This window comes from Microvirga sp. RSM25 (genome assembly GCF_044784385.1).
In the GTDB taxonomy this organism is placed as follows: domain Bacteria; phylum Pseudomonadota; class Alphaproteobacteria; order Rhizobiales; family Beijerinckiaceae; genus Microvirga; species Microvirga tunisiensis.
On the sequence record NZ_CP173039.1, the window covers coordinates 1,773,086 to 1,830,756 of the forward strand.

50 protein-coding genes and 2 pseudogenes (2 of these 52 running past the window's edge) are annotated in these 57,671 nt (G+C 62.2%); 42 read left to right on the top strand and 10 right to left on the bottom strand.

Annotated elements, in window-relative coordinates:
- From ACD578_RS08390 to lpxB, 38 genes and pseudogenes are all read left to right on the top strand, one after another.
- Positions 1–350, top strand: partial view of a low affinity iron permease family protein gene (locus tag ACD578_RS08390; RefSeq protein WP_404292259.1) — the 3' portion only. 16 nt of this gene lie to the left of the window's left edge; 350 of the gene's 366 nt are visible here — the last part of the coding sequence; its start codon lies off the left edge, out of view; it ends in the stop codon at positions 348–350.
- A 173-nt stretch (positions 351–523) separates the two neighbouring features.
- A complete protein-coding gene (locus tag ACD578_RS08395) occupies positions 524–889 on the top strand; it encodes an NADH-quinone oxidoreductase subunit A (protein WP_036351452.1) in 366 nt (121 codons plus the stop codon).
- Complete coding sequence (locus tag ACD578_RS08400) at positions 880–1,464, top strand: NuoB/complex I 20 kDa subunit family protein (protein WP_404292260.1); 585 nt, start codon at positions 880–882, stop codon at positions 1,462–1,464. Before ACD578_RS08395 ends, ACD578_RS08400 begins: the two co-directional genes overlap by 10 nt.
- A gap of 14 nt (positions 1,465–1,478) precedes the next feature.
- Complete coding sequence (locus ACD578_RS08405) at positions 1,479–2,081, top strand: NADH-quinone oxidoreductase subunit C (RefSeq protein WP_404292261.1); 603 nt, start codon at positions 1,479–1,481, stop codon at positions 2,079–2,081.
- 21 nt (positions 2,082–2,102) lie between these two features.
- A complete protein-coding gene (locus tag ACD578_RS08410; RefSeq protein WP_404292263.1) occupies positions 2,103–3,293 on the top strand; it encodes an NADH-quinone oxidoreductase subunit D in 1,191 nt (396 codons plus the stop codon).
- A 115-nt stretch (positions 3,294–3,408) separates the two neighbouring features.
- Entirely contained in the window at positions 3,409–4,467 is a 1,059-nt protein-coding gene (nuoE, locus tag ACD578_RS08415; protein ID WP_404292264.1) for an NADH-quinone oxidoreductase subunit NuoE, read from the top strand.
- A 14-nt stretch (positions 4,468–4,481) separates the two neighbouring features.
- The gene (gene nuoF / locus ACD578_RS08420) at positions 4,482–5,783 is read left to right on the top strand and encodes an NADH-quinone oxidoreductase subunit NuoF (protein WP_404292266.1); all 1,302 of its coding nucleotides are present in this window, start codon (positions 4,482–4,484) and stop codon (positions 5,781–5,783) included.
- An 8-nt stretch (positions 5,784–5,791) separates the two neighbouring features.
- Positions 5,792–7,870: an NADH-quinone oxidoreductase subunit NuoG gene (gene nuoG, locus ACD578_RS08425; RefSeq protein WP_404292267.1), complete on the top strand. Its 2,079-nt coding sequence runs from the start codon at positions 5,792–5,794 to the stop codon at positions 7,868–7,870.
- Between the two features lie 12 nt (positions 7,871–7,882).
- A complete protein-coding gene (nuoH, locus tag ACD578_RS08430; RefSeq protein WP_152709298.1) occupies positions 7,883–8,908 on the top strand; it encodes an NADH-quinone oxidoreductase subunit NuoH in 1,026 nt (341 codons plus the stop codon).
- Between the two features lie 12 nt (positions 8,909–8,920).
- Positions 8,921–9,409, top strand: coding sequence for an NADH-quinone oxidoreductase subunit NuoI (gene nuoI, locus ACD578_RS08435; protein WP_404292269.1), 489 nt, complete (start codon positions 8,921–8,923; stop codon positions 9,407–9,409).
- 138 nt (positions 9,410–9,547) lie between these two features.
- Entirely contained in the window at positions 9,548–10,162 is a 615-nt protein-coding gene (locus ACD578_RS08440) for an NADH-quinone oxidoreductase subunit J (RefSeq protein WP_404292271.1), read from the top strand.
- Positions 10,163–10,173: 11 nt separating this feature from the next.
- Positions 10,174–10,482, top strand: coding sequence for an NADH-quinone oxidoreductase subunit NuoK (nuoK, locus tag ACD578_RS08445; RefSeq protein ID WP_027316571.1), 309 nt, complete (start codon positions 10,174–10,176; stop codon positions 10,480–10,482).
- 29 nt (positions 10,483–10,511) lie between these two features.
- Complete coding sequence (nuoL, locus tag ACD578_RS08450) at positions 10,512–12,554, top strand: NADH-quinone oxidoreductase subunit L (protein WP_404292273.1); 2,043 nt, start codon at positions 10,512–10,514, stop codon at positions 12,552–12,554.
- Positions 12,554–14,065 (top strand): NADH-quinone oxidoreductase subunit M, encoded by a 1,512-nt coding sequence (locus ACD578_RS08455; protein WP_404292274.1) that lies wholly within the window; start codon positions 12,554–12,556, stop codon positions 14,063–14,065. The genes nuoL and ACD578_RS08455 overlap by 1 nt, the downstream gene beginning before the upstream one ends.
- A gap of 7 nt (positions 14,066–14,072) precedes the next feature.
- Positions 14,073–15,512 (top strand): NADH-quinone oxidoreductase subunit NuoN, encoded by a 1,440-nt coding sequence (gene nuoN, locus ACD578_RS08460; RefSeq protein ID WP_404292275.1) that lies wholly within the window; start codon positions 14,073–14,075, stop codon positions 15,510–15,512.
- A 169-nt stretch (positions 15,513–15,681) separates the two neighbouring features.
- Positions 15,682–16,344: a biotin--[acetyl-CoA-carboxylase] ligase gene (locus ACD578_RS08465; protein WP_404292276.1), complete on the top strand. Its 663-nt coding sequence runs from the start codon at positions 15,682–15,684 to the stop codon at positions 16,342–16,344.
- A complete protein-coding gene (locus tag ACD578_RS08470) occupies positions 16,344–18,017 on the top strand; it encodes a ribonuclease J (protein ID WP_404292277.1) in 1,674 nt (557 codons plus the stop codon). Before ACD578_RS08465 ends, ACD578_RS08470 begins: the two co-directional genes overlap by 1 nt.
- Positions 18,018–18,039: 22 nt before the next feature.
- The gene (gene mce, locus ACD578_RS08475; protein WP_404293753.1) at positions 18,040–18,444 is read left to right on the top strand and encodes a methylmalonyl-CoA epimerase; all 405 of its coding nucleotides are present in this window, start codon (positions 18,040–18,042) and stop codon (positions 18,442–18,444) included.
- 22 nt (positions 18,445–18,466) lie between these two features.
- Positions 18,467–18,790 (top strand): DUF1467 family protein, encoded by a 324-nt coding sequence (locus ACD578_RS08480; protein ID WP_404292278.1) that lies wholly within the window; start codon positions 18,467–18,469, stop codon positions 18,788–18,790.
- Positions 18,791–19,181: 391 nt separating this feature from the next.
- Positions 19,182–20,510 (top strand): proline--tRNA ligase, encoded by a 1,329-nt coding sequence (gene proS / locus ACD578_RS08485; RefSeq protein ID WP_404292279.1) that lies wholly within the window; start codon positions 19,182–19,184, stop codon positions 20,508–20,510.
- Between the two features lie 6 nt (positions 20,511–20,516).
- Positions 20,517–21,806 (top strand): lipoprotein-releasing ABC transporter permease subunit, encoded by a 1,290-nt coding sequence (locus ACD578_RS08490; RefSeq protein WP_404292280.1) that lies wholly within the window; start codon positions 20,517–20,519, stop codon positions 21,804–21,806.
- 2 nt (positions 21,807–21,808) lie between these two features.
- Positions 21,809–22,504: an ABC transporter ATP-binding protein gene (locus tag ACD578_RS08495; RefSeq protein WP_404292282.1), complete on the top strand. Its 696-nt coding sequence runs from the start codon at positions 21,809–21,811 to the stop codon at positions 22,502–22,504.
- Positions 22,505–22,898: 394 nt separating this feature from the next.
- The gene (gene dnaE / locus ACD578_RS08500; protein WP_404292284.1) at positions 22,899–26,372 is read left to right on the top strand and encodes a DNA polymerase III subunit alpha; all 3,474 of its coding nucleotides are present in this window, start codon (positions 22,899–22,901) and stop codon (positions 26,370–26,372) included.
- Positions 26,373–26,426: 54 nt separating this feature from the next.
- Positions 26,427–26,990, top strand: a complete 564-nt coding sequence (locus ACD578_RS08505) for a GNAT family N-acetyltransferase (protein WP_404292286.1) — start codon at positions 26,427–26,429, stop codon at positions 26,988–26,990.
- A gap of 63 nt (positions 26,991–27,053) precedes the next feature.
- Positions 27,054–28,076: a 30S ribosomal protein S2 gene (locus ACD578_RS08510; protein WP_152709339.1), complete on the top strand. Its 1,023-nt coding sequence runs from the start codon at positions 27,054–27,056 to the stop codon at positions 28,074–28,076.
- A 105-nt stretch (positions 28,077–28,181) separates the two neighbouring features.
- Positions 28,182–29,111: a translation elongation factor Ts gene (gene tsf, locus ACD578_RS08515; RefSeq protein WP_404292288.1), complete on the top strand. Its 930-nt coding sequence runs from the start codon at positions 28,182–28,184 to the stop codon at positions 29,109–29,111.
- Positions 29,112–29,182: 71 nt separating this feature from the next.
- Positions 29,183–29,896, top strand: coding sequence for a UMP kinase (gene pyrH, locus ACD578_RS08520; RefSeq protein WP_404293755.1), 714 nt, complete (start codon positions 29,183–29,185; stop codon positions 29,894–29,896).
- Positions 29,897–29,967: 71 nt separating this feature from the next.
- Positions 29,968–30,528 (top strand): ribosome recycling factor, encoded by a 561-nt coding sequence (frr, locus tag ACD578_RS08525; protein ID WP_152709345.1) that lies wholly within the window; start codon positions 29,968–29,970, stop codon positions 30,526–30,528.
- A 27-nt stretch (positions 30,529–30,555) separates the two neighbouring features.
- Positions 30,556–31,323, top strand: coding sequence for an isoprenyl transferase (locus tag ACD578_RS08530; protein WP_404292290.1), 768 nt, complete (start codon positions 30,556–30,558; stop codon positions 31,321–31,323).
- Between the two features lie 2 nt (positions 31,324–31,325).
- On the top strand, positions 31,326–32,183 hold the full coding sequence (locus tag ACD578_RS08535; RefSeq protein WP_404292291.1) for a phosphatidate cytidylyltransferase: 858 nt from the start codon (positions 31,326–31,328) through the stop codon (positions 32,181–32,183).
- 6 nt (positions 32,184–32,189) lie between these two features.
- Positions 32,190–33,371, top strand: coding sequence for a 1-deoxy-D-xylulose-5-phosphate reductoisomerase (dxr, locus tag ACD578_RS08540; RefSeq protein ID WP_404292293.1), 1,182 nt, complete (start codon positions 32,190–32,192; stop codon positions 33,369–33,371).
- Positions 33,372–33,391: 20 nt separating this feature from the next.
- The gene (gene rseP / locus ACD578_RS08545; RefSeq protein WP_404292295.1) at positions 33,392–34,555 is read left to right on the top strand and encodes an RIP metalloprotease RseP; all 1,164 of its coding nucleotides are present in this window, start codon (positions 33,392–33,394) and stop codon (positions 34,553–34,555) included.
- A gap of 166 nt (positions 34,556–34,721) precedes the next feature.
- Positions 34,722–37,104: pseudogene (bamA, locus tag ACD578_RS08550) on the top strand (outer membrane protein assembly factor BamA).
- A 38-nt stretch (positions 37,105–37,142) separates the two neighbouring features.
- Positions 37,143–38,206: pseudogene (gene lpxD, locus ACD578_RS08555) on the top strand (UDP-3-O-(3-hydroxymyristoyl)glucosamine N-acyltransferase).
- A 40-nt stretch (positions 38,207–38,246) separates the two neighbouring features.
- Positions 38,247–38,711 carry a 3-hydroxyacyl-ACP dehydratase FabZ gene (gene fabZ, locus ACD578_RS08560; protein WP_152709366.1) on the top strand — a complete coding sequence of 155 codons (465 nt, stop codon included), beginning with the start codon at positions 38,247–38,249 and terminating at the stop codon, positions 38,709–38,711.
- Positions 38,711–39,520, top strand: coding sequence for an acyl-ACP--UDP-N-acetylglucosamine O-acyltransferase (gene lpxA, locus ACD578_RS08565; RefSeq protein ID WP_404292296.1), 810 nt, complete (start codon positions 38,711–38,713; stop codon positions 39,518–39,520). The genes fabZ and lpxA overlap by 1 nt, the downstream gene beginning before the upstream one ends.
- A complete protein-coding gene (locus ACD578_RS08570; protein WP_404292298.1) occupies positions 39,520–40,383 on the top strand; it encodes an LpxI family protein in 864 nt (287 codons plus the stop codon). Before lpxA ends, ACD578_RS08570 begins: the two co-directional genes overlap by 1 nt.
- Positions 40,376–41,599, top strand: coding sequence for a lipid-A-disaccharide synthase (gene lpxB, locus ACD578_RS08575; protein ID WP_404292300.1), 1,224 nt, complete (start codon positions 40,376–40,378; stop codon positions 41,597–41,599). The genes ACD578_RS08570 and lpxB overlap by 8 nt, the downstream gene beginning before the upstream one ends.
- A 174-nt stretch (positions 41,600–41,773) precedes the next feature.
- Here lpxB and gltA read toward each other — a convergent pair whose 3' ends face one another.
- Positions 41,774–43,066: a citrate synthase gene (gene gltA / locus ACD578_RS08580; protein ID WP_152709376.1), complete on the bottom strand. Its 1,293-nt coding sequence runs from the start codon at positions 43,064–43,066 to the stop codon at positions 41,774–41,776.
- Between the two features lie 174 nt (positions 43,067–43,240).
- The gene (gltX, locus tag ACD578_RS08585) at positions 43,241–44,671 is read right to left on the bottom strand and encodes a glutamate--tRNA ligase (protein ID WP_404292302.1); all 1,431 of its coding nucleotides are present in this window, start codon (positions 44,669–44,671) and stop codon (positions 43,241–43,243) included.
- A gap of 140 nt (positions 44,672–44,811) precedes the next feature.
- Between gltX and ACD578_RS08590 the strand changes: the two genes are divergently transcribed.
- Entirely contained in the window at positions 44,812–47,091 is a 2,280-nt protein-coding gene (locus tag ACD578_RS08590; protein WP_404292304.1) for a ComEC/Rec2 family competence protein, read from the top strand.
- Here the strand turns inward: ACD578_RS08590 and lexA are convergent.
- The 8 genes from lexA to ACD578_RS08630 all read right to left on the bottom strand — a co-directional run bounded on the left by lexA (position 47,069) and on the right by ACD578_RS08630 (position 55,579).
- Positions 47,069–47,773 carry a transcriptional repressor LexA gene (gene lexA / locus ACD578_RS08595; protein ID WP_152714781.1) on the bottom strand — a complete coding sequence of 235 codons (705 nt, stop codon included), beginning with the start codon at positions 47,771–47,773 and terminating at the stop codon, positions 47,069–47,071. The genes ACD578_RS08590 and lexA overlap by 23 nt on opposite strands.
- A 151-nt stretch (positions 47,774–47,924) precedes the next feature.
- On the bottom strand, positions 47,925–49,184 hold the full coding sequence (gene glp, locus ACD578_RS08600) for a gephyrin-like molybdotransferase Glp (protein ID WP_404292306.1): 1,260 nt from the start codon (positions 49,182–49,184) through the stop codon (positions 47,925–47,927).
- Positions 49,181–49,657: a cyclic pyranopterin monophosphate synthase MoaC gene (moaC, locus tag ACD578_RS08605; protein ID WP_404292307.1), complete on the bottom strand. Its 477-nt coding sequence runs from the start codon at positions 49,655–49,657 to the stop codon at positions 49,181–49,183. The genes glp and moaC overlap by 4 nt, the downstream gene beginning before the upstream one ends.
- Positions 49,654–50,454, bottom strand: a complete 801-nt coding sequence (trpC, locus tag ACD578_RS08610; protein WP_404292308.1) for an indole-3-glycerol phosphate synthase TrpC — start codon at positions 50,452–50,454, stop codon at positions 49,654–49,656. Before trpC ends, moaC begins: the two co-directional genes overlap by 4 nt.
- 11 nt (positions 50,455–50,465) lie before the next feature.
- Complete coding sequence (gene trpD, locus ACD578_RS08615) at positions 50,466–51,479, bottom strand: anthranilate phosphoribosyltransferase (protein ID WP_404292310.1); 1,014 nt, start codon at positions 51,477–51,479, stop codon at positions 50,466–50,468.
- Positions 51,480–51,484: 5 nt separating this feature from the next.
- Complete coding sequence (locus ACD578_RS08620) at positions 51,485–52,114, bottom strand: anthranilate synthase component II (protein WP_404292312.1); 630 nt, start codon at positions 52,112–52,114, stop codon at positions 51,485–51,487.
- A gap of 58 nt (positions 52,115–52,172) precedes the next feature.
- The gene (trpE, locus tag ACD578_RS08625; protein ID WP_404292313.1) at positions 52,173–53,693 is read right to left on the bottom strand and encodes an anthranilate synthase component I; all 1,521 of its coding nucleotides are present in this window, start codon (positions 53,691–53,693) and stop codon (positions 52,173–52,175) included.
- A 158-nt stretch (positions 53,694–53,851) separates the two neighbouring features.
- Complete coding sequence (locus ACD578_RS08630) at positions 53,852–55,579, bottom strand: SurA N-terminal domain-containing protein (RefSeq protein ID WP_404292315.1); 1,728 nt, start codon at positions 55,577–55,579, stop codon at positions 53,852–53,854.
- 147 nt (positions 55,580–55,726) lie between these two features.
- On the opposite strand from ACD578_RS08630, the gene tpiA reads away from it, so the two are divergent.
- The 3 genes from tpiA to ACD578_RS08645 form a co-directional block, all read left to right on the top strand.
- Positions 55,727–56,494, top strand: a complete 768-nt coding sequence (tpiA, locus tag ACD578_RS08635) for a triose-phosphate isomerase (protein WP_404292317.1) — start codon at positions 55,727–55,729, stop codon at positions 56,492–56,494.
- 120 nt (positions 56,495–56,614) lie between these two features.
- Complete coding sequence (gene secG / locus ACD578_RS08640) at positions 56,615–57,022, top strand: preprotein translocase subunit SecG (protein ID WP_404292319.1); 408 nt, start codon at positions 56,615–56,617, stop codon at positions 57,020–57,022.
- Positions 57,023–57,126: 104 nt separating this feature from the next.
- On the top strand, positions 57,127–57,671 hold the 5' end (the start) of the coding sequence (locus ACD578_RS08645) for a CTP synthase (protein WP_152714801.1). 1,084 nt of this gene lie beyond the right edge of the window; the window shows 545 of its 1,629 coding nt (coding positions 1–545); it begins with the start codon at positions 57,127–57,129; the stop codon falls past the right edge of the window.

Genomic DNA, 57,671 nt, shown 5'->3' on the forward strand with positions numbered 1-57,671 from the left:
CGTTCACGAGCTTCTCCAACTGGGTGGCTCAGGTTGCAGGTCGTCCTGTCACGTTCGGAATCTGCCTCGTCGTGAACACAGGAACGATCATCGTAACCTTCCCGATGGTGTTTCTGATTCAGAACACCCAGAATCGCGACGACGCCGCCATTCAGGCCAAGCTTGACGAGTTGATCCGGGTTAGCGCCATCCAGAACGTGTTCATTGGCATCGAACATTTGACCCAGGTGGCGCTCAACGAGATTCGGGTCAGGTGCGAGGCTAAGGCCAAGGCGGAAATCGCCGCGGGGCAAGCCGAGGCTGCAGCCAGCCGAAAGGCGGCGAAAGCAGCCGAAATGGCGACATCCTAGTTTGGAATGGTTCTTTTTGCGGCAGTGCAAACACTTGTCAGGGAAGGGGAACTCAGCTAAGCCTCCCGCGCAATCAGCGCGTTGTCGCAGGGGCTTTTATCGGGCCTTTCTGGGGCTTAAATGCGTTTCAGATTGCCGGCTTTCGGCCGCGCTCCGTTCGTTCTAGGTGTCGTATGACGAATCTCCTCGCCGACTACCTGCCTCTCGTAATCTTCATCGGCGTGTCGCTCCTGATCGGGGTGGCGCTGCTCGTGGCGCCTTTCATCGTCGCCTACAGCCGTCCCGATACCGAGAAGCTGTCCGCCTACGAGTGTGGTTTCAATGCCTTCGACGATGCCCGCATGAAGTTCGACGTGCGGTTCTACCTCGTCGCCATCCTTTTCATCATCTTCGACCTGGAAGTGGCATTCCTGTTCCCCTGGGCCATCACGTTCGGGAACCTGGGCTGGTTCGGCTTCATCTCCATGATGATCTTCCTCGGTGTCCTGACGGTCGGATTCATTTACGAGTGGAAGAAGGGGGCCCTTGAATGGGATTGATCTCCGATAACCAGTCGACCCTGGTCGCTCCCGCGCCGCGCGGCATCGTCGACCCGAATACCGGCAAGCCGGTTGGATCGACGGACCCATACTTCGTCTCCATCAACGAGGAGCTGTCCGACAAGGGCTTTCTCGTCACCTCGACCGAGGATCTCATCACCTGGGCGCGCACCGGTTCGCTCATGTGGATGACCTTCGGCCTGGCGTGCTGCGCCGTCGAGATGATGCAGATGTCCATGCCGCGGTATGATGTCGAGCGCTTCGGCTTCGCCCCGCGCGCCTCGCCGCGCCAGTCCGACGTGATGATCGTGGCCGGTACGCTCACCAACAAGATGGCTCCCGCCCTCCGCAAGGTCTATGATCAGATGCCGGAGCCGCGCTACGTCATCTCCATGGGCTCCTGTGCCAATGGCGGCGGCTACTATCATTACTCCTATGCCGTGGTTCGTGGCTGCGACCGCATCGTGCCGGTCGACATCTACGTTCCGGGCTGCCCGCCGACGGCTGAGGCGCTCCTGTACGGGGTGCTGCTTCTGCAGAAGAAGATCCGCCGGACCGGCACCATCGAGCGCTGAGCAAAGGTCATTGCATGAGTGCTGATCTCCAAGCCCTGAGCGATTATATCGCCTCATCCCTCGGTGAGACGATCGAGAACCGGGCCATAGCTTTCGACGAGTTGACGATCGTCGTCCGCCGCGAGGACATCGTGCGGGCGGCGACATTCCTGCGGGACGACCCGCAGTGCCGCTTCGTCTGCTTCATCGATATCTGCGGCGCCGATTATCCGGCCCGCGAAAAGCGCTTTGACGTGGTCTATCACTTCCTGGCTCCTCACCATAACCGCCGCATCCGCGTGAAGGTGGAAACCGACGAGGTGACGCCTGTTCCGTCTCTGGTTGGGGTCTGGCCGGCGGCGAACTGGTTCGAGCGCGAGGCCTACGACCTCTACGGCATCCTGTTCTCCGGTCATCCCGACCTCCGCCGCATCCTCACCGATTATGGCTTCGAGGGGCATCCCCTGCGTAAGGATTTCCCGATGACGGGCTATGTCGAGGTCCGCTACGACGATGGTCAGGGTCGCGTGGTCTACGAGCCGGTGAAGCTCAGTCAGGAATTCCGCAACTTCGACTTCCTCTCTCCATGGGAAGGCACGGACTACGTGCTCCCGGGGGACGAGAAGGCCAAGGCTTAAGAGGAGCGGAAAGGGCGACCCATGGGCGAGCATAATATCCGCAACTTCACAATCAATTTCGGCCCGCAGCACCCGGCTGCGCACGGCGTTCTACGCCTCGTTCTGGAGCTGGACGGTGAGGTGGTCGAACGCGTCGATCCGCATATCGGCCTGCTGCACCGGGGCACCGAGAAGCTGATCGAGTACAAGACCTACGTTCAGGCCAATCCCTATTTCGACCGATTGGACTATGTCGCGCCGCTGAATCAGGAACATGCCTACTGCATGGCGGTCGAGAAGCTTCTTGGCATCGAGGTTCCGCGCCGTGCCGAGCTGATCCGGGTCCTTTACTCCGAGATCGGGCGCCTTCTCTCCCACCTTCTCAATGTGACCACGCAGGCCATGGACGTCGGCGCTCTCACGCCCCCACTTTGGGGCTTCGAGGAGCGCGAGAAGCTCATGATCTTCTACGAGCGGATTTCCGGCTCGCGTATGCATGCCAATTACTTCCGTCCCGGCGGCGTGAACATGGACATCCAGCCGGAGCTGATCGACGATATCGAGGCATTCTGCGACCCGTTTCTGCAGGTTCTAGACGACCTCGACACCCTTGTTATCGGCAACCGCATCTTCAAGCAGCGCAACGTCGACATCGGCATTCTCACCCTAGACGATTGCTGGAGGTGGGGCTTCTCCGGGGCTATCGTCCGCAGCTGCGGCGTCGCCTGGGATCTGCGCAAAGCTCAGCCGTATTCGCTCTACGAGGAGATGGAATTCGACATCCCCGTCGGCAAGAACGGTGACAATTACGACCGCCAAGTCATCCGCATGGAGGAGATGCGCCAGAGCGTGCGGATCATGCGCCAGTGCCTGAACAAACTACGGGCGCCGGATGGGCAGGGTCCGGTGACGACGCTAGACGGCAAGGTTGCTCCGCCTTCGCGCAAGGATATGAAGCGCTCCATGGAAGCGCTGATCCATCACTTTAAGCTCTACACGGAAGGCTTCCACGTCCCCGCGGGCGAGGTCTATGTGGCCGTCGAGGCTCCGAAAGGCGAGTTCGGCGTGTACCTCGTGTCAGACGGTACCAACAAGCCTTACCGCTGCAAGGTCCGTGCTCCGGGCTTCGCCCACCTTCAGGGAATGGATTTCATGTGCCGCGGCCACATGCTGGCCGACGTCGCAGGTGTCCTGGGCTCCATCGACATCGTGTTCGGCGAGGTCGACCGCTAACAAAAACCGCCCCGGTTCCGGGACGGATATCCACGCTGTTTGAAGCGTGCTGGACAAGTTCAAGTCGCGAGTGGCCGGGCCTCATGCCCGGCCATGGCGATGAGGAGAAGAGTGTATGGCCGTTCGTAAGCTCGCGCCTGAAAACATGCAGCCCGAGAGCTTCGTTCTCTCCACCGAGACCGAGGCTTTCGCGGACAAGGAAATCGCCAAATATCCGCCGGGCCGGCAGGCTTCGGCCGTGATCGCTCTTCTGGGCAAGGCTCAGGAGCAGGCGGGCGGCTGGCTGCCGCGCAAGGCCATCGAGGCGGTGGCTGCCAGACTTGACATGCCAGTGATCCGCGTAATGGAGGTGGCGACCTTCTACACGATGTTCAACCTGGAGCCGGTCGGAAAGTATTTCATCCAGTTCTGCGGCACGACGCCCTGCGTCCTGCGCGGGGCCGGGGACATCAAGAAGGTGCTGGAGCGCCGTATTGGCGATCAGAACCATGTGACGGCGGATGGGAACTTCTCCTGGCTCGAGGTCGAGTGTCTGGGCGCCTGCTCCAATGCGCCGATGGTGCAGATCAACGACGACTATTACGAGGACCTAACGACCGAGAACTTCGAGAAGCTTCTCGACGATCTCGCCGCCGGTCACCCCGTGAAGGTGGGCTCGCAGATTGGCCGCAATCGATCGGAGCCCTTTGAGGCGGTGAACACCCTTCAGGATCCGACTCTCTACGACGGCTCTCTCGTCGGGGCCTGGCGCAAGCGCTTCGAGGAGCAGGCAAAGGCGGCCGAGACGGCCGAACCCGCAGCTGCCATGGCTTCGATTCCTCAGGAGGTGAAGGCCGCCAAGCCGACCGCCGGACGTCCGATCGAGAGCGACGCAGCCGATACGCCGGCCAAGCGCGCGAAGGAAGGCGAAACACCGATCAATCCAGCTGACCAAAAGGAAGCCGCTGATCCGTCGAAAGCCACCAAAGGGCAATCGTACACCGAAGCCGAGCCGAGACCTGCTCCGCAGAGCGGCAAGTCTTACGTTGCGTCGCCGACGAAAGACGGCGAAGCCGTACCGAGCAGCCCGACGACGCCGGTTGCCGGTACGCCGCCTGCACAAGCCGAGACCCGCCGCGACGGTAGCGAGAGCAAACCGGACGTCATCGTCGATAAAGACAACAAGTCGTCCTGATGGAGTGATCGGGAATGCTTCAGGACAAAGATCGTATCTTCACCAACCTCTACGGCTTTCATTCGCCGGACCTTAACGCCGCGAAGATGCGCGGCGCCTGGGACGGAACGAAGTTCCTCCTAGAGCAGGGGCGCGACTGGATCATCAACGAGATGAAGGCGTCCGGCTTGCGCGGCCGCGGCGGTGCAGGCTTTCCCACGGGCCTGAAATGGTCCTTCATGCCCAAGCAGTCGGATGGCCGGCCGCACTACCTGGTCGTGAACGCGGACGAGTCGGAGCCGGGCACCTGTAAGGACCGTGAGATCATGCGGAACGATCCGCATCTTCTCGTGGAGGGCTGCCTCATTGCGTCCTTCGCCATGGGGGCTCACGCGGCATACATCTACATCCGCGGCGAGTACGTGGCTGAGCGCCACGCGCTTCAGCGCGCGGTGGAAGAGGCCTACGAGGCCAAGCTCATCGGCAAGGACAACATCCACGGCTATCCCTTTGACCTCTACGTCCACCACGGCGCAGGTGCTTACATCTGTGGCGAGGAGACGGCTCTCATCGAGAGCATGGAAGGCAAGAAGGGCATGCCGCGTCTGAAGCCGCCGTTCCCGGCCAATATGGGCCTGTACGGTTGTCCGACCACGGTGAACAACGTCGAGTCGATTGCAGTTGCCGGCACGATCCTGCGCCGCGGCGCCTCCTGGTTCTCCAGCATCGGCCGCCCGAACAACGTCGGCACCAAACTCTTCTGCGTGTCGGGCCACGTCAACAAACCCTGCAACGTGGAAGAGGCGATGGGTCTCACCTTCCGGGAACTGATTGATCGCCATTGCGGCGGCATCCGCGGCGGCTGGGACAACCTGCTCGGCGTCATCCCGGGCGGTTCGTCCGTGCCGATCGTTCCGGCCGAGCAGATCGCCGACGCCTACATGGATTTCGACACCCTGCGGAATCTCAAGTCCGGCCTCGGCACAGCCGCCGTGATCGTGATGGACAAGTCCACAGACATCGTTCGCGCGATTGCCCGCATCTCGTACTTCTACAAGCATGAGAGCTGCGGCCAGTGCACCCCATGCCGTGAAGGGACGGGGTGGATGTGGCGTGTGCTCACCCGCATGGCCGAAGGCCGCGCTCAGAAGCGCGAGATCGATATGCTGCTCGAGGTTTCGACTCAGATCGAGGGCCACACCATCTGCGCGCTCGGCGACGCGGCGGCTTGGCCGGTTCAGGGTCTGATCCGCCACTTCCGTCACGAGATCGAGAAGCGGATCGACGATTACGCGGCAAACCCGCATTCTGAATCCGTCCTGATTGCGGCGGAGTGAGATTGAAGATGGCGAAAATCATCGTTGATGGCGTCGAGGTCGACGTTCCCGCGGAATACACGCTGCTCCAGGCCGCCGAGGCGGCGGGAGCGGAGATCCCGCGTTTCTGCTACCATGAGCGGCTCTCGATCGCCGGCAATTGCCGCATGTGCCTCGTGGAGGTAAAGGGCGCGCCGAAGCCGGTCGCATCCTGCGCCTGGGGCGTGCGCGACTGCCGTCCCGGCCCGAACGGCGAGCCGCCGGAGATCTCCACGAAGTCGCCGACGGTGAAGAAGGCGCGCGAAGGAGTGATGGAATTCCTCCTCATCAACCACCCGCTCGATTGCCCGATTTGCGACCAGGGCGGCCAATGCGACCTGCAGGATCAGGCCATGGCCTATGGCGTCGACACCAGCCGCTACCACGAGAACAAGCGCGCGGTGACCGACAAGTATCTCGGCCCGCTCGTGCGCACCTCCATGAACCGGTGCATCCACTGCACCCGCTGCGTGCGCTTCTCCGCCGAGGTGGCCGGCGTGCCGGATCTCGGCGCCCTCTGGCGCGGCGAGGACATGGAGATCACGAGCTATCTCGAGCGAGCCCTCGGCTCGGAGCTGCAGGCCAACGTGGCGGATCTCTGCCCGGTCGGCGCGCTCACCCATAAGCCGGAATCCTTCCACTATCGTCCCTGGGAGCTCACCAAGAGCGATTCCGTCGACGTGATGGATGCGGTCGGCTCCTCGATCCGCGTCGATTCCCGTGGCCGCGAGGTCATGCGGATCCTGCCGCGCGTGAACGAGGCGGTGAACGAGGAGTGGATCACCGACAAGACCCGCCAAATCGTGGACGGCCTGCGCCTCCAGCGCCTCGACCGCCCCTTCGTGCGTGAAAACGGGCGCCTGCGTCCTGCTTCCTGGCAGGAAGCCTTCGCCACCATCGCCAGCCGCGTGAAGGGCACTGATCCGAAGCGCATCGGCGCCATCGTGGGCGATCTTGCCGCTGTCGAGGAGATGTATGCCCTGAAGCTCCTCATGGAGAGCCTCGGCGTTACCAACATCGACGCCCGCCAGGATGGAACTGTGCTGTCGCCGGTCTATGGCCGTGGCTCCTATCTCTTCAACACCACCATTGCCGGCATCGAGGACGCGGACGCGATCCTGATCGTGGGTTCGAACCCGCGCATCGAGGCTTCGCTGGTCAATGTGCGTATCCGTAAGCGCTGGCGTATGGCTCCGCCGCCGATTGGCATGATCGGTGAGCACGCGAACCTGACCTATCCCTACGATTACCTCGGCGCCGGTCCAGAGACGCTGGCCGAGCTTGCTGCGGGCCGTCACAGCTTCATTGATAAGCTTCGTGGTGCCGAGCGTCCGCTGATCATCGTGGGGCAGGGCGCTCTCTCCCGTCCGGATGGTCTCGCCGTTCTCTCGGCTGCCGCGCAGCTTGCCCGCGATGTGGGCGCCGTCAAGGACGGCTGGAGCGGCTTCTCGGTCCTGCACACCGCAGCTTCCCGCGTCGGTGCGTTCGATCTCGGACTCGTGCCGGGCGAGTGGGGCCTGAACGCTCAGACGATGGCGCAGGGTAACGTGGACGTGCTGTTCAACCTCGGCGCGGATGAGATCGACATCGCTCCCGGCGCCTTCGTGATCTATCAGGGAACCCATGGCGACCGTGGCGCTCACCGCGCTGACGTGATCCTGCCGGCCGCGACCTACACGGAAAAGTCCGGTACTTACGTGAACACGGAAGGACGGGTGCAGCTCGCCAATCGTGCGGCCTTCGCTCCGGGCGAGGCTCGCGAAGACTGGGCCATCCTGCGCGCGCTCTCCGACGTTCTGGGTCACCGACTGCCGTTCGACTCGCTCAATGCCCTGCGGGCGAAGCTCTATGCGCATTACCCGCACTTCGCAGCCATCGACACGGTCCAGCCGGCCGATGGGTTTGCGGCCGTCCAGGCGCTTGCCGGCATCGGCGGCACGCCTGGCCGCGAGCCGTTCGTGAGCCCGGTGAAGGACTTCTATCTGACGAACCCGATTGCCCGCGCCTCCGGCGTCATGGCCGAGTGCTCTGCGCTCGCCCGTGAGCTGAAGCTCGAGGCGGCTGAGTAAGAGGAACGGATCATGGAATTTGGAGACATCCTCCTCGCGGTCGCGATCATGCTGGGCAAGAGCCTGCTCATGCTGGTGGCGCTTCTCATCTTCATTGCCTACGCGCTCTATGCCGACCGCAAGGTCTGGGCGGCGGTTCAGCTGCGACGCGGCCCGAACGTGGTCGGTCCCTGGGGGCTGCTCCAGTCCTTTGCCGACCTGCTCAAGTTCGTACTGAAGGAGCCGGTCATTCCGGCTCCGGCCAACAAGGGCATGTTCCTGCTGGCCCCGCTGGTGATGTGTACTCTGTCGCTCGCAGCCTGGGCGGTCATTCCGCTGAATGCCGGCTGGGCCATCGCCGACATCAACGTGGGCATTCTCTACATCTTCGCGATCTCGTCGCTCGGCGTTTACGGCGTCATCATGGGTGGCTGGGCCTCGAACTCGAAGTATCCATTCCTCGGTGCACTTCGCTCCGCGGCCCAGATGGTATCCTACGAGGTCTCGATCGGCTTTGTCATCGTGACCGTGCTCATGTGTGCTGGAACGCTGAACCTGTCGCAGATCGTGGAATCGCAGAACACCCGCCTCGGCATCCTGGGCTGGTACTGGCTGCCGCTCTTCCCGATGTTCGTGGTGTTCTTCATCTCGGCCATGGCCGAGACGAACCGCCCGCCCTTCGACCTGCCCGAGGCGGAATCGGAGCTGGTCGCCGGGTACATGGTGGAATATTCTTCCACGCCGTACCTCCTCTTCATGCTCGGCGAGTACGTGGCCATCATGACCATGTGCGCCCTTGGAACGATCCTGTTCCTCGGTGGCTGGCTGTCGCCGATCCCGTTCGCACCCTTCACCTGGGTGCCGGGCGTGATCTGGTTCGTACTGAAGGCGAGCTTCCTCTTCATCCTCATCGCCATGGTGAAAGCCCTGGTGCCACGCTACCGCTACGATCAGCTTATGCGCCTCGGCTGGAAGGTCTTCCTTCCGCTCTCCCTGGCCATGGTCATCATCGTGGCAACTGTCCTGATGGCGACCGGCAATGCGCCGGGCGTCCGCTAAAGGAGATCGGCCATGCAGCTCGACCGCATTGCCCAATCCCTCCTGCTGAAGGAGTTCATCTCGGGCTTCATCCTGACGGTGAAATACTTCTTCAAGCCGAAGGCGACCCTCAACTACCCCTTCGAAATGGGCCATCGCGGGCCTCGCTTCCGCGGTGAGCACGCCCTGCGTCGCTATCCCAACGGGGAAGAGCGCTGCATTGCCTGCAAACTCTGCGAGGCCATCTGCCCTGCCCAGGCCATTACCATCGAAGCCGGTCCGCGTCGCAACGACGGTACCCGCCGCACGACGCGCTATGACATCGACATGGTGAAGTGCATCTATTGCGGCATGTGCCAGGAGGCGTGCCCGGTGGACGCCATCGTGGAAGGCCCGAACTTCGAGTTCTCCGTGGAAACCCGCGAGGAACTCTATTACGACAAGGCCAAGCTTCTCGATAATGGGGAGCGTTGGGAGCGGGAAATCGCGCGCAACCTCGCGAAGACCGCGCCTTACCGATAAGAGAGCTTTCTGCCCGACAAGGGCAGGGGGCAAGCAGGTCCGGCGGGTTGTGCCCTTCGGATTCGGATTTTATAGACAGGCCGCCGGATTCTCCGGGGCCACGTCGGAAGGGGCCGCCTCGGGCGGCTTGAGTTGAACATGACGGTTACCGCCGCCTTCTTCTACCTGTTCGCGACGATCACGATCGCCTCCGGCTTCATGGTGATTGCCTCCCGCAATCCCGTGCAGTCGGTGCTCTTCCTCATCCTGGCCTTCGTCAATGCGGCGGGGCTGTTCCTGATGATGGGAGCCGAGTTCCTAGCGATGATCCTGGTCATCGTCTACGTGGGCGCGGTCGCGGTGCTCTTCCTCTTCGTCGTGATGATGCTCGACGTCGACTTCGCCGCGCTTCGCCAGGGCTTCCTGCAGTACCTGCCCATCGGCGGACTGATCGGCGTGATCTTCCTGCTCGAGTTGATCCTGGTCGTCGGTGCCTATGCGGTCGATCCGGGCCTCGTCCGCTCGCCGTCCGTTCCGATCCCGGCGCCCGATGTGATGACCAACACCGAGGCGCTCGGCCAGGTTCTCTACACCCGCTATTTCTACTTCTTCCAGGCAGCCGGCCTGATCCTGCTGGTCGCCATGATCGGCGCAATCGTGCTGACCCTGCGCGAGCGTGTAGGCGTACGGCGCCAGGACATTTCCAAGCAGAATGCCCGGACGCAGGAAACCGCCGTCGAAGTGCGGAAAGTTCCCTTCCGTCAGGGAATCTAAGGAGGCACGTAATGGTTATCGGACTGGGCCACTATCTCACCGTCGCCGCCGTGCTCTTCACGCTCGGGGTGTTCGGCATTTTCATCAACCGGAAGAACGTGATCGTCATTTTGATGTCCATCGAGCTGATCCTGCTCGCAGTGAACATCAACATGGTCGCCTTCTCGACCCACCTGAACGATATCGTCGGCCAGATCTTTGCCATGCTGATCCTCACGGTCGCGGCGGCGGAGGCGGCCATCGGCCTTGCCATTCTGGTGGTCTTCTTCCGCAACCGCGGCTCCATCGCGGTCGAAGACGTCAACATGATGAGGGGCTAGGCCCGAACGGACTGGCGAAGTAAACGAACATGTATCACGCAATCGTCTTCCTGCCGCTCGTCGGCTTCCTCATCGCAGGCATTTTCGGGCGCGTCCTCGGCGCCCGGCCGAGCGAAATCATCACCACGGCTCTGCTCTTCGTGGCGGCCGTCCTGTCCTGGGTGTCCTTCATCCAGGTGGGCTTCGGCGACGGCGCCACCCGCGTCCAGGTCGCTCAATGGATGTCGGTCGGCGATCTCCAGGTCGATTGGGCGTTCCGGATCGACACACTGACCGCCATGATGCTGGTGGTGGTCAACACCGTCTCGGCGCTCGTGCATCTCTATTCCATCGGCTACATGCACGAGGATCCGCACCGTCCGCGCTTCTTCGCCTATCTGTCGCTCTTCACCTTCACCATGCTCATGCTGGTGACGGCCGACAATCTGGTGCAGATGTTCTTCGGCTGGGAAGGCGTGGGCCTCGCGAGCTACCTGCTGATCGGCTTCTGGTATCAGAAGGACTCGGCCAACGCGGCCGCCATGAAGGCGTTCATCGTCAACCGTGTCGGTGATTTCGGCTTCTTGCTCGGCATCTTCACGATCTTCGTTCTGTTCAACGGCGTCACCTTCGACCAGATCTTCCCGCGTGTCGGCGAGTTCGCGAACGCCCAGTTCAACTTCCTCGGGATCGAGTGGCACGCGCTGACCATTGCCGGCCTGCTGCTCTTCATGGGCGCCATGGGCAAGTCGGCGCAGTTCCTGCTGCACACCTGGCTTCCGGACGCGATGGAAGGCCCGACACCGGTTTCCGCGCTCATTCATGCCGCCACCATGGTGACCGCCGGCGTGTTCATGGTCGCTCGCCTGTCTCCGGTCTTCGAGTATGCTCCGGCGGCTCTCACGGTCGTTACCATCATCGGCGGCATCACGGCCTTCTTCGCCGCGACCATCGGTCTGGTTCAGAACGACATCAAGCGCGTCATCGCCTATTCGACCTGCTCGCAGCTCGGCTACATGTTCGTCGGTCTGGGCGTCGGCGCCTACGGCGCTGGTGTTTTCCACCTGTTCACGCACGCCTTCTTTAAGGCGTTGCTGTTCTTGGGTGCCGGCTCGGTTATCCATGCGATGCACCATGAGCAGGATATGCGCCACATGGGCGCCCTGCGCCGTTACATCCCGCTCACCACGGCGATGATGGCGATTGGCACGCTGGCACTTACCGGCTTCCCGTTCACGGCTGGCTATTACTCGAAGGATGCGATCATCGAGGCGGCCTACGCGGCTCATTCCTCGGCTGGCTCTTTCGCCTTCCTGGCTACGGTCGTCGCCGCCTTCATGACCTCGTTCTACTCCTGGCGTCTATTCTTCCTCACCTTCGAGGGAACCGCACGCTGGGGCCATGGACATCACGGCCATCATGCCCATGCCGCTCACGACCACGAGGGAGTGGAGCATGACGATCACAGCCGTGACGTCGAGGCGGCGCATCATGCCCAGTATGAACACGGTCACCATGGGGCTCACACCCCTCATGAGAGCCCGCTTGTGATGCTTTTGCCTCTCATCGTGCTCGCCATCGGTGCGGTCGTGGCCGGCGTAGTCTTCCACGGAGCCTTTATCGGCGAGGGTTACCAAGAGTTTTGGAAGGGCGCTCTGTTCACCCGTCCGGACAACCACATCCTGGAGGAGATGCACCACCTCCCAGGCTGGGTGCCGCTGCTGCCGACAATCATGATGATCCTGGGTTTCCTGCTCGCGGTGTATATGTACATCATCGACGCCAAGCAGCCGGCGAAACTCGCGGCCGATCACCCGATCCTGTACCGGTTCCTGCTGAATAAGTGGTACTTCGACGAGCTGTACGACGCGATCTTCGTGCGGTCCGCCATGGCCATTGGGCGCTTCTTCTGGCGCACGGGTGACCAACGCATCATCGACGGGCTCGGTCCTGATGGCATCTCCGCTCGCGTCCTCGACGTGACGCGCGGCGTGGTGCGGGTTCAGACGGGCTACGTCTATCACTATGCCTTCGCCATGCTGATCGGCGTTGCGGCTCTCGTGACCTTCTATCTCTTCAGGGGAGCCCACTAATGCTCGGCTTCGGCATTCTCTCCGGCCTTCTCATTCTGCCTCTCGTCGGAGCGGCCTTTATCCTGACTCTGCGTGGCGACAGCGAGGCAGCTCGCTCCAACGCCCGTTGGGCTGCCCTTGCCACGACGATTGCGACCTTCCTCCTGTCGCTGGTGGCCTGGGCGCGCTTCGACGTATCATCGGCTTCGTTCCAGCTCGTGGAAAGCCATGTCTGGCTGACCGAGACCATCCGCTTCAAGCTCGGCGTCGACGGCTTCTCGATGCCGCTCATCCTGCTCACCACGTTCCTGATGCCGTTCTGCATTTTGGCCTCGTGGGAATCCATCGAGAGCCGGGTCAAGGAATATTTCGTCGCCTTCCTCGTCCTCGAGACCACGATGATCGGCGTGTTCTGCGCCCTCGACCTCGTGCTGTTCTACCTGTTCTTCGAGGCAGGCCTCATCCCGATGTTCCTCATCATCGGCATCTGGGGCGGCAAGCGGCGCATCTATGCGAGCTTCAAGTTCTTCCTCTACACGCTCCTTGGCTCCGTTCTGATGCTTCTGGCCATCATGGCCATGTACTGGACCGCAGGCACGACCGACATTCCGACGTTGCTTGCCTATAAATTCGCGTCGAACCTGCAGATCTGGCTCTGGCTCGCCTTCTTTGCCTCGTTTGCGGTTAAGATGCCCATGTGGCCGGTCCATACGTGGCTCCCAGATGCGCACGTGGAAGCGCCGACGGCGGGCTCGGTCATCCTGGCCGGCGTTCTCCTGAAGATGGGCGGCTACGGCTTCATCCGAGTGTCGCTGCCCATGTTCCCGGATGCGTCGCTCTATTTCGCTCCGCTGGTCTACGCTCTCTCCGTCATCGCGATCATCTACACCTCGCTGGTCGCTCTGATGCAGGAGGACATCAAGAAGCTCATTGCCTATTCCTCGGTGGCCCATATGGGCTTCGTCACCATGGGCCTGTTCAGCATGAATGAGCAGGGCATTCAGGGCGCCATGTTCACCATGATCTCCCACGGCCTCGTCTCGGGCGCGCTCTTCCTGTCCGTCGGCGTGATCTACGACCGGATGCATACCCGCGAGATTAAGGCCTATGGCGGCTTGGTGAACCGGATGCCGCTCTACGCGGCGGTCTTCCTGATCCTGACCATGGCGAACGTGGCTTTGCCCGGCACCTCAGGCTTCATCGGCGAGTTCCTGACCCTCATGGGAGCCTTTCGCTCCAACACCTGGGTCGCCTTCTTCGCCGCGAGCGGCGTGATCCTTTCGGCAGCCTATGCGCTCTGGCTCTACCGGCGCGTGGTGTACGGAGAGCTCGACAAGCCGGCCCTTCAGGGTATCACGGATCTGAATCGTCGCGAAATCATCACCTTCGCACCGCTCATCCTGCTCATCATCTATTACGGCGTGCAGCCCGGCTCCATCCTCGACGCCTTCGCGGCACCGACGGATGCGCTCATGAACAGCGTCCAGGCTGCGCTCGCCACCGTGAAAACGGCCGCTGTCGCCGCACACTGAGGTTCCGATGAATCCCGCCTTCACCATTCCCGCTTTCGGTCCGATGCTGCCAGAGATCCTCATGGCAGTCGGAGTTCTCGTCCTGGTCCTGTTCGGCGCTTTTCGTGGCGAACGTCCGGGCTATGGAATGAGCATCATCGCGCTGGCGCTTCTTGCCGTCACCTTCGTGGCGGTCTTGATGCTTCCGTCCGAGCGGGTCGAGACCATGGCCGGCTCCTTCGTGGTCGATGGCTTCGCCAAGTTCATGAAGGCGCTCACGCTGCTGGCATCCGCCGGCGGGATCATCCTCTCTCTGGACTATATGCGCCGCGAGGGGATCTACCGGTTCGAATACCCGATCCTGATCGTGCTCTCGACCATCGGAATGATGATGGTGATTTCGGCGAACGACCTGATCGCGCTCTATCTCGGTCTCGAACTGCTCAGCCTCTCGTCCTACGTGATCGCGGCCTTCGACCGTGACAACCTGCGCTCGACCGAGGCCGGCCTGAAGTACTTCGTGCTCGGTGCGCTCTCCTCGGGCATGCTGCTTTACGGAGCATCGCTGGTTTACGGGTTCACCGGCAGCGTGTCCTTCCCGGTTATCGCGACGGTCCTGCAGGGCGATGTGGGCATCGGCGCCATCGTCGGCCTCGTCTTTGTCTCTGCCGGCATCGCTTTCAAGATTTCTGCCGTGCCTTTCCACATGTGGACGCCGGACGTGTACGAGGGCTCGCCGACTCCTGTGACGGCTTTCTTCGCTGCCGCTCCCAAGATGGCCGGTATGGCCATGGCCACCCGCGTGTTCATCGATGCCTTCCCGGGCATTCTGATCCAGTGGCAGCAGATCATCGTCTTCATCTCGATTGCTTCGATGGCTCTCGGTTCCTTCGCGGCCATCGGCCAGCGCAACCTTAAGCGCCTGATGGCCTATTCCTCGATCGGCAACGTGGGCTATGCGCTGATCGGTCTTGCCGCCGGCACGCCGGAGGGCGTCCAGGGCGTCGTCATCTACATGGCGATCTACCTTGCCATGACGCTCGGCTCTTTCGCAGTCATCCTCGGCATGCGCCGGGGCAATGTGATGTTCGAGTCGATCGACGATCTTTCGGGCCTTGCCCGCACCCATCCTGCGCTGGCGTTCTGCCTGGCCATGATGATGTTCTCGCTGGCCGGCATTCCGCCGCTGGCAGGCTTCTTCGCCAAGTTCTACGTCTTTGCCGCCGCCATCCAGGCCAACCTCGTGACCCTTGCCGTCATCGGCGTCGTGACGAGCGTGATCGGCGCCTATTATTACCTGCGCATCATCAAGGTCATGTACTTCGATGCGCCGGTCGAGAGGTTCGAGCGCATGTCGCCGGGCGTGAGCTTCGTCCTCGTGGTGTCGAGCGCCGTGGTGCTGCTGTTCTGGCTCGTGCCGGCCCCCATCGTCAACGCAGCGGGCGCCGCCGCGCGCTCCTTGTTCTGATCGTGCGTCTGTCGCCTGAGACTGAGTCCGCCGGTTATCGGCTTCTCTCGCTCGAGGCGACGAACTCGACGAACGACGACGCGCTCCAGGCTGCCCGGTCCGGTGATCCCGGACAGATTTGGATCACTGCGGCCGAGCAGCTTGCGGGACGGGGGCGGCATGGCCGGCAGTGGTCGTCGCCCCCGGTAATCTCTATGCCAGCCTGCTTCTGATCGATCCGTGCGATACGCCGTCTGCACCGCAGCTCGGTTTCGTGGCCGGGCTAGCGTTGCATGAGGCAGTCGAGTCCGTCACGGGTGTCGGCGCGCCGCGCCTTTCCCTGAAATGGCCGAATGACCTCCTGCTCGATGGCGCCAAGGTGTCCGGCCTATTGCTGGAAGGTCATCGACTTCAACCTGACGGACCACTCGCCATCATCATCGGCTTCGGGGTCAACGTGGCTTTCGCGCCTACCGGCACGCCTTACCCAGCTTCCGCGTTACAGGCAGTCAAGTCTGGCCTTAACAGGGGCGAGGTATTCCGCGCCCTGTCCTCCGCCTTCGCCCGAACGTTCTCAGCGTGGCGCATGTCAGCCCGGATGAATGCATCAGATCCGTTCGGAGCGATCCGGCGGCTTTGGCTTGAGCGTGCGGCGGGAGTCGGGCAGGAGGTGACCCTTCGACTTCCCTCGGGCGAGAAGATGGGCGTCTTCAAGGGGCTCGACCGTTTCGGGCGTCTGCAGCTGAAAAGCGGCGATGGGATGGAACTCATCGATGCAGGCGACCTTTATTTTCCCAATTTGCTGCACGATATAGCCAAGCCTAGCGCTGGCTCGAAAAGGTCTCAAATTTAATGGCTTCCCACCAGGACGAATTGGTCTTTCTTCCCCTCGGAGGACTCGGCGAAATCGGGATGAATGCCGCGCTCTACGGCTTCGGGCCAGAGGAGGATCGACAGTGGATTCTGGTCGATTGCGGCATGGGTTTCGGCGGTGAGGAGAACCTGCCTGGCATCGACGTCGTGTATCCCGATTTGCGCTTCATCGAGGAAGAACGCCACAACCTGCTGGGCATCTTCATCACCCATGCGCACGAGGACCATATCGGTGCTCTCGTCGAGATGTGGCCGCGCCTTAACGTCCCGGTCTACGCGACGAAATTCGCCATCGGCCTGTTGGAAACACGTCGCTTGTCGGAAGCTGATGCCCCGAAGGTCGATCTCAGGGAGATCGTGCCCGGTCAGCGTTTGAAGATCGGTTCCTTCGATATCGAGTATGTGCCGGTCGCGCACTCGATCCCGGAATCCAATGCTCTCGCCATCCGCACGCCTCACGGACTCGTGGTGCATACGGGTGACTGGAAGCTCGACAACACGCCCTATCTCGGCAGCCTGACATCGGAAGAGACCTTCCGTGCTTTGGGTGACGAGGGAGTGCTGGCACTGATCTGCGATTCCACCAACGTAGTTCGCGAAGGCACGAGCCCGAGCGAATCCGATGTCTCCAAGAACTTGGCGCAGCTGATCAAGGACGCGCCGCACCGCGTGGCGGTCACCACCTTTGCCTCCAACGTTGCGCGCATCCGCTCTGTGGCGGAAGCAGCCCGCGAGTGCGGTCGCGAGGTGGTCGTTGTTGGCCGAGCCATGGATCGGGTGGTCGATGTGGCAAAGGAATGCGGCTACCTCGATGGCCTGCCGGAATTCCGCTCTGCGGAAAACTTCGGTTATATGCCTCGTGACAAGATCGTTGCCATCCTGACGGGCTCGCAGGGCGAGCCCCGGGCGGCTCTTGCCCGTATCGCCCAGGACGAGCACCCGGATATCGCGCTCTCGGCAGGAGACCGGGTGATCTTCTCGTCCCGTGCCATCCCTGGGAACGAGAAAGGTGTGGGCTCGATCATCAACAGTCTGATCGAGCAGGGTATCGAGGTCATCACCGACCGTACGGAGCTCGTTCACGTCTCCGGCCATCCGCGCCGGGGCGAACTGGCGCAGATGTACCAATGGACCCGGCCGCGTATCGCCATTCCTGCCCACGGGGAACCGTTGCACCTGAGCGAGCATGCGAAGTTTGCGAGAGCGCAGGGTGTACAGGAGGTCGTTCGAGCGAAAAACGGAACCGTCGTGCGCCTCTCGCCCGGTCCTGCCGAGATCGTCGACAATATTCCCACGGGCCGCCTTTATCGCGACGGCAACATCGTCATCGGAGCAGGCGAGCGGGCCCTGCCGGAGCGCCGCAAGCTTGCTTTCGCCGGTATCGTTACCGTGGCGATTGCCATCGATGACCGGGGAGAACTCGTCGGCGATCCTGTGATCGATGCCATGGGCCTGCCGGACAAGAACCGGCAGGGGCGCGACCTGACAGACATCATTGCCGACACCGTGGCCGATTTGCTGGATGGTCTGTCGAAAGCCAAGCGGCGGGATCCGGAGGCCGTTGAGAATGCCGTCCACCGGGCTGTCCGCGCAGCCGTGAATCAGGAATGGGGTAAGAAGCCCGCCTGCCACGTGCTCGTTATCGAGGCGTAAGTTCCGGAAGGGGGAAATGCCGATGATTGGACGCCTCAACCATGTGGCCATCGCCGTGCGCGATATCGCAACCGCCTCGGAAGTCTATCGCAAGATTCTAGGAGCCGAGGTCTCTGCACCTGAGGCGCTGGAGGAGCATGGCGTCACGGTCGTCTTCATCACCCTGTCCAACACCAAGATCGAGCTCCTGGAGCCCTTGGGCGGAGAATCGCCTATCGCCCGGTTTCTGGAGAAGAACCCCGACGGCGGCATACATCATATCTGCTACGAGGTGGACGATATCGTCGCGTCGCGGGATCGGCTTGTGAATTCTGGGGCGAGGGTGCTCGGCTCCGGCGAGCCTAAGATCGGGGCCCATGGAAAGCCCGTGCTTTTCCTCCATCCTAAGGATTTCAACGGCACACTCATCGAACTTGAGCAAGCCTGAGGACAAGCTGTTGATAAGCTTTGTGAAAAATCTGGCGGGATCGCTCTGGTCCACGATTGCGGTCGTCGTGGTCGTGTCATGCATCGCCGTCGCCATTGCCGTCACTGCTTTTGGCCTGAGGGTGAGCGGAGGCTTGGCTCTTTATTTCGTGATCTGGTGGATCCTGCTCTTTGCGGTCCTGCCCTTCGGCGTCCGCAGCCAAGCGGAAAGCGGGGAGGTCGTCCAAGGAAGCGAACCTGGGGCGCCGACGCTTCCGGCGCTGCGGGAAAAGGCGATCTGGACGACGTTCATCGCGTCCATCGTTCTCGTAGTGGTCGCGGCGGTTTTCCCGCTGACTGGCCTTTAATCGGAAGAAGAAGGGAAGGCCCAAAAAGAAAAGCAAGGCTTTCGCCTTGCCTAAACTGCCTTTTGGCAGTTTTTGATCCCTGGCTTTCTAAGACCAGCGCCTCATGGCGCTTGGAGATCTTGTTCCTCCCGAAACTCGGACCGTAGCCTCTGACCTTTGAAGGTCTAAGACGTTAGCGTTTTGTTTATAGTCACCTTGCCGAGCGGTGTCACCTTTTATGGGCACTTTCTGATGCATTTTTCGGCATTTCTTGTATTGATCTTTGGTCTAATCCATCTCGCCGCAGGTCCCGTCAGGCGATGACAGCTTGTCTTTTCCCCAGGGCCTGTGTTGTGTGCTGGAAGCGAGTCGCTACCCTTTTCCTGTTCTGATCGAGACCCAAAGGCGCCCTATGCGTTTGAGCCGCTACTTCCTCCCCATTCTCCGCGAGACTCCGAAGGAGGCGGAGATCGTCTCCCATCGTCTGATGTTGCGCGCTGGCATGATCCGCCAGGAAGCGGCGGGAATCTATGCCTGGCTGCCGCTCGGGTTGAAGGTGCTGAACAAGGTCAATGCCATCGTCCGGGAGGAGCAGAACCGATCTGGTGCCATCGAACTTCTCATGCCCACGATCCAGTCGGCTGACCTCTGGCGGGAATCAGGCCGGTACGACGCCTACGGCAAGGAGATGCTGCGCATCCAGGACCGGCACGAGCGCGAGATGCTCTTCGGCCCGACCAATGAGGAGATGATCACGGAGATCTTCCGGGGCTATGTGCGTTCCTACAAGGATCTGCCGCTGAACCTTTATCACATCCAGTGGAAGTTCCGTGACGAGGTACGCCCGCGCTTCGGCGTCATGCGCTCGCGCGAGTTCCTGATGAAGGATGCCTATTCCTTCGATCTGGATCAGGCAGGCGCCGTGCATTCTTATAACAAGATGTTCGTGGCTTACCTTCGGACCTTCGCCCGGATGGGATTGAAGGCGATCCCGATGCGTGCCGATACGGGTCCCATCGGCGGAAATCTCAGCCACGAATTCATCATCCTGGCCTCGACTGGTGAAAGCGAGGTTTTCTGCCACGCGGACTACCTGAATTTCGACATTCCGCCGGCCGACACGAATTTCGACGATATTCCTGGTCTCCAGAGCACTGTCGACAAGTGGACTTCGCTCTATGCGGCCACGTCCGAAATGCACGACGCAGCGGCTTTCGACGCGGTTTCGGAGGACAAGAAGATGTCCGCCCGCGGCATCGAGGTCGGCCACATCTTCTATTTCGGCACCAAGTATTCCGAGCCCATGAGTGCTAAGGTCATGGGACCTGACGGGCAGGAGAAGCCAGTTCATATGGGCTCCTACGGGATCGGCCCGAGCCGCCTGATCGCTGCCATCATCGAGGCGAGCCATGACGAGAACGGCATCGTCTGGCCGGAAGCGGTTGCTCCCTTCGACGTGGCGATCCTCAATCTGAAGACAGGTGATGCGGCAACGGATGCCGCCTCGGAGCGCCTCTATCGCGAACTGGAAGCCGCCGGACGCGACGTGCTCTATGACGATCGAGACGAGCGTCCGGGTGGCAAGTTCGCGACTGCCGATCTTATCGGAGTTCCGTGGCAGGTTCTGATCGGACCGAAAGGGCTTGCCGAGGGCAAGGTGGAGTTGAAGCATCGCGCCACCGGAGAGCGTGAGCATCTCGCGCTTGCGGATGTGATCGCCCGCCTCACAACGCATAGATAAGCTGTCATGGCCAAGGACAGAGAAGCCAAGACGGCGCCAACCGGGACGAAACCGTTCTCGCTCTTCGAGTGGATGCTCGCCGGGCGCTACCTGCGCACGCGGCGGCGGGAGGGCTTCGTCTCGGTCATTGCCGGCTTCTCCTTCCTCGGCATCATGCTCGGCGTCGCCACGTTGATCGTGGTGCTCTCGGTCATGAACGGCTTCCGCAAGGAGTTGCTCGACAAGATCGTCGGCATCAATGGCCACATCTTCGTGGCGCCGCTCGAGAGTCCGCTCACCGATTACCCGGAGGTTGCGGCGCGCATCGCGGCGGTGCCGGGAGTCAAGCGTGCCATTCCTCTCGTCGAGGGACAGGCCTTCGGCTCCTCGCAGTACAACGGCAGCGGCGTCTTGGTGCGCGGCATCCGCCCGGAGGATCTGCGGAAGATCGAGCATATCGCCGGCAGTCTGCGTCAGGGCACGCTCGAGAATTTCGAGGAAGGCGAGGGGGTTGCCATCGGTCGGCGTCTGGCCGATGCCCTCTCGCTCCAGGCTGGCGATACCTTCACACTCATCACGCCGAGGGGAGCCTCGACACCCTTCGGCACCGCACCTCGGGTCAAGGGCTACCCGGTCAAGGCGATCTTCGAGATCGGCATGTCGGAATTCGACTCGACCTTCGTCTTCATGCCGCTGACCGAGGCGCAGAACTACTTCAATCGGCAGAACGACGTGCAGCTCATCGAGGTCTATCTCGATAACGCCGACAGGGTGGACGAGGCCCGCGTCGCCATCGACGAGGCGGCGGGCCGCCCGATCTTGATGACCGATTGGCGCCAGCGCAACCGAACGTTCTTCGGTGCGCTCGAGGTCGAGCGGAACGTGATGTTCCTGATTCTCACGCTCATTGTGCTGGTGGCTGCGCTCAACATCATCTCCGGCCTCATCATGCTTGTGAAGGACAAGTCGGAGGACATCGCAATCCTGCGCACCATGGGGGCGACGCGGGGCGCCGTCATGCGGGTCTTCCTGATCACCGGCGCGTCGATCGGCATCGTGGGAACGATTGCGGGCTTCGGCCTCGGGCTGCTGCTCGCGCTCAATGTCGAAACCATCCGCGATGTCATCTCACGATTGACGAACACCAATCTCTTCCCGGCGGAGCTCTATTTCCTGAGCCGTCTGCCGGCAGAGGTGAATCCGACCGAAGTGGCGACTATCCTCATCATGGCGATGGTGTTGTCGCTGCTGGCGACCCTCTATCCTTCCTGGAGGGCCGCAAAGCTCGATCCGGTCGAAGCGTTGCGTTACGGATAAGTATGTCGCCAGCCCAGTCACAACCCGCCCTGTATCTCTCCAAGGTCGAGCGCCGTTATCCGCAAGGGGACAGCTTTCTGGAGGTGCTGCGCGGCGCCGATCTCGCGATCTGGCCTGGTGAGATCGTTGCTCTCATCGCTCCTTCAGGCACAGGCAAGTCGACTCTGCTTCATTTGGCGGGCCTGCTCGAAAAGCCCGACGGAGGCGAGGTCTTCGTCGGCGCGAAACAGACGGCCGCCATGAATGACCAGGAGCGCACCCGCGTTCGGCGCGAGGAACTCGGCTTCGTCTACCAGTTTCATCACCTCCTGCCGGAGTTTTCAGCGCTTGAGAACGTGGTGATCCCGCAACTCATCCGCGGTCTGCCGAAGACGGAGGCTCAGGATCGTGGGACACAGCTTCTGACATTCCTGGGCTTGGGGAAGCGCCTCGATCACCGTCCCGGCGAACTGTCTGGCGGCGAGCAGCAGCGCGTCGCCATCGCCCGCGCCGTCGCCAATGCTCCACGCCTGCTCCTGGCCGACGAACCTACCGGCAATCTCGATCCCAATACGGCAGACCGCGTCTTCCAGACGCTTGTCGCCATCGTCCGCGCCTCGAAGCTCGCTGCCTTGATCGCCACGCACAACATGGATCTCGCAGCCCGGATGGACCGGCGCGTGACGATCCGCGATGGCCTGATCGTCCAGTTGCCGTAGCGCCTCAGCAGCATCGACTGACGCGATCAAAGCCGCCTCCGCGCCCTGGTAGCGGGTGCTCCCTTGCGCCTTAACGATCTATTGACTCCGTCCGGAGGCTGGAGTCTGCACAGGCTTTACACAGAACATTCAATGAACAAGGATGAACATATTGGGAACACGGAGATCAAAACCATGCTTCGCTTCATCCTCGAAACCACCGCCGAAATCGCTTCCCTCGCAATGTTCGGGTCAGCCGTGGCAATCTGGGCTCTGGTCCTTTCTCCCATCGCTTGATACCGGGATCCACAACAACCCACCGGGATTCACAGGAACATAGTCCTTGAGATCGGAGGTTAGGCTTCCTTAGCAAAGAATCGTGCCACTATGCGTGCCGTTCGATGAGTAGAGTTTTATGGCGCGCATTCTTCACGATATCGGTTTCATCCATCTGCATGTCCATTCCTCATACTCGTTGCTTGAGGGAGCATTGAAGGTCGCGCAGCTGGCAAAACTCGCCGCCGCCGACAAGCAGCCGGCACTTGCTCTCACCGATACCAACAATCTCTTCGGCGCCCTCGAATTCTCCGAGAAACTCGCGGGCTCCGGTATCCAGCCCATCGCGGGTGTCCAACTCTCCGTGTGCTTCGAGGAGCCGGACCCGGTCGCCCGCGTGGTGCCGCAGCCGTCCGACATCGTGCTGCTCGCGCAGACGGAGGAGGGCTACCGCAACCTCATGCGTCTCGTGAGCCACGCCTATTTCGGCGTGCCTTTGGGGGAGGATCCGCGTGTGATGGCGCCGGTTTTGTCGGCCCATAGCGACGGGCTGATCGCTTTGACCGGCGGATTCACGGGACCGCTCGATTGCGCCCTGCGCAACGGCGGACGTCAGGACTTGGCGCAAGCGCGGCTCGACATTCTCAAGAACGCCTTCGGCCGTCAGCTCTATGTGGAAATTCAGCGCCACGGCCTTGAAGATGAACGGCTGATCGAAGGGGAACTGCTCGCTCTGGCGGACCGCAACGGATTGCCCATTGTCGCGGCAAACGAGCCCTTCTTCTCGTCGGCGAAGGATTACGAAGCACACGACGCCCTTCTGGCCATCGCTGAAGGGCAGATTGTTTCCAATCCTGATCGCCGCCGCGTCTCGCCGGAGCATCATTTCAAGACGCGCCAGCAGATGATGGAGCTGTTCGCGGATCTGCCGGATGCGCTACAGGCCAGCGTCGAAATCGCCATGCGCTGCGCAACGCGCGTGAAAACCCACAAACCCATCCTGCCGAATTTCGGCACAGGCCCCGATGCCGCCTCTCTGGACGAAGGCGAGGAGTTGAAACGACAGGCGGAAGAGGGACTTGAAAGGCGTCTCGCCGCGCATGGGCCCGCACCGGGCCTGACCGAGCAGGACTACCGCGACCGCCTTGCCTACGAGATCAATATCATCCGGAACATGAAGTTTCCGGGTTACTTCCTGATCGTGGCCGACTTCATCAAGTGGGCGAAGGATCACAACATTCCGGTCGGTCCGGGCCGTGGCTCGGGTGCAGGTTCGCTTGTTGCTTACGCGCTCACCATCACCGATCTCGATCCACTGCGGTTCGCTTTGCTCTTCGAGCGCTTTCTTAATCCTGAACGTGTCTCGATGCCGGACTTTGACATCGACTTCTGCGTCGAGGGTCGCGAGCGCGTCATCGAGTATGTGCAGCAGCGCTATGGCGAGGAGCAGGTCGCGCAAATCATCACCTTCGGTACGCTGCTCGCCCGCGGTGTGATGCGCGACGTCGGCCGCGTCCTCGAGATGCCTTACGGTCAGGTGGACAAGCTCACCAAACTCGTGCCGCAGAATCCGGCCAATCCGGTGACACTTGCGCAAGCCATCGAGGGTGAGCCGAAATTGCAGGCGGCCATCGATGAGGAGCCGGTCGTCAAGCGCATGCTCGGCATCGCGCAGAAACTCGAAGGCCTTCACCGGCACGCCTCGACCCATGCCGCCGGCGTCGTGATCGGCGACCGTCCGCTTCAGGAACTGGTCCCGCTCTACCGAGACCCGAAGACCGGCATGCGCGTGACCCAGTTCAACATGAAGTGGGTCGAGCAGGCAGGCCTCGTGAAGTTCGACTTCCTGGGTCTCAAGACGCTCACCGTCCTGCGTACCGCTGTCGACCTCATCCGGCGAAAAGGGATCGAGGTCGATCTCTCGGCCCTGCCGCTCGACGACCGCAAGACCTACGAGATGCTCCAGCGCGGAGAGACGGTCGGCGTGTTCCAGGTGGAATCGGCGGGCATGCGCAAAGCGCTCGTCGAGATGGAAACCGACCGTTTCGAGGACATCATCGCTCTCGTGGCGCTCTATCGGCCGGGCCCGATGGCGAACATTCCGGTCTATTGCGCGCGCAAGCTTGGTAAGGACGAGCACAACAAGAAGGACTGGTACCCGCACGACAAGCTGGAGCCGATCCTGCGCGAGACCTTCGGCATCATCGTCTACCAGGAGCAGGTGATGGAGGTGGCGAAAGTCCTCTCCGGATACTCGCTCGGCGACGCGGACCTTTTGCGTCGCGCCATGGGTAAGAAGATCAAGGCCGAGATGGACGCCCAGCGTGAGCGCTTCGTTTCAGGTGCCACCAAAGGCGGTCTCGACAAGGCGAAGGCGAACGAGATCTTCGACCTTCTCGCCAAGTTCGCGGATTACGGCTTCAACAAGAGCCACGCGGCGGCCTATGCGCTGGTTGCCTTCCAGACGGCCTATCTCAAGGCTAATTATCCGGTCGAGTTCCTGGCCGCGTCGATGACGCTCGATCTCGACAACACCGACAAGCTGTCCGAATTCCGCCGTGAGGCCCAGCGCCTCGATTTCAAGGTGATCCCGCCCTCGATCAACCGCTCGCGCGTGGTCTTTGACGTGGAGTATGATGCGGACGGAAAAGGCCAGATTCTCTACGCGCTCGCTGCTGTCAAAGGCGTCGGACGCCAGGCCATCGAGAGCGTGGTCGAGGCAAGGGGTGACAAGCCTTTCAAGGATCTTGCGGACTTCGCCCGGCGCATCAATCCGCGCATGCTCAACAAGCGCACGCTGGAAAACCTGATCGCGGCCGGCGCCTTCGACGAATTGGAGCCGGATCGAGCCAAGGCCTGCGCCTCAATCGACGCCATGATGAGCCTTGCCCAGCAATCGCATGAGGCAGCCAATGGCGGCATGATCGACATGTTCGGCGGGGTCGCCTCGGCGGATGTGCAACTGCGCATCGGGCCTTATGAGCCCTGGCCTACCGCGGAAAGGCTACAGCGGGAATTCGATGCCGTCGGCTTCTTCCTCTCGGGCCATCCGCTCGATGAGTATGGCGATCTTCTCAAGAAGCTGCGGGTCCAGACCTGGGTCGAATTCTGCCGCTCGGTGAAAGCCGGCAATTCCGTTGGGCGGGTTGCCGCCACGATCCTGGATCGCCAGGAACGCCGGACCAAGACCGGCAACAAGATGGGCATCCTCACCCTGTCGGATCAGACCGGGCAGTTCGAAGCCATCATCTTCTCCGAGGGACTCCAGCGTCTGCGCGAAGTCCTGGAGCCCGGATCGGCCGTGGTCCTGATGCTGCAGGCCGGCGTCGAGGGCGAAGAGGTTAGGGCGCGCATTGGGATGGCCGAACCACTGGAGGAGGCTGTCGCCAAGCACCAGAAGGGCATGCGGATCTTCCTGCGCGACGAACGCCCGATCACGAGCGTCTTCGAGCGGCTGAAGGTACGAGGCGAGGGTGAAGTCTCCCTCGTGCTCATCCTCGACGACGGCGACCGAGAGGTCGAGGTCAAGCTGCCCGGCAAGTACATGGCCAGCCCCCAGATCGCCGGAGCGCTCCGTGCCGTGCCGGGTGTCGTGGACGTGCACATGAACTGAGCCGGTCAGGGCGGCTTATGCTACGGCATGAGCCACTAACTCATCGGTGAGGTTATGGATGAGCATCGTCCTGATATCCGCATAACAGTCGAGCCCGATCCTGACACCTTCGCGGCGGAGATCGAGACACGCCTTCTCGATTCCTTGAAGCAGAATGTTCCAGCGAGCGATTATGCTCCTTTCGGAATTCTCGCCCGGGATAGTGAAGGCACGATTCTAGGCGGGCTCCTCGGAGGAACGTCCTATGGATGGCTGCTGATCAAACATCTCTGGGTTGCGGAGGATCTCCGTTGCCAGGGCCTCGGTGCCAGAATCATGCGATTGGCCGAAGAGGAGGTCTTGAGCCGAGGCTGCCATGGGGCCTGGCTGGATACCTCCAGCCAGCGCGCCCGAAACTTCTACGCGAAGCTTGGCTATGAAATTTTCGGAACGCTGGAGAACAGGGAGGGGAGAAGCCTCAAGGCCATGCCCGCTCCTTTCTCTACAAGCGATTTCCGCTCACGGATAAGCCGATTGAGGCCTCCCCCCAGGGCTGACATCCTTTGGCTTGCATTCCAGCGACTTTACCCCTATATGCGCGCCTATCCCACACGCGGAATCCACCTCATAAGCCTATGAGGTATCCCGGTGGCCGGCTGGACCGGTCCACTGTTCCGCGGAGGCTTAACCGGAGAATAAACTATGGCGCTTCCCGATTTTTCGATGCGCAGCCTGCTTGAGGCTGGCGCGCACTTTGGACACCAGTCCCACCGTTGGAACCCGAAGATGGGTCAGTACATCTTCGGCACCCGCAACAACATTCACATCATCGACCTCGCGCAGACGGTTCCGATGCTGCACCGCGCCCTTCAGGCTGTCAGCGACACGGTTGCCAAGGGTGGCCGCGTGCTCTTCGTCGGCACCAAGCGTCAGGCTTCCGATGCGGTTGCCGATGCGGCCAAGCGCTCGGCTCAGTACTACGTCAACTCCCGCTGGCTCGGCGGCATGCTGACGAACTGGAAGACGATCTCCGGCTCGATCTCGCGTCTGCGCAAGGTTGACGAGATCCTCTCCGGCGGCGGCCAGGGCCTTACGAAGAAAGAGCGCCTGATGCTCGCTCGTGAGAAGGAGAAGCTCGAGCGCGCTCTTGGCGGCATCAAGGACATGGGCGGCACGCCCGACCTGATCTTCGTCATCGACACCAACAAGGAGCAACTGGCGATCCAGGAGGCCAAGCGCCTCGGCATCCCGGTGGCTGCCATCGTCGACACGAACTGCGATCCGGACGGCATCACCTTCCCGGTCCCGGCCAATGACGACGCTGGCCGTGCGATTTCGCTCTACTGCGATCTGGTTGCCCGCGCAGCTCTCGATGGCATCTCCCGAGGCGCGGGCGCCATGGGCATCGACATCGGCGAGTCCGAGAACCCGATGGCCGAGGAGCTCCCGGCGAACGATACGGCTGTCGCCGCCTATGAAGGCGAGCAGTTCGAGCGTCTGGCTGCCCCACGTGGTGCTCCCGACGATCTGACCAAGCTGAACGGCGTCGGCCCGCAACTCGAGAAGAAGCTGAACGAGGCTGGCATCTTCCACTACTGGCAGCTGGCCGCCATGCAGCCGGGGGATACCGCCCAGCTCGACAAGGACCTGAAGCTGAATGGCCGCCTCGAGCGCGATGGCTGGATCAATCAGGCCCGCTCGATGATCGAAGCGGCTGCTGCGTAAGCCTTACGGCGGCGCAACATGCAGCGCCGCTTGAACGAATGATCGAGCCCGGCGTTCCACGAGCGCCGGGCTCCCTCTATGCGTGAACCTTTGAAAGGAAAAGCCATGGCGAACATTACCGCTGCGATGGTGAAAGAGCTGCGCGAGACGACCAGCGCTGGCATGATGGACTGCAAGGCTGCTCTCGCCGAGACCAATGGCGACATGGAAGCCGCGATCGACTGGCTCCGCAAGAAGGGCCTGTCGAAGGCTGCCAAGAAGGCCGGCCGCGTGGCGGCCGAGGGCCTTGTTGCCGTCGAGTCCTCCGGTCACACCGCCACGATCCTCGAAGTCAACTCCGAGACGGACTTCGTCGCCCGTAACGACCAGTTCCAGGCTTTCGTGCGCGAAGCCGCCAAGATCGGTCTGATGGGCAACGGCACCGTCGAGTCGCTCGAAGCTGCCCACTTCCCTGGTTCGCAGACGACCGTGAGGGACCGCCTGCAGGAGCTCATCGCCACCATCGGCGAGAACATGACCCTGCGCCGGATCGCGAAGCTCGAAGTGTCCAAGGGCGTGATCGCGTCCTACGTCCATAACGCGGTGACCGATGGTCTCGGCAAGATCGGCGTCCTGGTGGCGCTCGAGTCGGAGGGCGATGTGACCGTTCTCGGCACGCTCGGCCGCCAGATCGCCATGCACGTGGCTGCCACCAGCCCGGTCGCCCTCGATGCTTCCGGCGTGGATCAGGCGACCGTCGAGCGCGAGAGCGCCATCCTGCGCGACAAGAACGCCGGAAAGCCGGATCATGTCATGCAGAAGATCATCGAAAGCGGCCTGAAGAGCTACTTCAAGGAGGTCACCCTCCTGGAGCAGCCTTTCGTTCACGATCCTTCGAAGACCGTGACCCAGGTCCTCAAGGAAGCCGAGTCCAAGGCCGGCAAGCCGGTGACCCTCAAGGCCTTCGTCCGCTTTGCCCTCGGCGAGGGCATCGAGAAGGAAGAGGCTCCCGACTTCGCGGCGGAAGTGGCCGCCCAGGCCGGTCTCAAGGCCTAAATCGAACCCAGGCAAACGGCGGCTGAAGAGCCGCCGTTTTCATGAGAGGTTTCGAAAAGAAAGGTCTGACGATGGCAACGTTCCGGCGCATCCTGGTGAAGCTTTCGGGTGAGGCCTTGATGGCTCCCGATGGATACTGGCTCGACTCTCAGATCCTGTCCTCCCTGGCAGCCGACCTGGCTCAGGCCACCCGCGCCGGATTCGAGATCGCCGTCGTCATCGGTGGCGGCAACATCATCCGCGGTGCCCGCATGAGCGCTGCCGGCTGGATCGACCGTCCCACCGCCGATTCCATGGGCATGCTCGGCACCGTGATGAACTCGCTCGCCATCGAGACGGCCCTGAACGCGGCCGGCGTTCCGGCGCGCACCATGTCGGCAGTCTCTATGCCGACGATCTGCGAGACCTATGCCCGTCAGCCGGCTCTGCACCACCTCGACAAGGGTCAGGTGGTGGTTCTGGCCGGAGGCACCGGCAATCCCTTCTTCACCACCGACACCGCGGCCGTCCTTCGCGCCGCCGAACTGCGCTGCGATGCGGTCCTGAAGGCGACCCAGGTCGACGGCGTCTACTCGGCGGATCCGAAAAAGGACCCTCATGCAGTCCGATTCGACCGCCTGACCCATGACGAGGCTATTGCCCGAGATCTGAAGGTCATGGATACGGCGGCGTTTGCCCTGGCCCGCGAGAGCAGGCTCTCAATCATCGTGGGCTCGGTGCACGCTCCCAGCTCGGTGACCGCTCTTCTTCAGGGGAAAGTGCCCTCCACGGTCGTTGCCCCTTGATCCAAGGGCCTTGATGCTGGACCCTGGGAAGCGTAAGCCCGTTTAAATAGTTCGCGTAAGGACAGAATCTGATGGCCACGACCTTTGATCTCGCCGATGTGAAGCGCCGCATGCAGGGCGCCATCAACGCTTTCAAGAACGACCTGGCTAGCCTGCGGACCGGGCGCGCCTCGCCGAACCTGCTGGATCCCATTCAGGTCGATGCCTATGGCTCCCTGATGCCGATCTCCCAGGTTGCCACCGTCAATGTGCCGGAGCCGCGCCTGCTGAGTGTCCAGGTTTGGGACCGGGGCATGGTATCCGCCGTGGAGAAGGCGATCCGGGAATCGGACCTCGGCCTCAATCCGCAGACCGAGGGCCAGGTGATCCGCCTGCGCATCCCCGAGATGAACGAGCAGCGCCGCAAGGAGATGGTGAAGGTGGCGCATAAATATTCCGAGGAGGCGCGTGTCGCGGTTCGGCACGTCCGCCGCGACGGTCTCGATCTCCTCAAGAAACTTGAGAAGGATAGCGCGATCAGCGAGGATGATGGCAAGCGTCATGCTGATCAGGTTCAGAAGGCCACCGACCAGTTCGTAGCCGAGATCGACAGCCTTCTCGCGACCAAGGAAAAGGAAATCATGCACGTCTGATCGTCAGGCGTGCATCGGGACGGAAATATGAGCGGCGAAGCCAAAAGGTCGGCCCCAAGCTTTGCCTGCAAGGAAGCAGGCGAGGGGATGCCGACCCATGTTGCCATCATCATGGATGGGAACGGCCGTTGGGCCGCTCAGAGAGGGCTGCCCCGCTTCGAAGGGCACCGGCGCGGGGTCGAGGCCATTCGCCGTGCCGTGCGAACGGCAGGCGATCTCGGAATTCGATACCTGACGGTCTACAGCTTCTCGGCCGAAAACTGGCGCCGCCCGGCTCAGGAGGTGTCCGACCTCATGGGGCTGCTCAAGCGTTTCGTGCGCCACGATCTTGCCGAGCTTCATGCCAATAATATCCGGGTCCGGATCATCGGCGAGCGCGAAGGCTTGGCCTCTGACATCCGGTTGCTGCTGGACGAGGCGGAGCAGCTCACCCGGGGCAACACCGGTCTGACTCTGGTCATTGCCTTTAATTATGGCGGGCGCCAGGAGATTGTCAGCGCCATGCGGGCTCTTGCGCGCAGGGTGAACGAGGGGACGCTCGATCCGGCCGATATCGATATGGATACGGTGGGAGCGGCCCTCGATACTCATGGCATTCCAGATCCGGATCTGGTGATCCGGACTTCGGGCGAGCAGCGGGTATCGAACTTCCTCACTTGGCAGACGGCCTATTCCGAGTTCGTTTTCCTGCCCTGCTTCTGGCCGGATTTCGACGAGGCGACTTTCAGGTCCGCCGTTGACGAATACTGCAGGCGCGATCGCCGTTTCGGTGGTTTGAGCGTCAGGGCAGGCTGACAATGGTCGCAGACCAGGGATCATCCTTGCCGTCCAGCCCTAAATCAGCCTCATCCAAGGAACTGACGAGACGGATTTTATCCGCCGTGGTCATGATCGCCTTGGCACTTGTGATGGCCTATTGGGGCGGATGGCCTTTTGCCCTGTTCTGGCTGGCAGCCGGTATCGCCATCATGGTGGAATGGACCGATATGACTGGCATTGAGCCGCGCCGGCTGGTGCAGGCGATCCTGGGCTCCGGCCTTGCCGTTCTGACGCTGCTTTTTCTGGCCGATGCAAGCTTTGGCTTGGGCGCAGCGGCCGGTCTCGCCTTTCTCGCGGCCGGTGTCCTCGCCACGAAGGGGGCATCGAACAAGAAATGGGCTACTTCGAGCTTTCTCTATGCGTCGCTGATCGTTCTCGTTCCGCCGATCGTGCGCGACCATCTCGAACTCGGCATCCTGGGGCTGCTTTGGATGTTCGCGGTGGTTTGGGCAACGGATATCGCGGCCTATTTTACGGGCCGCACCTTCGGCGGTCCTAAGCTTTGTCCCTCCATCAGCCCGAAGAAGACCTGGTCCGGGTTCATCGGAGGCGTTGTCGCAGGGGCCTTGGGTGGGGTGTTGGTCGCCTGGGCCGGGGAGAAATATGGGTTGAGCCTGCCATTCAATCTTCTCGGTACAGCTATTATCTCCGTCATCGCTTCCGTCGCGAGCCAGATCGGAGATCTCGGCGAGTCGGCTCTCAAGCGCCATTGCAACGTCAAGGATTCGAGCCATCTCATCCCAGGGCATGGTGGCGTGATGGATCGCCTGGATGGCTTCTGGGCCGTATGCCTCATCGTTGCGGCCGTTCTTCTGACCATTCATTTCACCGCATAGGCATTGATGACCCGTTCCCTCACGATTCTTGGAGCCACCGGATCGATCGGCCGCTCGACGGCCGATGTCGTTCTGGCTCACCGAGATGAGTTTCGTGTCGAAGCTGTCGTTGGTGGGCGCGATGCCACGGCTCTGGCGAAAGTCGCCCGGCGACTTGGAGCTAAATTCGCGGCTCTGGCCGATGAGCGTGAGGGCGAGGCGTTAAAGCAGGCCTTGTCCGGAACCGGGATTGGGAACGGCGCGGGCCACTCTGCTGTTCTCGAGGCTGTTGAGCATGATGCTGACACCGTGCTTGCCGCAATCAGCGGGACTGCCGGATTGGCTCCGACCCATGCGGCCCTGAAGCCCGGCAGGCGGATTGCCCTTGCCAACAAGGAAAGCCTTGTTTGTGCCGGCAGCGCTTTCATGGCCGATGCCCGCCGTCTCGGCGTCGAGATCATGCCGGTGGATTCCGAGCATAACGCTCTGGATCATGCTCTCGCGGCAGGCCTCAACAGGGATGTGGAAAAGGCGGTGATAACCGCATCCGGTGGTCCCTTCCGCACCTGGACCCGGGAACGCATAGCAAAAGCCAATGCCAAGGAGGCCTCGGCTCATCCAGTCTGGTCCATGGGATCGAAGATCAACATCGACTCGGCCACTTTGATGAACAAGGGGCTCGAGCTGATCGAGGCCCATCACCTGTTCGACCTCGAGGTGGAACGTCTCGATGTGCTGGTTCATCCGGAGGCGATCGTCCATGGACTCGTTCAGTGGAGCGATGGCGCCGTAACGTCCGGTCTCGCCCTGCCGGATATGAAGGTTCCGATCGCCAATGCCCTGCGAAATCAGGGGCGCCTTAAGATGAATCTACCCCGTCTCGATCTCGCCGCGATTGGCCGATTAAGCTTCGAGCGACCTGACGAGGAGCGGTTCCCGTGCCTATCTCTGGCCAAGGCAGTGCTCAAGGCCGGAGGGGCGATGCCTACGATCCTGAATGCGGCCAATGAGATTGCTGTCGAGGCCTTTATGGCAGACCGGATTAAGTTTTACGATATTTCAGAGTTAGTTGAGAGCATTTGCTCGACTTTCTCGGGAAGAAACATTCCGGCGCCTGTAACCGTAGCGGATGCCCTTGGCATCGATCATGAGGCCCGACAGGCGGCACGGCGACTCATTCCGGTCTATGCTGAAGCGACGCGGCTCTAAAGAGCGCGAAAGGGACAACGATGGACTTTCTCACAACGATCAGTGGTGCAACAGGCTCCCTGTTCTTGACCCTGATCTCCTTCCTTGTGGTTCTCACGGTCGTCGTGTTCATCCACGAGTTCGGTCATTTTTGGGTTGGACGGCTCTGCGGGGTCGGTGTGACGGCCTTTTCCGTCGGCTTCGGGCGCGAACTGATCGGCTGGACCGACAGGAAAGGCACCCGCTGGAAGATCTCTGCGATTCCCCTCGGCGGTTACGTTAAATTCGTCGGAGATCTCAACGCCGCGAGCGTTCCTGACCAGGATCAGCTCGATCGTATGCCGCTAGAGCAGCGGGCGATCAGTTTTCCCCACCAGAATGTGGCCAAGCGTGCCGCGATCGTCGCCGCGGGTCCCATCGCCAATTTCATCCTGGCCATCGCGATCTTCGCGGGCTTCAACTACTTCAACGGGCGACAGGTTCTCGAGCCGCGGATCGAGGCGGTCCAACCTGGAAGCGCGGCCGAGAAGGCAGGCTTTCAGTCTAAGGACCTGATTCTGACCGTCGACGGCCGACAGATCCAGACTTTCGCCGACATGCAACTCATCGTGAGCTCCAGCGCCGGTGAACCCCTGAATTTCACAGTCGAGCGCAACGGCCAAGCTGTTGCCCTTACGGCAACGCCAAACTTCGTCGAGAGGACCAGCCCCTTCGGCAAGCAGCGCATCGGGCTTCTTGGGGTCGAAGCATCGAGGGACCCGTCTGCGATTAAGCGTCTGACCTATACCCCTTGGGGAGCCGTCAAGGCCGCCGTGGTCGAAACTTGGAACCTCGTCGATCGGACCCTCAACTTCATCCGGCGCTTGGTGATGGGCTGGGAATCGGCCGATCAACTCTCAGGTCCCATCGGAATTGCCCGGGCCTCGGGGACTGCTTTCGACGTTGGAGGGGTCTATAGCTTGGTCAGTCTAATCGGTTTCATGTCGGTCTCGATTGGTCTCATTAACCTTTTTCCCATTCCGTTGCTGGATGGCGGCCATCTTCTGTTCTATGCCATTGAGGCGGTTCGCGGGCGCCCTTTGAGCGAGAAAGCCCAGGAAATCGGCTTTAGAATCGGATTTGCCCTGGTGGCGATGCTTATGCTTTTCGCCACTTGGAATGATCTTGTTCACCTTGGCACCAGTTTTCTGGATCAGGGATCGTGACAAGGACGCCACGCTATTTAAAAATTGGTACTCTGTTGTGGATGTGCCGTTTGCAATAGCGGCGAAAGTTTGTACAAGCGGACCACACAGATAAGGTTGGGGGCACTCGTCTCCAACCTGCGGGGCCTTCCTCGCTAGGGACAGAATATAAAGAACGGGCCAGTTGATGATGTCGACGACCACTCCTCGCCGGAAAAAGCCGGCCACGACCGCCATTGTCGCGATCAGCGCGCTGATGGCCGGGATTACTGCCGCGGAGAGCACCTTTGCGCAGCAGGTAGTCCCGGGGAATCGCCGCGCTTCGGCTGCACAGGGCCCCGTCGTCAACCGGGTGGTGATCGAAGGTAACAAGAGGGTTGAGAAGGCCCTGATCGAGGATCAGCTGCAGGCTCGGGCCCGTGCGCCTTACAACCAGGCTGCCGTGGATGCCGACGTCCAGCGAGATCCTCGAGGTCTACCGCCGCTCGGGTCGCGGCCTTGCCCAGGTGACCCCCCGTCTGGTCGATCTGCCCAACGGCACGGTCGATGTGGTCTACACCATCAACGAGGGCGACAAGACCGGCGTCGAGGAAATCCGCTTCGTTGGAAACAACCAGGTTTCGTCCAGCCGCCTGCGTGGCATCATGCAGACCACCGAGACGAATCTCCTGAGCTTCCTCAAGAGCACCGACGTTTATGATCCGGACCGGCTTTCGAACGATCTGGACCTCATCCGCCGGTACTACCTGAAGAACGGCTATGCCGACTACCGTCTCGTCTCCAGTGACGTTCAGTTCGACCCGAACGAAGGCGGCTACGTCATTACCATCACCGTGGACGAGGGTGAGCAGTACCGGTTCGGCAGCGTGAGCGTCGATCCCCGGCTCGGCGGCGTCGATGCGGAGGCTATCCGCAGGGGAATCACGACCTCGGAAGGTTCGATCTACAACGCCGAAGCCGTCGAGAAGTCGGTTCAGGCGCTGACTAGCAATGTCGGGCGCCAGGGCAATCCGTTCGCTCAGGTGCGTCCGGTCGGCACGCGCGATCCTTCGACCCGCACGGTCAACCTCGCCTATGTGGTCGAGGAAGGTCCGCGGATCTACATCGAGCGCCTCAACGTGCGCGGAAATAGCCGCACCCGCGACTACGTGATCCGTCGCGAGTTCGAACTTGGCGAGGGTGATGCCTACAATCAGGTGCTCGTGGACCGCGCCGAGCGTCGCCTGAACAATCTCGGGTATTTCAAGCGGGTCCGTATCTCCAACGAGCCCGGCTCGTCGGCCGACCGCGTGGTGGTGAACGTGGATGTGGAAGATCAATCCACCGGTTCATTCGCGATCTCGGGCGGCTACTCGACGGCCGATGGCTTCATCGGTGAAGTCTCCGTAACCGAGACCAACTTCCTCGGCCGTGGCCAGTTCGTCCGTCTTGCCGGCCAACTCGGCCAGCGCGCTCACGGCGTCGACTTCTCGTTCACGGAGCCGTACTTCCTCGGCTACCGGATGTCAGCCGGCATTGACCTGTTCTCGAAGTTCAGCGACCAGACCCGGTATTCTCGTTACGAGAACCGCATGACCGGCGGTACGCTGCGCCTCGGCCTTCCAATGACGGAAGAGTTCACGATCACCGCACGTTACTCGCTCTATCAGCAGTCGCTGGATATCCCGAACGACACCGATCAGCCCTTCAACGACTGCTCGGCTCCGATCCCGGGCTACACGCAGCTGAACGCCAATGGAACCCCAAACCGCCAGTTTTGTGAAGGCAACGGTGAAGCTTCCTTGGCGATCAAGGAATCGCAGGGCGATACCATTACCTCACTGGCAGGCCTGACATTCAACTACAACACGCTCGACAGCGTCCGTGAGCCGCGTAATGGCTTCTATGCTGAAGTGAAGACGGACTTCGCCGGTCTCGGCGGCGACTCGCGTTACTTCCGTGTGACAGGCGACGCTCGCTACTACCGCGAGTTCTTTGAGGACGTGGTCGGTATCGCTCGTCTCCAGGGCGGCCACATCATGGGCTTCAACGGCGGCGACGATGATGGCAATAACGGCGATCTGCGCATCGTCGACCATTTCTTCATGGGTCCGTCGCTGGTCCGCGGCTTCGCGCCGAACGGCATCGGCCCGCGTGATATCTCGAGCCTCGACAGCCGTGCCAATGCCATCGGCGGCACGACCTATTTCGGCGGTACGCTTGAAATGCAGTTCCCGATCTGGGGTCTGCCGCGCGAGCTAGGCCTGAAGGGCGCTGTCTTCGCCGATGCCGGTACGCTGTTCGGCTACGAAGGTCCGACGACTTTCAACGGGAGCGGTAGCATCCTAGACCCCGTCAATGGCTGCGCGCCGGTGAATAACGAACCGCAGAACTGCATCGTGGTTCTCGACAGCGAGAAGATCCGCTCCTCCGTCGGCGCGTCCATCCTGTGGAGCTCGCCGCTCGGCCCGATCCGCTTCGACTACGCATTCGCCCTGTCGAAGGAAGAGGGTGTCCTTCAGGCGGATGGCACCCGGGTCGGCGCCGACCGCACCCAGGCCTTCCGCTTCTCGGGCGGCACACGCTTCTAATCGGGGAGGGCGCCGAAGGGCGCCCTCACTTATGCTTCATGACAGAATCCAACTTCTTTCCGCAAAGCCGGACGCTGAATCTGCGTCAGGTGGCGGAGATGGCAATGCAACGCTCCCCGACGGCGCCGACGGGGAGTTTTTGCTTAGGGGCGTCGCTCCTCTGGAAAGTGCGGGCCCAGGCGATCTCGCCTATATGGACAACCCGGCCTATGTGGGCGCCTTGGCCGCAACGCGGGCTGGGGCTTGTCTTGTGACGCCGCGCTACGCCGCGAAGGTGCCTTCCCAGACCGTCGCCATCGTGACCCCGCAGGCTTATCGCGTTTTCGCGCAGGTGCTTGGGATCCTGTTCCCCTCTGCAATGCGCCCGGAATCGTCCTTTGCGTCGACGGGAACCTCGCCCGGCTCCTTCGTTCATCCGTCTGCGCGGCTGGAGCACGGGGTCCGGGTCGATCCGGGAGCCGTTATCGGTCCTCACGCTGAGATCGGCTCGGGAACACTGATCGGGGCCCATTCCGTGATCGGCCCGCAGGTGAAGATCGGGCGCGACTGCTCCATTTCGGCCAACGTGACCGTGTCCCACGCCTTCCTCGGCAACCGGGTCATTCTTCATCCGGGCGTGCGCATCGGGCAGGACGGCTTCGGCTTTGCCATGGGGCCGCAGGGGCACCTCAAGGTGCCGCAGGTCGGCCGAGTCATCATTCAGGATGACGTGGAAATCGGCGCCAATACGACCGTGGACCGAGGTGCCAGCCGCGATACGGTGATCGGCGAGGGTACGAAGATCGATAACCTCGTCCAGATTGCCCATAACGTGGTGATCGGCCGCCATTGTGTGATTGTCGCGCAGGTCGGCATCGCCGGCTCCACGACGATCGAGGATTATGTGGCTCTCGGCGGACAGGTCGCCGTGAAGGGCCACGTGAGGATCGGCATGGGGGCTCAGATTGCGGCGACCAGCGGCGTCAACGGGGATGTTCCCCCCGGCGCCCGCTGGGGCGGCATTCCCGCTCGTCCCATGCGCGAATGGTTCCGTGAGATCACGGCTCTGAAAAAGCTTGCATCCCAGGGCGATTCCGCCAAAGACGACGATGCGTCTTCATAACGTTCGTTGAAGGCATCCACTACCGCCTGGAGTTCACGTCATGTCCGAAGCGCCCACCACGCTTCAAACCGCCGATATCATGGAGATCCTGGAGCTGCTGCCGCACCGGTATCCCTTCCTGCTGGTCGACAAGATCATCGAGATCGACGGCGACAATTCGTGCATCGGCATCAAGAATGTCACCTTCAATGAGCCACAATTCACGGGCCATTTCCCCTCCCGCCCAATCTTTCCGGGAGTTTTCCTGATTGAGGCGATGGCTCAGACGGCCGGCGCCATCTGCGTCAAGGCGAAGATTGCACAGCAGGCCAAGCCGAAGCAGGTATTTTTTATGACGATTGACAAGGTGAAGTTCCGCAAGCCTGTGGAGCCTGGCGACAGGGTCGAGTTCCACATGCGCAAGCTGAACAATCGCCGCAACATGTGGTGGTACAAGGGCGAGGCAAAGGTCGACGGCACGCTCGTCTGCGAAGCCGAAGTCAGTGCCATGCTGGTACTCGAATAATGGAAACTGTGATTCATCCGACTGCCATCGTCGAGGATGGCGCGAAGATCGGCCCGGGCGTGAAAATCGGTCCCTTCTGCACCGTCGGTCCCGAGGTCGCGTTGGGCGAGGGTTGCCAGCTCATGAGCCATGTGGCTCTGGCTGGCCGGACGACGATCGGCCCTCGGACGCGCATCTTTCCCTTCGCCTCCGTCGGCCATATCCCGCAGGATCTGAAGTACAAGGGCGAAGCCTCGACGCTTGAGATCGGCGCTGATTGCATGATCCGCGAAGGCGTGACGATGAACCCCGGTACCGAAGGCGGTGGTCTGCGCACTGTCATCGGTGACCGCTGTGCCTTCCTGGCCAACTCCCATGTGGGTCACGACACCAAGGTCGGCAACGACTGCATTCTCTCCAACAACGTGATGCTGGCAGGCCATGTCACGGTGGGCGACTTCGTCATCTTCGGCGGCGGTTCTGCCGTCATCCAGTTCGCCCGTGTCGGCTCCCATGCCTTCGTCGGAGGCATGTCGGGCCTGGAGAACGATCTCATTCCCTATGGCATGGCCATGGGCAACCGGGCGCATCTGGCGGGCCTCAATATCATCGGCCTACGCCGCCGTGGCTTTACCCGCGACCAGATTCACGAAATCCGCCGCGCCTATCGCCTGCTGTTCGCGGATGAAGGCACCCTGTCCGAGCGGGTCGAGGACGTGGCCGGCGAGTTCGACGATCACCCCTTCGTGCACGAGATCCTCGACTTCATTCGTGAGGGCAAGGAGCGCGCGATCTGCACGCCGCGGGACCCCGTCAATTCGGTCGGCTGATGCCCGCAGGCCCAATTGCGATTCTCGCCGGGGCCGGGCAGCTTCCCATCCAACTCGTGAACCATCTCGAGCGGACGGGACAGGAGGTGCGGGTGCTGGCGTTCCGCGGCTTCGCGGAGACGGAACTGCAGCGCCGCGCGCATGCCACCGTCGATCTTCTCGACCTCAAGACCATCACGAGCACCCTTGAAGGGTGGCGGCCACAGGCCGTCTCCCTCGTCGGTGCCGTGCGCCGTCCCGGCTTTTCCGCGCTCCTCAGCGCCTATTCGCTGCTGCGAAACATGCATGAGGTGAAAGAGGTCATCACCCGCGGCGACGACCAGGTCCTGCGAGGGGCCGTGATGCTGCTTGAGGAGCGGGGACACCGGGTCGTCGGCGCCCATGAGCTTGCTCCTGATCTCGTTGCCTCCCGATCCTTGATCGGGAGGCTGACACCCAATGCGGATGACTGCGAAACGATCGGGTTCGGCCTCGATCTCCTCAAGTCTCTCTCCGACTTCGATATCGGCCAGGGCGCGGTCATCGCGCGCCGGCATGTCCTTGCGATCGAGGGACCGGAGGGCACCGACCGGATGATGCGGCGGGTGATGAAAATGCGCCAGTCCTGGTTCGGCCTTCGTCGGCGGGAGGAGGGCGGGGTGCTGATCAAGGCTGCAAAACGCGGCCAGGATCTCAGGGTCGACATGCCGACCATCGGGCCCCGCACCGTTATGGAGGCGGCCAAGGCGGGGCTTTCCGGGATCGCCATCGGTGCAGGCTCCACCTTCGTGCTGGAGCAGGAGAAAACCCTGCGCACAGCTGACCGTCTCGGCCTGTTTCTCATCGCCGTCGACCTGCCCTGGATGGAGAGTTCCCGTGGCTGAGGACAAGCCTCTGACGATCTGGATCGTATCGGGTGAGGAATCGGGCGATCAGCTCGGTGCGAAACTGATGCGATCCCTGAAGGTAAGGTTTGGAGGTGAGCGCCTGCGCTTCGGCGGTGTTGGCGGGCATGCCATGGGGAAGGAAGGGCTGAAAAGCCTGTTTCCTCTCGAGGAAATCGCCGTCATGGGTTTTTCCGCGGTCATCGCGCGGCTGCCCTCGATCTTGAAGCGCATCCGATTTACTGCCGTTGCGGTTGTTGCGGCAAAGCCGGACATGCTCATCATCATCGACAGTCCGGATTTCACGCACCGGGTTGCCAAGGCGGTTCGGCAGCGGGCGCCTCAAATCCCTATCATCGATTATGTCAGCCCCTCGGTTTGGGCTTGGCGACCCGGCCGCGCGTCGAAGATGCGGGCTTATGTGGATCACCTGTTGGCGCTACTGCCTTTCGAGCCTGCCGCCCACAGGCGTCTGGGCGGTCCACCAACTACCTATGTCGGTCACCCGCTGGTCGAGCGTCTCGCGGAGATCAGGCCTGCGCCCGGTGAGCGCGAAAGCGCCGGCAACGGGCCGATCAAACTGCTGGTTCTGCCCGGCAGCCGTCGCTCCGAAGTAAGCCGGCTCATGGAGCCCTTCGGCGAGGCTTTGGCACTCCTGAAGGAACGCTCTCCGCGCCCATTCGAGGTTACGATTCCTGCAGTCTCGCACCTCGCGCACGAGATCAGGACACGCGCCGAGTCCTGGAGCGTGAAGCCACGGATCGTCGAGGGAGAAGGCGCCAAATGGACTGCCTTCCGGCAAGCCGATGCGGCACTCGCGGCCTCCGGCACTGTAACCCTCGAACTCGGGTTGTCCGGCGTGCCGATGGTGGTTGCCTATCGGGTTTCGAAGATTGAGGAAGTGCTGAAATATCTCATCAAAGCGCCCTCCATCGTGCTGACCAATCTGGTTCTCGATGAAAACGTCATCCCTGAGCTGATCCAGTGGGATTGCACACCCGAAAAGCTCGCCAACGCGCTTCTGCCGCTTCTGAGCGACACTCCCGAGCGCACAAGACAACTCGAAGCGTTCAGCAAGCTCGATGATCTCATGCGCATTGGCGACGAGACACCGAGCGAACGAGCCGCGCGGATTGTCGAAGAGGTCCTGGCGGCTAATGGCAGCGTCGTTTCGGGGCGGATCGTGGAAACCGAACCCGGAACCCATAAACACTAACGATACAAATTCGGATGCAATGATTTCCGCTGCATCCAGCTGGTCGGTCCAGGCGTTTATGGGTTCCGGGTTCTCACTTTGCTCGCCCCGGTATGACAGCGAGCTGGAGCAATTGAACCAGGCATGAGAAAGGGCCTTTCGGCCCCTTCTTGAATGTCAGGATTTTCGCTTGTCTCACCCGCGTTGGGCGACCGTGACGTAGTCGCGCTCCGGCGAGCCGGTATAGAGCTGGCGCGGGCGGCCGATGCGCTGGGACGGATCCTCGATCATCTCGCTCCACTGGGCGATCCAGCCGACCGTGCGGGCCAGCGCGAACAACACTGTGAACATGGAGGTGGGGAAGCCCATCGCCTTGAGGGTGATGCCCGAATAGAAATCGATGTTCGGATAGAGCTTCTTCTCGACGAAGTACTCGTCCTTGAGCGCGATCTGCTCGAGTTCCACGGCCACGTCGAGGAGCGGGTCGTCCTTGATGCCGAGTTCGTTGAGCACCTCGTGGGTGGTCTTCTGCATGATGCGCGCGCGCGGGTCGTAGTTCTTGTAGACCCGGTGACCGAAGCCCATGAGGCGGAACGGATCGTTCTTGTCCTTCGCCTTGGCGATGTATTCGGGAATGCGATCCGGCGTGCCGATCTCTTCGAGCATCTTCAGAGCCGCCTCGTTGGCGCCGCCATGGGCGGGACCCCACAGGCAGGCGATGCCGGCCGCTATGCAGGCGAAAGGATTGGCGCCCGACGAGCCGGCGAGGCGCACGGTCGACGTGGAAGCATTCTGCTCGTGATCGGCGTGCAGGATGAAGATCCGGTCCAGCGCACGCGAGAGCACCGGATTGACCTTGTATTCTTCGGCCGGAACCGCAAAGCACATGCGGAGAAAGTTGGAGGTGTAGTCCAGCTCGTTCTGCGGATACACGAAGGGCTGGCCGATCGAGTACTTGTAGGCCATGGCAGCCAGCGTCGGCATCTTCGCGATCATGCGCATGGACGCAATCATGCGCTGATGGGGATCCGAGATGTCGGTGGAGTCGTGATAGAAGGCCGAAAGGGCGCCGACGCAGGCTACCATGATCGCCATCGGGTGCGCATCGCGACGGAAGCCGGTGAAGAACCGGTTCATCTGGTCGTGCACCATGGTGTGGCGCGTGACGCGATAGTCGAAATCGGCCTTCTGGGCGGCGGTCGGCAACTCTCCGTAGAGCAGCAGATAACAGGTTTCAAGGAAGTCGCCGTGCTCGGCGAGCTGATCGATCGGATAGCCACGATAGAGCAGAATGCCCTTGTCGCCGTCGATATAGGTGATCTTCGACTCAGTGGCCGCAGTCGAGGTGAAGCCGGGGTCGTAGGTGAACATCCCGGTTTGACCGTAGAGCTTCGAGATGTCGATGACGCTCGGGCCGATGGTGCCATCTTTGACCGGCAGTTCCACGGACTTGTTGTCGACGGTGACTGTGCTGGAGTTGGAACTCATGCGTCATGGCCCTTTCAAAAAGGAGGCCGGGCAGAACCTAGAGCAACCTGTGAAACGGAGAAGGTCCCCGGGGCTGCCGAACCGAGGTTTGCCGGTCGGTCGGTAGGATAATGGCGCCTTCGGTAGCTTATCCGTGGGAACGGAGCAAGCACGTCTAAAGGCGAGATGCGCCTGCTATGCAGCAGGCGCATCCTTGGTTTGGTCTCTCAAGCGCAACAGGGTTTCGTCTTTGCCGAGAACCGCCATGACGTCGAAGAGTCCGGGCGAGGTCGCCCGCCCCGTCAAGGCAGCTCTGAGAGGCTGTGCCACCTGACCGAGCTTCGCCCCGATTGCTTCCGCATGCTCTCGCACGACAGCCTCCACGCTCTGGGCAGACCAGTCGGAAACGGCCTCGAGCTTCTCGGCAACACCGACGAGGCGCGACCGGCCGTCGGCCAGCAGGCCTGCCGCCTTCTCGTCGAGGTGCAACGGGCGCTGGGCATAGAGGTAGTAGGCGCTGTCGAGCAGTTCCACGAGGGTCTTCGCGCGCTCCTTCAGGCCGGGCATGGCGGCGATCAGCTTCTGGCGCAGAGCCGGCTTGAAGGTCCGTCCCAGATGGTGCTCATCCTTGTCGAGCTCCGGCAACAGATCCTCGAGCGCCTGCACCAGCTGCTCGTCATCGGCTTGGCGCATGTAATGCCCGTTGAGGTTTTCGAGCTTGGCGAAATCAAACCGCGCCGGCGAACGACCAATGCTGCCGAGATCGAAGGCGTCGATCATGTCCTGGGTGGAGAAGATCTCCTGATCGCCATGGCTCCAGCCGAGGCGCACGAGATAATTGCGCAGGGCCTCAGGCAGGTAGCCCATGCTGCGATAGGCCTCGACACCGAGCGCACCGTGACGCTTGGATAACTTGGCACCGTCAGGACCATGGATAAGCGGAATATGGGCCATCTTCGGCACGTCCCAACCAAGCGCCTGGTAGATTTGCGTCTGGCGTGCCGCATTGGTGAGATGGTCGTCGCCACGGATCACATGCGTCACGTCCATGTCGTGATCGTCCACCACGACCGCGAGCATGTAGGTGGGCGTCCCGTCCGAGCGCAGGAGGACGAGGTCATCGAGATCCTTGTTCTGCCAGACGACGCGGCCTTGCACCTCGTCTTCGACCACCGTCTCGCCCTCGGTCGGGGCCTTGAGGCGAATGACGGGCTTCACGCCCTCCGGAGCCTCGGATGGATCCCGGTCGCGCCAGCGGCCGTCATAGCGCAAAGGGCGGCCCTCTTTGCGGGCGGTCTCGCGCATCTCTTCCAGCTCTTGCTGACTGGCATAGCAGTAATAGGCACGGCCTTTCGCCAGAAGGCTCTCGGCGACCTCGCGGTGTCGGGCGGCGCGGGAGAACTGATAGACCACGTCTCCGTCCCAATCGAGGCCGAGCCACTTCAGGCCATCGAGGATCGCGGCAATGGCGGCGTCCGTGGAACGCTCCCGGTCGGTATCCTCGATGCGCAACAGCATCTTGCCCCCATGCCGCTTGGCATAGAGCCAGTTGAACAGGGCCGTGCGTCCCCCTCCGATATGCAGAAAGCCGGTGGGAGAGGGGGCGAAGCGGGTGACGACGGTCATCGCAGGAAACCTTGACTTGAAAAGCTGGGGGCATGCGGCCTGTCTCATCCGCAAGCGTCATCCGACTCAATCCACAGGGCGGTTTGGGCTGGAGCGTGCGGTCGTCTAGCATGCAACCGCACCCGCGTTAAGCCGAAGCCATGATGGAAGACAACCGCGAAAAGCCCCGTCGGATCCTGCGCAGCTCTGCGCAGGTCGCGGCGCTGCCACGGTCCTGGGGCTCTCCTATCGAATGGAGCTTCCTCGACAGTCGCGGCTGGCTCCTGAAGAACATCGCTCAGGAGATCGAGCAGCGCCGGCTTTTCCCCTGGGCCGCGGTCTTCTTCGGGATCGGCATCATCCTGTTCTTCCAGGCCGATGGTCAGCCGGCCCTCTGGGCACCCGTTGGAGCCTTTGCACTATTCGGTGCCGCCGCGATCGCCTTCCGTTGGAACTTAGCCGTCTTTTCCGCCCTGATCGCGTTCACCGCGCTCTTCGCAGGCTTCACGGCCGGTGTGATCCGCACCCGGAGCGTGGCGGCGCCCGCGCTCACCCGGATCGTCATCACGCCAGTCACGGGCTTCATCGAGGCCATAGATGACCGTGAGGTGGGAAAGCGGCTGCTTCTGCGCGTGACTGAAATGAAAGATGTCGCGGAAGCCGAGCGGCCCAAACGGGTGCGGGTCTCGGTGCGCAAAGGCGAGGGGCTCTCTCCCGGACAGTCGATCGCCGGTACGGCGCGCCTGCTCCCGCCGCCCCAGGCCGCGTGGCCTGGAGGCTACGATTTTGCCCGTGATGCCTATTTCAAGGGTATTGGCGCCGTAGGCTCCATGGTCGGTCAGGTCCGCCAAGTCGATCCATCGACGAAGCCGGACTTGTCCCTCTGGCTGGCAGCGCGCGTCGACGAGGCGCGCAATGCGCTGACCGAGCGCATCGCCTCAGCCATCGGTGGCGCAGCCGGGGGCGTTGGCGCTGCGCTGGTGACGGGCAAGCGCGGGCTCATTCCGGAGCCTACGAACAGCATTCTGCGCGGGGCCGGAATCTACCACATCGTGTCGATATCGGGTCTCCATATGGTGCTGGCAGCCGGGACCTTCTTCTGGCTGGTGCGTGCACTCCTGGCGCTTGCGCCGGGCCTTGCGCTGCTCTGGCCGGTCAAGAAGATTGCCGCAATGGCCGCGATCATCGGCGCTACGGTCTATTGCATCTTCTCCGGCTCCGATGTCGCCACCGAGCGCTCGCTCATCATGACGCTGGTGATGTTCGGTGCGGTTCTGGTCGATCGTCCTGCCTTGAGCATCCGCAATCTGTCGATTGCGGCTCTCATCGTGCTGGCACGCGAACCGGAGGCGCTGCTGGGGCCAAGTTTTCAGATGTCGTTCAGTGCCATTGCCGCCATGATGGCGCTCGTGCCGTTGGTGCATTGGAAACGGATTGAGAAAGCGCCTGCCACGTTGTTTGAACGGGGACTTCTCGCGATTGGACAGGCAATGCTCGGGCTCGTCACAACGACGCTCGTGGCCAGCATCGCGACGGCGCCTTTCGCCGCTTACCATTTCCAGAGTTTAAATCCTTATGGCCTTATTGGAAACGCACTCGCTCTGCCGCTCGTCTCACTGGTCGTAATGCCGTCCGCCGTTCTCGGTGTGCTGGCCTATCCTTTCAATCTTGATCGTCCGGTTTGGCAATTCATGGGAGTGGCCGTTTCCCAGGTCCTCGACGCCTCGGCTTGGGTCGGAAGTTTCAGCGGCTCGACGACGTTCGTTCCGGCCCTGGATGTCGTCGCTCTTGTTCTCTTGAGCATCGGCTTGATCGTTCTGACCATCCCAGCTTCCTCCCTGCGTTGGCTTGCCCTCCTGCCTGCGGGAGCAGGACTGGCCTTCGTTGCTACACCGCACCGCTATGACATCTTCATAGACCGGGACGGGGCAGGGGCTGCCATCCGCGGCAAAGGCGGACAGCTTGCCATCGTCGGGCGCCCCTCCGATTTCGTCGCCGAACAATGGCTGCACGCCGATGGGGACGCAAGAAGTGCTGATGATGGGAGCCTCAGGCAGGAGGCACGATGCGACGCCGGAGGCTGCGTGGTCGCGGCCGCAGGCGGACGATGGATCGCGTTCGTCCAGGATTTCTCGGCATTCGAAGAAGATTGCCGTCGCGCCACGGTGATTGTCACAAGACTTAAGGCGCCCCCGACATGCAGGGCACACTTCGTCCTGGATGGTGAAGAATTGAAGGAACGCGGCGCGATGACGATCCGCTTCAGCCCTGAGGCTGTCGAAGTACGCTCCGTCAGAAAAGGCCGCGAGACCAGGTCTTGGTCCGGCGCAGAAACGCTTCAAGCCGAAGCATCGCCTGCTCGGGAAAGGCCACGTCGAGCGCAGCCGGTCCCAGAGCAGGATTTTCCCGAGGAAGAACTCAGTACCGGCGAACCAGACTGACGAGCTTACCCTGGATCTTGACCCGATCGGGACCGAGAACGCGGGTCTCATAGGCTTGGTTGGCGGCCTCGAGCGCAATGGAGGAGCCGCGACGGCGGAAGCGCTTCAGGGTGGCTTCCTCGTCGTCGATCAGCGCCACGATGATGTCACCCGTATTGGCCGAATCCTGGCGCCGGATCACCACGAGATCGCCGTCGAGGATGCCGGCTTCCACCATCGAGTCCCCACGGACTTCAAGGGCAAAGTGATCGCCCTGGGCAAGGAAGTCGCCGGAGAGGGTGATGGAATGGCTGCGGGTCTGGATTGCCGAGATCGGCACACCGGCGGCGATCCGGCCCATGACTGGGATCGACATTTCCCGATCCCGAGAATCAGGCGCAGACTGGGGCGCGGCCTTGGCCTTGCCGGCGAGCCCGCCCTCGACCACACTCGGTGTGAAGCGCCGCTGGCTGCCCGCACCGCTGGTGCTCTCCGGCAGGCGGATCACCTCCAGCGCCCGGGCGCGGTTCGGCAGGCGGCGGATGAAGCCGCGCTCCTCGAGCGCCGTGATGAGGCGATGGATGCCGGATTTCGACTTGAGATCAAGCGCGTCCTTCATCTCGTCGAAAGACGGCGGAACCCCGGTTTCACGAAGCCGCTCATGAATGAAGCGGAGCAATTCGTGCTGTTTGCGCGTCAGCATGGCTGGCCCTTACTGCTCCTACAAGGAGCGATTCTGAAACAAAGCGAGAACAAGGTAGCCGTTCTTGCTGTGTTCCGCAAGCCTGCCGCTCAGCTGACATGCCAAACAATTCTTCAATTCGCCTGCAGGTAAGCCCCAAGCGCGCAATTCATTAGCAGAAACGCTCCAGCCGAATGATGCGGCAGGGCTCCCCAGCCATTGCGGCTGGAGCGTGGGGTGGACGGACGAGGAGGGCGTCGGAGCGCTCCAGGATACTCAGCATCGATGAATCCTGCAGCAGGTGTGGCGTTGCGACGGGGAGCATCAGGCGCTCGGGGCCCTTGGCAAGGCTCAAGGGGACGTCCTGGAGCGAGAGAGATGCGCGCATATAATCCTGGCGCTCTCGATTGGGTGGGAGGTCGGCCCCCAGGATTGCGTCCTCCGTCGGATCCTCGGCCGCTTTTTGGTCACACAGGAGGGCGCGGATCGCCGGAATCAGGAAAAGCACGGCGCAGACGAGGGAGGAGACCGGATTGCCCGGGAGCCCTAAGAGCAGGATCGACCCGAGGCGCCCATGCATCAGGGGCTTCCCGGGCCGCAGCGCTACGCGCCAGAAGCCGAGATCCATGCCATGGCGGCTCAAGGCTTTCTGAACCAGGTCGTGCTCGCCCACCGATGCGCCGCCCAGGGTGACGAGAATATCCGCGCCCGCATCTTCAGCCGCCCGGATGCGGTCGTCGAGCGATTCAAGCGTGTCGCGGGCAATGCCGAGATCGATGGCCTCAGCGCCCGCTTTCTCGACCATCAGCATAGTGGCCGGAAGGCTGGAAGCGGTAATCTGGTCGGAGCCCACAGGGTCGCCCGCACGCACCAACTCGTCGCCTGTCGCGAGAATGGCGACCCTTGGCTTGCGGTGAACGGGAAGTGCCCCATGGCCCATTGCGGCCGCCAGAGCGATGTGGCGGGAATCCAAACGCAAGCCGGCTTGCAGGAGCACGTCCCCAGCACGGAAATCGAGGCCGGCTGCCCGGATATGGCGGCTGGAGCGAGCCGCTTCCTTCACCACGACATGATCGCCGGATCGTTCCGTATCCTCCTGCAGCACCACCGCGTCGGCGCCGTCAGGAACGGGCGCGCCGGTGAAGATCCGCACGGCCTCCATAACTCCGATGGTGGTGCCGGAGAAGCGATTGCCGGCAGCGCTCGTGCCGATCACCCGCAGCGTTGCGGGCACCTCTGCGCAGTCGGCGCTTCGCACCGCATAGCCATCCATGGCCGAGGCGGGAAAGGGCGGCTGGTCGCGCCGGGCGTCGACATCCTCGGCGAGCGTCCGGCCGGCGCAGGCGGCGAGGGGAACATGTTCTATTCCGACCGGCTTATCGACGCTTGCCAGTACGCGGGACAGGGCATCCTCGACGGAGATCAGGCTCATGGCGCCTCGAAATCTCCCGAGCGACCGCCGCTCTTCCGCCGCAGGCGGATACTCTCGATCCGCATCGCCTTATCGGCCGCCTTCACCATGTCGTAGATTGTCAGGCAGGCGATGGAAACGGCGGTCAGCGCCTCCATCTCGACGCCGGTCTGGCCGGACACCTTGACCTCGGCGCTCACGCGTACGCCGGGAAGGCTGTCATCGAGGGTGCAGTCCACCTTGATCTTCGAGATAAGGAGAGGGTGGCAAAGCGGAATGAGTTCGTGCGTACGTTTGGAAGCCATGATCCCGGCGAGCCGGGCCGTGCCCAGAACATCGCCCTTCTTCGCCTCGCCGTGGCGGATCAGGTCCAGTGTTTGTGCCTGCATGATCACGTATCCCTCGGCGATCGCGGTGCGGCTGGTGACGCCCTTGTCGGAAACGTCGACCATGCTGGCCTGACCCGATGCATCGAGATGCGTGAGCTTCGTCATGCCGCCTCGCCGAACAGAAGTTTTCGCGTGGCTGACGCAACATCGGCCTGCCGCATCAGGCTTTCACCCACGAGGAAGGTGCGGATATCGACCTCAGACAGACGCTCGATGTCGGAAAGCGTGAAGATGCCGCTCTCGCCAACGACAATGCGGTCGGACGGGATCAGGGGAGCCAATTCCTCGCTGACGCCGAGCGATACCTCGAAGGTGCGCAGGTCGCGGTTGTTGATGCCAACCAGCTTGGTGCCAAGCGGCAGGGCGCGTTCCAGCTCCGCCCGATCATGCACTTCGACCAGCACATCCATGCCAAGATCATGCGCCGTGTCGATCAGCGCGCGGGCCTCATTGTCGGAGACGCTTGCCATGATCACGAGGATGCAATCGGCGCCCCAGGCACGTGCCTCGTAGACCTGATAGGGCTCGAACAGGAAGTCCTTGCGCAAGGCCGGCAGGCCCGAGGCTTCACGCGCCTGAGCCAGGTATTCGGGCTTGCCCTGGAAAGACGGCTCGTCGGTCAGGACGGACAGGCAGGTGGCGCCGCCCTCCGCATAGGCCCTCGCCAAGCTCGGCGGATCGAAATCGGCGCGGATCAGGCCCTTGGAGGGGCTGGCCTTTTTCACCTCGGCGATGAGGGCAGGCCGTCCTTCGGTGAGATGGCGTTCGATCGCTTTTGCAAAGCCGCGAGGCGGAGAGGCCGAACGGGCGCGACGCTCCATCTCGCTTGGCGAAACAGCCGCTTTCGCCGCTGCGATCTCCTGACGTTTATAAGCTTCGATCTTGCTGAGAACGTCGGCCATGGGAGGTTTACTCAGCTGTTCGAGACTTTGACGAGTCGCTCGAGGGTCGCCTTCGAGGCGCCGCTGTCGAGCGCCCGCGATGCACGGTCGAGACCGTCGCGCAGGTTATCGGCCTCGTCCGCGATCACGAGGGAGGCGGCCGCATTGAGGAGGGAAACGTCGCGATAAGGCGTGCGGGCGCCATCCAGAACCGCGCGCAGCTGTGCCGCATTGTGCTCAGGGTCGCCGCCTCTGAGCTCGTCGAGCGACACAGTCGGCAGGCCGACCTCCTCAGGTGTCACGGTGAAGCGACGGATCGCGCCATTTTCCAAGGCCGCCACGAAAGTCGGGCCGGTGGTCGTCATCTCGTCGAGCCCATCGGAACCATGCACGGTCCAGACCTTCTGCGAGCCGAGCTCCTTCAGAACCTGAGTGAGAGGTTCGAGCCAAGCTTCTGAAAACACGCCGAGAAGCTGGCGCTTTGCGCCGGCTGGATTAGCCAGCGGTCCGAGCAGGTTGAAGATCGTGCGCGTCCCGAGTTCGACGCGCACGGGCGCCACGTGGCGCATGGCGGCGTGGTGGGTTTGCGCGAACATGAAGCAAAGCTTGGTCTCTTCGAGGCAACGCTCCAGGCCTTCGGGATCGAGGCCGAGCTTCAGACCCAGGGCGGCAAGCACGTCGGCAGTGCCGGATTTCGAGGAGGCTGCCCGGTTGCCGTGCTTTGCGACGGGAACACCGCAGGAGGCCACGATGATCGAGGCCAGCGTCGAGATATTGTAGCTGCCCTTGTGATCCCCGCCGGTGCCGACGATGTCGATCGCCTTCTCGGGAGCATTGACCTGCAACATGCGGCCGCGCATCGCCGTGACCGCCCCTACGATCTCCTCAAGGGCTTCGCCGCGGACCCGCAATGCCATCAGGAAGGCTCCGCCCTGGGCCGGCGTCACTTCGCCGGACAGCAGGTCATCGAATGCATCCCGCGCCTCATCACGCGTCAGCGATGCGCCCGTGGCGACCTTGGCGAGGTAGGATTTGAACGATTCCATCGGTTTCAATGTCCTGCTGGAGCGGTTACACCGCCGGCGGGGCGGTGTTTGGCGTTCCAATCCGCCGCGAGTTCGAAGAAATTGCGCATGATCGTCGTCCCATGCTCCGACAGGATGCTCTCAGGGTGGAACTGGACGCCGTGGATCGGCAGCGAGCGATGCGACAGACCCATGACGAGACCATCGGATGTTTCTGCTGTTACCTGCAGGTCGACCGGGCAGGTCTCACGATCCACGATCAGCGAATGGTAGCGGGTTGCCTTGAAGTAGCCGTTGATGCCGCGGAACACTGTCTGACCGCCATGCTCCACCTCGGAAACCTTGCCGTGCATGGGCAGGGGCGCCCGCGAGACGGTGCCGCCGAAGACCTGCCCGATCGCCTGCAGCCCCAGGCAGACGCCGAAGGTCGGGATCTCAGGCGAGGCTCGCTTCACGAGATCGAGGCAGATTCCGGCCTCATTCGGCGTGCAGGGACCGGGGGAGAGCACGATGGCATCGGGTCGAGAGGCGAGCACCTCGTCGGTGGAGATGGCATCGTTGCGCACCACATCGACCGAGGTCGCGAGCGGACCGAGCAGATGCACCAGATTCCAGGTGAAGCTGTCGTAATTGTCGATGACGAGAACGCGGGTCATAGCGCGTCGACGTTCGCGTAAGCGAAGCTCCCGGTCAAGGGAAGCATTGAAGTCGAGCTCATTGTCCGACCCTCGCTTGGCTGGCAAAACGCACCGCCTCTTCCGCGGCCCGAAAGAGGGCCTTGGATTTGTTGATGCATTCCTGCTGCTCGGAGGCCGGGTCGGAATCGTAGACGATGCCCGCGCCGGCCTGGACCGCCATGCGCCCGTCCTTCACAACGGCCGTGCGCAGCACGATGCAGGTATCCATCTCGCCATTGGCGCCGAAATAGCCGATGCATCCGGCATAGGGCCCGCGCTTGTCCTTCTCCAACTCGTCGATGATTTGCATGGCGCGCACCTTTGGCGCGCCGGAGACCGTCCCGGCCGGGAAGCCCGCAATGAGGGCGTCGAGCGCGTCGAAGGAGGAATCGAGCCTGCCTTCCACGTTCGAGACGATGTGCATCACCTGGCTGTAATATTCGAGGAAGAATGAGTCCGTGACCTCCACGGATCCCATCTCGGCCACGCGGCCCACATCGTTGCGCCCGAGATCGAGCAACATCAGATGCTCCGCTCGCTCCTTCTGATCGGCGAGCAGGCTTTCCGCATGGGCCCGGTCCTCGGCAGCCGTCGCGCCGCGCGGCCGCGTTCCCGCGATGGGACGGATCGTGACCTTGCCGTCGCGGACCCGCACCAGGATCTCGGGCGAGGAGCAGACGATCTGAAAGTCCTCGAAATCGAGATAGCAGAGGAACGGAGCCGGATTGACCCTGCGCAGGGAACGGTAGAGCGCAAAAGCGGGCAGGGGAAAGGCCGACTCGAACCGCTGCGACAGCACCACCTGGAAGATGTCGCCGGCGCGGATGTAGTCCTTCGCCTTGGCGACCATGGCCTCGAACTCTTGCGGCGTCGTGTTCGAAACCGGCGGCTCGAAGTGGATCTTGGTCGGATCGCTGCGGTCGTCCATAGGCAGGGGCCGTTCCAGGGCGGCCGTCACCTCGTCAAGGCGCGAGAGGGCGGTTTCATAGGCCGCCCTCGCGGATGTACCAGCCTGCGGGCGCACGGGCGTGATGAGCGATATCTCGTCCCTGACCCCATCGAACACCACCATCACGGTCGGACGGATCAGAATGGCGTCCGGCACTTCCAGCACGTCTGGATTAGGCCCGGGCAGGCGCTCCATGAGCCGCACCATGTCGTAGCCCAGATAGCCGAAGAGACCTGCCGCCATCGGCGGCAGGTCGTCGGAGAGGGGCAGGGCGCTTTCCTTGATCAGCGCGCGCAGGCTCTCCAGCGGCGGAAGCTCCTCCACCCTGAATTCCAGCATGCGGCTCAGGGCCTGGCGGTCAATGGAGGCCACCCCATCCTGGCAACGCCAGACGAGATCGGGATCGAGCCCGATCATGGAGAAGCGGCCGCGGGTCGCTCCGCCTTCGACGGATTCAAGCAGAAAGGCCGAACCCTTCCGGTCATGCCGCAGCTTCAGGAAAGCCGCGACGGGCGTCAGCAGATCGCCCACGAGGGTCGTGCGCAAGACGCCGGCCTCGCCAGCCTCATAGGCTGCTGCGAACGTGTCGAAATCGGGCGTAATCGTCATGGGTTACGATTCGCCGCCCGTTGCACGACGCAGCGCCTGCTGATTGATAGTAACGCCGAGATCCTGGCGGACCTGGGCGATGTACTGGCTGATCAGGTCATCGCCGAACCCGGCCCGGAGCTGGTTCTCGGCATTCTGCGCCGCTTGCGTCGTGGTGATCAGGGGGGCACCGTGGCCGAGGTGACCTTGAACACCGCGCGAGCATCCGTTCCGTTAGCAGCGTGGCCTGCCTTACCTACAGGAACGGCGAAGATGCGGTTCACAGCCTCGGTAGCCAGATCATCCTTAGCAGTGTTGCGAGCGAGATCGGCCGCATTCTCGACCGGCGCGCCCGCGTCCTGGGCCACAACCTCAATGGCCTCGCCTTTTTCAAGGCGTCCGAAGAGCTCGTTCGCTTTTTCGGACAGGCGCTGGGCGACCTGATCCTCGCGCCACTGGGTGGCGACCTGATCACGGACCTCGTCGAGGTTCTTCTCGCGCGGGGCTTCGATGCCGGTCACGTCGTACCAGACGTAGCCGGTAGCGGTGCGCAGGGCCTCGTTGTCGACGCCGATATCGGATGCGAAGGCCGCTTTCACCACAGCATCCTTCTCGGGCAGATTGACCGGATTGCCGGCCTTATCGAGACCGCCAGCCTCGACCGCCGGGACCTGGATCAGTGTCAGTCCCTTTTCCTTGGCGATGTCCGCTAGCGGCTTGGCGCCGGCGCGCAGGTCCTCGATCTCATCATGGATTTTCTCGATCTGCCCCTGGGCGCGCTGCCGAGCGACCTCCTGGCGGAGCTCAGCAGCAACCTCCTCGAAGGGGCGGACGGCCTCGGACTGGATCTGGGTGACCCGCACGAGCACCGGCCCGAAGCGGCCGGCGACCGGCGCGCTCACAGCCCCCTGCTCAAGGGCAAAGGCTGCATCCGCCACGGCCTGATCGAGCATTTCGGTCTTGGTGAAGGTGCCGAGTTCCAGATCTTGCGGGGAAACGTTGCGCTCGGTGGCAATGGCCTCGAAGCCAGTGCCTTCCCTGATCTTGGCGGCGGCCCCCTCGGCGTCGGCCTGGGACGGGAAGGTGATCTGCTGGATCGTACGGCGCTCCGGCGTGCCGTAATTGGCCTTCTGCTGCTCATAAGCTTGGCGGGCGTCAGCCTCGGAAACGGTATCCGGCTTGGCAAGAGCGGCGGCATCAAGCAGCATGACCGTCACAGCCCGGTATTCAGGAGCGCGGAAAGTACTCTTGCGCTCGTTGTAGAAGGTCTGAAGCTGCTCGGCCGTGGGAGCCGGGATGTCGCCCGCCATGGCCGGAGTCAGGAGGAGGTACGAGGCCGCGCGGCGCTCGCTCGAAAAGCGATGGAGAGCATCGCGCGCTGCAGCCGGCACGGTGATGTCTCCGGCAACGGCTTCAGCCAGATGGAGACGCGCCATGGCAGAGCGCTGCTCCTGCACGAAGCCTGCCTCGGAGAGGCCGGCATTGCGCAGGGCCTGATCGAAGAGCGCGCGGTTAAACTGGCCGTCGGCCCCCTTGAAGGTTGGATTGTTCATGATCGAAGCGGCAACGAGCGTGTTGGAGACGGAGAGGCCCATCTGCTTGGCCTGCTCGGCCATCACGGCTTCGGTCACCAGATTGGAGACGACCTGCTGGTCGAGGCCGAAGGCGCGGGCCTGCTCTGCGCTAATGACGGTGCGGAACTGACGCCCGAGCCGCTGAAGCTCGTTCGTGTAGGCATTACGGACCTGATCGACCGTTATGGTAGTGCCTCCGACCTCGGCCACCGCGGAAGCGGGCGTTGTACGGAAAATGTCGCCGATGCCCCAGATGGCGAAGCTGACGATGAGGGCGCCAAAAAAGACGGTGGCGATGATTTTGCCGACCAGCGTCTGCCCAGCCTTGCGCATGTTCCGAAGCATCGTGAACCCGTTTTCCAAAAACTCGTTAAACCTGCCGATAAACGATCAGGGGCTCTACGAAAAGGGCAAGTCTGGTTGAAAGAAGGCTCAAGCGTCTGCTAGTGCCAATAATCAAGCGTAACAGGAGTGCCTTAAATGAGCGTCGATAGGCCGCGCCCACTGGTGGCGGGAAACTGGAAGATGAACGGGGTGAAGAGTTCGGCCAAGGTTTTGACCGAGATCCATGCCGGCTACACGCCCGGGCTGAAAGCCAAGGTGGAGCTGGCCGTCTGCCCTCCGGCAACTCTCGTGTCCCTCCTCTCATATGCATCGGTCGGCTCCCGCGTCGCCATCGGGGCCCAGGATTGCCACGCCAAGGAATCGGGCGCCTTCACGGGCGATCTTTCGGCGGAAATGCTCGCCGATGCCGGAGCCACCTACGTGATCGTCGGCCATTCCGAACGCCGCCAGTATCATAAGGAGAGGGACGTCGATGTCTGCGCCAAAGCGGTTGCGGCCCATCGCGCCGGCCTCACGGCCATCGTCTGCGTCGGTGAAACCCAGGAGGAGCGCGGGTCTGGCAAGACGCTCAGCGTCGTCCGCAAGCAGTTGCGCGGCTCGATCCCGGTCGATTCGAACAGCCGCAACCTCGTGGTCGCCTATGAGCCCGTCTGGGCCATCGGCACCGGCCTGACCCCGACCGTCGCGGACGTAGCGGAAGTGCATGCCCTGATCCGGGACGAGCTGCGCCGCCTCGTCGGTAAGGCGGACGCGCCGAAGGTCCGCATCCTTTATGGCGGCTCCGTTAAGCCCTCGAATGCCGCCGAGCTGATGGCTGTCGAGAACGTCAATGGCGCTCTGGTCGGCGGGGCAAGTCTCGTGGCCGCCGATTTCCTGGCCATCGCTGGAGCGTATCTCGGGTAACTGAGAAAAGGCGGCTTGCAGGTCTTTGATCCTGCGCCCACCTATGCTACAGGCCGCCGCAACGATCGGATTGCGAGCGGCTGTCGCCCTGTGCGCAGCCGCTTGAGGTTTTTGAAAACGATGCAAACAGTTCTCATCATTGTCCACCTGATCATCGTACTCGCTTTGATCGGCGTGGTTCTCCTGCAGCGCTCCGAGGGCGGCGGCATGGGTCTCGGCGGAAGCGGAGGCGGCGGTGTGTCCGGCTTCATGACCGGACGCGGTCAGGCCAATGCGCTCACCCGCGCCACGGCGGTTCTGGCAGGCCTTTTCTTCGTGACGAGCATCGCGCTCACCGTCATGGCGACCTCGACCCGGGCTCCGCGCTCGATCCTCGACGGCGCCACGCCGGCAGCTCCGGCTCCGGGCCAGCAGGCTCCGGCGTCCCCGCAGGGCGGCAACGTGCTCGAGCAGCTACAGCGCCTCCAGGGCGATCAGCCGGCGGCTCCGGCTCCCAGCGCTCCGGCGCCGGCAGCGCCCCAGCAGTAAGTGACACCAGGGCCGGACCTTCCGGCCCTCTCTTTTGTGGATGGGCTTCGGGTAACGCGTTTCGCGATTGCGAATCGGCGTCCGATATTTATGGATAGGGGTCCATGACGCGGTACGTATTCATCACCGGCGGCGTGGTGTCTTCGCTCGGCAAGGGGCTGGCTTCGGCGGCCCTGGGAGCGCTTCTCCAAGCACGCGGTTACAAGGTTCGGCTTCGCAAGCTCGACCCATATCTCAACGTCGATCCGGGGACCATGAGTCCCTACCAGCACGGCGAGGTCTTCGTGACCGACGACGGAGCTGAAACCGATCTGGATCTCGGACATTATGAGCGCTTCACCGGCGTTCCGGCCACCAAGGCCGACAACATCACCACCGGGCGCATTTACCTCGACATCATCACCAAGGAGCGGCGCGGCGACTATCTCGGCGCCACGATCCAGGTGATCCCTCACGTGACCAACGCCATCAAGGACTTCGTGCTCACCGGCAACGAAGGCTTCGATTTCGTCCTCGTCGAGATCGGCGGGACGGTCGGCGACATCGAGGGCCTGCCGTTCTTCGAGGCGATCCGCCAGCTCGGCAACGATCTGGAGCGGGGGCAGGCGATCTACGTCCACCTGACGCTCCTGCCGTTCATTCCGTCTGC

Coding starts and splice junctions, on each gene's coding strand:
- trpC (WP_404292308.1), bottom strand. CDS start 50,454: ATGGCCGACGTTCTCAGCAAGATCGAAGCTTATAAACGTCAGGAGATC.
- tsf (WP_404292288.1), top strand. CDS start 28,182: ATGGCGAACATTACCGCTGCGATGGTGAAAGAGCTGCGCGAGACGACC.
- ACD578_RS08410 (WP_404292263.1), top strand. CDS start 2,103: ATGGGCGAGCATAATATCCGCAACTTCACAATCAATTTCGGCCCGCAG.
- ACD578_RS08395 (WP_036351452.1), top strand. CDS start 524: ATGACGAATCTCCTCGCCGACTACCTGCCTCTCGTAATCTTCATCGGC.
- nuoG (WP_404292267.1), top strand. CDS start 5,792: ATGGCGAAAATCATCGTTGATGGCGTCGAGGTCGACGTTCCCGCGGAA.
- gltX (WP_404292302.1), bottom strand. CDS start 44,671: ATGACCGTCGTCACCCGCTTCGCCCCCTCTCCCACCGGCTTTCTGCAT.
- ACD578_RS08505 (WP_404292286.1), top strand. CDS start 26,427: ATGGATGAGCATCGTCCTGATATCCGCATAACAGTCGAGCCCGATCCT.
- tpiA (WP_404292317.1), top strand. CDS start 55,727: ATGAGCGTCGATAGGCCGCGCCCACTGGTGGCGGGAAACTGGAAGATG.
- nuoL (WP_404292273.1), top strand. CDS start 10,512: ATGTATCACGCAATCGTCTTCCTGCCGCTCGTCGGCTTCCTCATCGCA.
- mce (WP_404293753.1), top strand. CDS start 18,040: ATGATTGGACGCCTCAACCATGTGGCCATCGCCGTGCGCGATATCGCA.
- lexA (WP_152714781.1), bottom strand. CDS start 47,773: ATGCTGACGCGCAAACAGCACGAATTGCTCCGCTTCATTCATGAGCGG.
- fabZ (WP_152709366.1), top strand. CDS start 38,247: ATGTCCGAAGCGCCCACCACGCTTCAAACCGCCGATATCATGGAGATC.
- nuoN (WP_404292275.1), top strand. CDS start 14,073: ATGAATCCCGCCTTCACCATTCCCGCTTTCGGTCCGATGCTGCCAGAG.
- rseP (WP_404292295.1), top strand. CDS start 33,392: ATGGACTTTCTCACAACGATCAGTGGTGCAACAGGCTCCCTGTTCTTG.
- nuoE (WP_404292264.1), top strand. CDS start 3,409: ATGGCCGTTCGTAAGCTCGCGCCTGAAAACATGCAGCCCGAGAGCTTC.
- proS (WP_404292279.1), top strand. CDS start 19,182: ATGCGTTTGAGCCGCTACTTCCTCCCCATTCTCCGCGAGACTCCGAAG.
- secG (WP_404292319.1), top strand. CDS start 56,615: ATGCAAACAGTTCTCATCATTGTCCACCTGATCATCGTACTCGCTTTG.
- nuoF (WP_404292266.1), top strand. CDS start 4,482: ATGCTTCAGGACAAAGATCGTATCTTCACCAACCTCTACGGCTTTCAT.
- ACD578_RS08440 (WP_404292271.1), top strand. CDS start 9,548: ATGACGGTTACCGCCGCCTTCTTCTACCTGTTCGCGACGATCACGATC.
- pyrH (WP_404293755.1), top strand. CDS start 29,183: ATGGCAACGTTCCGGCGCATCCTGGTGAAGCTTTCGGGTGAGGCCTTG.
- frr (WP_152709345.1), top strand. CDS start 29,968: ATGGCCACGACCTTTGATCTCGCCGATGTGAAGCGCCGCATGCAGGGC.
- ACD578_RS08405 (WP_404292261.1), top strand. CDS start 1,479: ATGAGTGCTGATCTCCAAGCCCTGAGCGATTATATCGCCTCATCCCTC.
- dxr (WP_404292293.1), top strand. CDS start 32,190: ATGACCCGTTCCCTCACGATTCTTGGAGCCACCGGATCGATCGGCCGC.
- ACD578_RS08620 (WP_404292312.1), bottom strand. CDS start 52,114: ATGACCCGCGTTCTCGTCATCGACAATTACGACAGCTTCACCTGGAAT.
- nuoI (WP_404292269.1), top strand. CDS start 8,921: ATGCAGCTCGACCGCATTGCCCAATCCCTCCTGCTGAAGGAGTTCATC.
- ACD578_RS08530 (WP_404292290.1), top strand. CDS start 30,556: ATGAGCGGCGAAGCCAAAAGGTCGGCCCCAAGCTTTGCCTGCAAGGAA.
- ACD578_RS08470 (WP_404292277.1), top strand. CDS start 16,344: ATGGCTTCCCACCAGGACGAATTGGTCTTTCTTCCCCTCGGAGGACTC.
- ACD578_RS08455 (WP_404292274.1), top strand. CDS start 12,554: ATGCTCGGCTTCGGCATTCTCTCCGGCCTTCTCATTCTGCCTCTCGTC.
- ACD578_RS08490 (WP_404292280.1), top strand. CDS start 20,517: ATGGCCAAGGACAGAGAAGCCAAGACGGCGCCAACCGGGACGAAACCG.
- dnaE (WP_404292284.1), top strand. CDS start 22,899: ATGGCGCGCATTCTTCACGATATCGGTTTCATCCATCTGCATGTCCAT.
- moaC (WP_404292307.1), bottom strand. CDS start 49,657: ATGACGAAGCTCACGCATCTCGATGCATCGGGTCAGGCCAGCATGGTC.
- ACD578_RS08495 (WP_404292282.1), top strand. CDS start 21,809: ATGTCGCCAGCCCAGTCACAACCCGCCCTGTATCTCTCCAAGGTCGAG.
- lpxA (WP_404292296.1), top strand. CDS start 38,711: ATGGAAACTGTGATTCATCCGACTGCCATCGTCGAGGATGGCGCGAAG.
- ACD578_RS08570 (WP_404292298.1), top strand. CDS start 39,520: ATGCCCGCAGGCCCAATTGCGATTCTCGCCGGGGCCGGGCAGCTTCCC.
- glp (WP_404292306.1), bottom strand. CDS start 49,184: ATGAGCCTGATCTCCGTCGAGGATGCCCTGTCCCGCGTACTGGCAAGC.
- ACD578_RS08510 (WP_152709339.1), top strand. CDS start 27,054: ATGGCGCTTCCCGATTTTTCGATGCGCAGCCTGCTTGAGGCTGGCGCG.
- gltA (WP_152709376.1), bottom strand. CDS start 43,066: ATGAGTTCCAACTCCAGCACAGTCACCGTCGACAACAAGTCCGTGGAA.
- nuoH (WP_152709298.1), top strand. CDS start 7,883: ATGGAATTTGGAGACATCCTCCTCGCGGTCGCGATCATGCTGGGCAAG.
- ACD578_RS08630 (WP_404292315.1), bottom strand. CDS start 55,579: ATGCGCAAGGCTGGGCAGACGCTGGTCGGCAAAATCATCGCCACCGTC.
- ACD578_RS08535 (WP_404292291.1), top strand. CDS start 31,326: ATGGTCGCAGACCAGGGATCATCCTTGCCGTCCAGCCCTAAATCAGCC.
- ACD578_RS08590 (WP_404292304.1), top strand. CDS start 44,812: ATGATGGAAGACAACCGCGAAAAGCCCCGTCGGATCCTGCGCAGCTCT.
- ACD578_RS08400 (WP_404292260.1), top strand. CDS start 880: ATGGGATTGATCTCCGATAACCAGTCGACCCTGGTCGCTCCCGCGCCG.
- trpE (WP_404292313.1), bottom strand. CDS start 53,693: ATGACGATTACGCCCGATTTCGACACGTTCGCAGCAGCCTATGAGGCT.
- trpD (WP_404292310.1), bottom strand. CDS start 51,479: ATGGAATCGTTCAAATCCTACCTCGCCAAGGTCGCCACGGGCGCATCG.
- nuoK (WP_027316571.1), top strand. CDS start 10,174: ATGGTTATCGGACTGGGCCACTATCTCACCGTCGCCGCCGTGCTCTTC.